We start from the raw sequence: 57,671 nt of genomic DNA on the forward strand, positions 1-57,671 counted from the left end.
TTGCGAGCCAGTGCGCACACTGGCGTGGCAATCCGTTTCCCCGGCAAAAGGGGCGGATTCCCACGAAAAACGGCCGCCCACCGGGCGGCCGTTTTTCTCGGAATGACGGGTCTTTGTACCGGCTGCGCAGTTTGCAGCAGGTCCCCATTTTGTCATCCTGAGCGTCAGGGTCGGATCTTTTCTGCCAGTTTGTCTGCCACAGGAAGATTCTTCGCCCCGCTGGGGCTCAGAATGACCGCTGTATTCTATTTTGCAGCAGGCCTTTTTTGTGCTTCACCCTGTAGGGGCGGCCTTTATGGCCGCCCGCCATATCCCCCATCCACGCAAAAAGGCCGGCGCTGACGCGCCGGCCTTTTACCGTATGGACTTACTTCTGCTGGGTCTTGCGCCACTCGTTGAGGACGGCGCAGAACACCAGGGACAGGAAGCTCTCCTCCGCCTTGGCGGAGCGGGAGGTCAGAGCGATGGGCACCTTGGCGCCCACCACGGCGCCGCAGGTGGTGGCGTGAGCGTGGATGAGCCAGCTCTTCACCAGGATGTTGCCGGCGATCAGGTCCTGAGCGATGATGCCGTCGAAGCCGCCGCCGGACCAGGGGCACTCGTAGTTCTTCAGCCGGCAGGCCTCCTTGGAGATGATGAGGTCGTAGGAGATGGGGCCCCACAGCTCGCAGTCGGCGAAGGGGTGCTGCTTCTGCTCGCTCACCAGGCGCTGGGCCTCGATGGTGTCGGGCATATGGAAGTTGACGTTCTCCACCAGGGCCATCAGAGCCAGCTTGGGATTCTCATAGCCGAAAGCCTTCAGGGCGTCGGCGGTATTCTTGATGATGGCCTTCTTCTGGGTGGGGTTGGGGCTGACGATGATGGTCATGTCGGACAGAGCCAGCAGCTTGGGATACTCGGGGATGGAGGCCAGAGACACATGGCTCATGAGGCGCTCGGTCCGCAGGCCGTTCTTCTTGTCCAGCACGGGCATCAGGAAGTCGCGGGTGGGCATATTGCCACGCATGAGGATGTCGCCCTCGCCGCAGTGGATCACGTCGATGGCGGCCTGGGTCACGTTGTGGCCGGGAGCGGTGTCCACCATGGTGTAGGGCTCCTTGTCCAGGCCCAGCTTCTCCAGCTGCACCATGGTACGGGCCCGGTCGCCCACCAGCACGGGCTGCACAAAGCCCTCCTTCTGAGCCTGGAACAGGCCGCGGAGCATATTCTCGCCGTCAGAACCGGCCAGGACCACGCGCAGAGGAACATTCAGCTTGGGAACACGGCTGATGATATTGTCAAAATTCTTCAATTCCATGGGATGATCCCTCACCTTTCCATTGATGCCGCGCAGCGGCGTTTGTTCTATTATTATACCGGATAGTTTCGGAGAATACAAGGTATTTCCATAGGAATCGGAACAATATTTCCCCTTATAGCGGGGCAATCGTCCCTTTTTTCTCCGCTGTTTCCGTGCCGTGCACAAAAAGACCGCCGCGGGAGGATTTCCCGCGGCGGTCCGGATGGTATGGCTTCTTACTTTGCCACGTTCTCGCAGAAGCGCATGAGGATGGTGGCAACCTCGGCACGGGTGGCGGTGCCGGTGGGATCCAGCTTGCCGCCGTCCTTGCCGGTGATGAGCTGGGCGCCAACCGCCCAGGTCATGCCGTCGGCCGCCCAGGTGGACACGGTGCTGCCGTCGGCGAAGGTGGTCAGGTCGCCCTTGGCGGACACGTCGTACTCCTTGTACCCGGCATAGCGGTACAGGATGGTGGCCAGCTGCTCACGGGTCACGGTGTCATCGGGGGCAAACACGGTGTCGCTGTAGCCCTTGACGATGCCCTCGGCAGCCGCCCAGCGGACCGCCTCGGTGTACCACACGCCGCTCTCCACATCGCTGAAGTTCATGGCGTAGTTGACCACAGGGCTGCCCGCCTGACGCCACAGGATGGTGACGATCATGGCACGATTGGTGGTCATGAGGGGGGCGAAGGTGGTGGAGGCAGTGCCGTCCATCAGCTTGTTGTCGTAGGCGTACTTGACGGCCTCATAGAACCAGTCGTCGGCCTTCACGTCGGTGAAGGGCAGGCCGGTCTCCACAGGGGTGTCGTCCTTGGCAAAGGAGGCCTTCACGGTGACAGCGGAGGAAGGCATAGTGAAGGTATACTTGCCGTCACCCTTGTCGGTGAGCTTGATCTCATTGCCGTTCTTATCGGTAACGGTGAGGGTGTCCAGAGCATAGCCCTCGTCGGCCTTCACAGTCAGGGTGATGGTGAGGCCCTTGTTGGCACGGGTCCGGCTGGCGGTCACAGTGCCGTTGTCGCTGCTTTCCACGGTGATGGCGTAGGAGGTGCTGGAGGAAATCACGCTCCACTGGGCAGTGAGGGTCTCCGTCTTGCTGACGGTGTAGGGGCTCTCCACTTTGTTGCCGTCGGCGTCATACCAACCCAGGAACACATAGCCATCGCGGGTAGGCTCGGGCAGGGTGACGTCGGTGTTTTTCGCCACGGTATACACGGAATTTGTAGTGGCGCCGTCATCGTTGTAGTTCAGGGTAAGGCTGGCGGTGCTATCCGCAGTTGCCTTCAGATCGGTGATGGTATCGCCGGGCTTGGCAGCAGACTGGGCATCCGCCAAAGTCTTGGCATAAGTAAAGGTACCGCCGGTGTGTCCCACTTCATACTGCACAGCGTCAGCCAGATACCCACTCTCGCTGAGGTCCTGTGCAAAGGTACCGCCGGAGATGAACTTTTTATCATTATCAGCAACAAAGGACGCATCAACATCCTGAAGTGCACCTGCAAAATCACCGCCAGTAATGGAAACATTAACGTCCTGTTCAATCTGAGCAGCACTGTTCGCCTGATTACAGTTCATATAGCGAACCGCATACTCCGTTTTGGCAGAGAATGTCCCGCCTGAAATCATAATATTCAGAGGAGCAGAATTATAGCCGGTACCCCTGCATGCAATAATAGTAATGGCATCGCCTGCACTGCCTGCACCAGAGTTGGAACGATAGCCCTCTACCAGCCAATTCTCAGTTATACCCGTATTTCCTTGTCCAACAAAATTGCCACCCTTAATTACCAATGTACCGCTGCATACTTCAATTGCAGAACCGTTCGTACTAATGATATCTGGGCCATTACCATCATCTGTACCGATGGTTAAAGTACCCGCGCTGGGCCAATAGATTGCAGACCGCGAAGACGTAAGTATACCGCCAGTTATTGTAACATTACTGGGATCGCTGCCGCCTGAACGCTGATTGTTCGTGCTGATCGCGTATGTGTTTGCCTTCAGTGTACCGGCCTCCACATTAACGGTCGCACCAGCACTATTATTATCATACGCACGATTAAACACAACGATAGGCGACATACCATCGTTTTCAGCAGAGATGGTGCCGCCCGCAACATTCAGAGTACCGCCGTATGTAACAATACCGTCGCCGACATTATTTGTCACATTGGCAGATGTTGTCACACTGCCGCCCAGGTTAATCACTGCACATCCAGCCAAATCTGCAGTTATAAGATTCATGTTAGAAGCAAGCGTAAGTGAACCAAGGTTAATAATTGTATTAGCGGTCTTTCCCTGAATTGTACCATTCTGGATCGTCAGCGTACCTCTGTTGATCAGAGAAGCAGCAGTTCCTTTTGCATACGCTTGGTCACTGACAGCCGTATTTCCGGTCATGGTCAATTCATGGCCACCCAGATCCAGGGTAAGTTGAACACCCTCAGGAACGGTAAATGTAGCATCACTGGTGTCCTTAAGCAATTTTACAACTTCGCCATTTGGGGCGGCGGCAATAGCGTCTGCCAGCGTTTCATACTGGTATCCATTCACCTCTGCAACAAAGGTGACAGCTGCCACGCCGGCGCTACCCCGAGCATAGGTATCACAAGTCAGGCCCCAATCGTTGCCGTAGGCCGTAACATATTTCACTCCGGTTTCAGCGGTTTTAATCTCGTAGGTACCCCAGTTTACGCTGCTGTCAATGGTACATTTGTTGCCGCTCAACCGGATACCGTTGGTCTTAGTAGCGTTATTTCCATCATAACCCACCAAAATTCCGGAGAAGCAAGCTTCCTTATCTGTTCCATCTGCTTCCAGTACCACTTCGCAATTAGTTACTGTACACTGGTTGGCCGTGAACTTACCGCCATCCTGGGAAAATCCGTGGAGGATGCCTACCTTTGTATAACCGCGCACAATGCAGTTGTCCACTGTCACGTTATTATACTCAAGGTTACCATTATTATTTGCGCAGACTACTGCAAGAATGCTGGAGCCTGTGGAATTCTCCGTCAGCGGAGCTACATCAATTTCAGCTTTGAAAAATTTAATGTTCTCAATGGTCAAGTTGCCGCTGTTGTTCCCCACAAAGCCGGAATAGTAATCGCAGGACGAACCAGTTCCCGCAACACCAGACCCATCGCTGGGCACGGTATAGTTTGCAACGGTCAAATTAGAAATGGTAAAACCCTTGCCATCGATCGTCAGTACTCTATCGTCGGCAATAGTAACAGGCGCCCATTTCTCACTGCCCATGTCAATATTTGTTCCCAATTCAATTCGAGAAACTGTCGTGTCTTCCATGGCTCGATACAGCTCATCCCGGCTGTTTACAACAGTCGCTTCTTCGTCCGCCGCTAACACCGTAACCGGCAATAGCGACAGGATCATCGCCAGAGCCATCAAGATGGATAGCATCCTCTTTTTCATCTTTCATCACTCCTTATCTGTATCATACGCTTCCTAAGCCGGGCTGCTTCCCCGTTGTCCCGGTCAGGTTCAGTTTAGCTTCTTTTCCCTACAAAATCAAGGGTAATCGGGAAAACGTATTAATAATGTAAGAATTTGCTTCTTTTTCCGACAAAAAGCGGGCCCGCTGCTATTTTTTGCAGCGGGCCCGCTTGGCTTGCCCCCTCAGATTCCTTTATTTTGCAGAATATCAGGCAGGGAGTCAAATCCCTTTTGCAGGTCGGCGTCGGTGGGGATATAGTCGGTCATTTTGCCGGTGAGGTAGTTCTCATAAGCGGTCATATCAAAGTAGCCGGTGCCCGTGAGGCCGAAAAGGATGGTCTTGGCCTCGCCGCTCTCCCTGCACCTGAGGGCCTCGTCGATGGCTCCCTTGATGGCGTGGGCCGACTCGGGAGCGGGCAGGATGGTCTCCTGCTTGGCAAAGAGCACCGCCGCCTCAAAGACCTTGGTCTGCTCGTAGGCCACCGCCTCCATGTGCCCGTCGTGGTACAGCTTGGACAGGATGGGGCTCATGCCGTGGTAGCGCAGGCCGCCGGCGTGGTTGGCGGAGGGAATGAAGCCGCAGCCCAGGGTGTACATCCGGGCCAGAGGGGTCACCCTGCCGGTGTCGCAGAAATCGTAGGCGTACTTGCCCCGGGTGAGGGATGGACAGGAGGCGGGCTCCACCGCCACGATGCGGGGGTTCTTCACGCCCTTCAGCTTGTCGGCCATAAAGGGGGCGATAAGGCCGCCCAGGTTGGAGCCGCCGCCGGCGCAGCCCACCACCACGTCGGGGTACTCCCCCAGCTGCTCCATGGCGATCTTGGACTCCAGGCCGATGATGGACTGGTGGAGCAGCACCTGGTTGAGCACACTGCCCAGCACATACCGCTTCTTGCCGCCGCTCTGGAGAGCGGCCTCCACCGCCTCGGAGATGGCGCAGCCCAGGGAGCCGGTGGTACCCGGATTCTCCGCCAGGATCTTGCGGCCCACCTGGGTGAGGTTGGAGGGGGACGGGGTCACGTCGGCGTCAAAGACCCCCATCACCGCCTTGCGGAAGGGCTTCTGCTCGTAGGAGCACTTCACCATAAACACGTCGCAGGTCAGCCCGAAGTAGGAACAGGCCTCGCTGAGGGCGGTGCCCCACTGACCGGCTCCCGTCTCGGTGGTGACGCCGGTGAGGCCCTGCATCTTGGCGTAGTAGGCCTGAGCCACGGCGGAGTTGAGCTTGTGAGAGCCGGAGGTGTTGTTGCCCTCAAACTTGTAGTAGATCTTGGCCGGGGTGCCCAGGGCCTTCTCCAGGTTGTAGGCCCGGATCAGAGGAGATGGCCGGTACATCTTGTAGACCTCCTGGATCTCCTCCGGGATGTCAATAAACTCGGTGGTGCCGTCCAGCTCCTGCTTGGCAAGCTCGGTGCAGAAGATGGGGGCCAGATCGTCCACCCCCAGGGGCTGGAGGGTGGCGGGGTGGAGCATGGGGTCGGGCTGCTCTGCCATGGCGGAGCGCAGGTTGAACCAACGCTGAGGCATCTGGTCTTCGGTGAGGTACAGGCGGTGAGGGATCTTGGTCATGTTCATGCACTCCTTCAAGTTTGGTTTTGCGGGAGAGGGCATGAAAAAAACGCCCTCGTCCCAAAGATTCTCTGGGACAAAGGCGTGATAAAAACCTCTGCGGTGCCACCCGGATTGACGCATATAAACAATGCGCCCGCTCACTTTCGCGTGCCTGCCAGCACACGCTCCCCTGATAACGGGTGGAGTCCCCGTCGCGCTACTTAGTTTCCCTTTCGCAAAGCCCTCAAAAGTCCATTCACCCGGACGCCGCCTGCCGCGATCCCACCACCCGCGACTCTCTGTGAGGCCTTGATACCGGACTACTCCTCTTTCTCATCGGTTTGACGATTTAGTTTGGCATAGTATACCGCCCCGTTTTCTCTTTGTCAAGGGGTAATTTTGATTTTTTTGCGCTACCGGCCCGCCGTTACTTTGGCGGCGCTCACCCGCTTGCCCGGCTTATGTCTGCGGCGGAAGGCCTTGGCCGCCTCGCACACCACCACCGGCGTCACCGCCAAACCGGCCACCACCCCCCAGGCCCGGGGGGACAGGGACACGGTAGAGAATACCGTTTGCAGCGGGGGCACCAGCAGCACCGCCAGCTGCATGGCAAGGCCGATGAGGAAGGCTTTGTTCATGGCCGGGTTGGAGGTCACCCCCAGCCGGAAAAGGGATGCCTCCTCGCTGCGCACGTCAAAGGCGTGGAAGAGCTGGCACAGGGTGAGCGTAGCGAAGGCCATGGTGTTGCCCGCCGCCAGGGAGCAGCCCGGCAGCACCCAGGCCCCCAGCACATAGGCCGCCAGGGTAAGGGCCCCCACCATTACCCCCTGCCAGGCCAGCCGGAAGGCAAAGCCGTGGGCAAAGAGGGACTCCCCCGCCTGCCGGGGCGGCCGGTCCATCACCCCCGGCTCCACCGGCTCCACCCCCAAGGCCAGAGCGGGCAGAGAGTCGGTGACCAGATTGAGCCATAGCAGCTGGACCGGGGCCAGAGGCATCTCCGGGAACCGGAACAGGGTAGCCAGGGCGATGGTCAGTATCTCACCGATGTTGCAGGACAGCAGGTAGTGGATGGCCTTTTTGATGTTGGCGTAGATCCCTCTCCCCTCCTCCACCGCCGAGACGATGGTGGCGAAGTTGTCGTCGGTGAGGATCATATCCGCCGCCCCACGGGCCACGTCGGTGCCTCCCTTGCCCATGGCGCAGCCGATGTCGGCGGCCTTGAGGGCGGGGGCGTCGTTGGTGCCGTCGCCGGTCATGGCCACCACCTTCCCTCTGGCCTGCCAGGCCTTTACAATCCGTAATTTATGCTCTGGAGATACCCGGGCGTATACCGCGAATTTGTCCACTTCCTCCTCCAGGGCGGGCTGGGGCAGAAAGTCCAGGTCCTCCCCGGTGAGGGCCCGGTCCCCCTCCCGGCAGATGCCCAGCTCTTTGGCCACCGCCACGGCGGTGAGCTTGTGGTCACCGGTGATCATCACCGGCCGTACCCCCGCCTTGTAGCACTGGTCCACCGCCCGTTTCACCTCCGGCCGGGGCGGGTCCATCATGCCCAGCAGTCCCACAAAGGTGAGGCCCTGCTCCAGGCTGTCGCTGTCCAGACTGCGGGGCTGTACCTCCACATCCTTGTAGGCCACCCCCAACACCCGCAAAGCCTTGCCCGCCATGGCCTCGTTGCGGGTGGTGATCCGCCGCAGGGCGCTCTCGGTCAACCGGCACCGGCGGGCCAGTACGTCGGGGGCCCCCTTGACCATCACCCGGTATCCCCCGCCCGGCTTGCTATGTACGGTGGTCATGAGTTTTCGTTCCGAATCAAATGGAATTTCCCCTTTTCTGGGCCACTCCTCCCCCAATTTGTTCTTATCCAGCCCGGCCCGGGCAGCCGCCTCCACCAGGGCGGCCTCGGTGGGATCGCCGGTACACACCGGGGTCTTCCCCTTCCAGCTCAGCTCGGCATCGCCGCACAGGGCTCCGATGGTGAGGGCCAGATCCCGCTCCCCCTGGGAGGGCGTCCAGATATCCACCACCGTCATTTTGTTCTGGGTCAAAGTGCCCGTTTTGTCGGAGCAGATCACCCCGGCGCACCCCAAAGTCTCCACCGCAGGCAGCTTTTTGACGATGGCCCGCCGCTTGGCCATGCGGCTTACCCCCAGGGCCAGCACAATGGAAATAATGGCGGGCAGGCCCTCGGGGATGGCGGCCACCGCCAGAGATACGGCAGTGAGGAACATTTCCAGCAGGTCCCGCCCCTGGAGCAGCCCCACCCCGAACATCACCGCGCACACGCACAGGCACAGGAAGGACAGGGTCTTGGAAATCTCCCCCATCCTCTTCTGTAAAGGTGTTTCGCTTCCCCCCTTATCCATCAAGAGACCGGCGATATGACCCACCTCGGTGTCCATGCCGGTGGCGGCCACCAGGCAGGTGGCCCGGCCCCGGGTGACCACCGTGGCGGAGAGGAGCATATTGCGCCGCTCTGCCAGGGGGGTGTCGGCGGGCAGGGGTCCCAGGGCCCCCTTGTTTACCGGGGCGGACTCGCCGGTCATGGCGGATTCGTCAGCCTGGAGTCCTGCCGCCTCCAGGATGCGGCAGTCGGCAGGCACCAGGTCCCCCGCCTCCAGGCGGATCACGTCGCCGGGTACCAGCCTGTCCGCCTCCACCCGGGTCAGCACCCCGTCCCGCAGGGCGTGGGCCGCCGGGGCGGACATCTGGCTCAGGGCCTCCAGCGCCTTGCGGGCGCTGTCCTCCTGGGATAGGGAGATAATGGCGTTCACCGCCACGATGCCCAGAATAATGGCGGCGTCCAGCCAGTCCTCTCCCCCGCTGGCCCACAGGGACAGGGCCGCTGCCGCCAGCAGCACCAGAATCATGGGGTCCTTCAGCTGGCCCAGCAGCCGGGCCAGGAAGGACTTGTCCTTCTTGTGGGCCAGTTTGTTGGGCCCGTGAGCCACCAGCCGCCGGGCGGCCTCCGCCCCGGTCAGTCCGCCCTGATTGCTTCTCAATTCCTCCAGCGCCTGCTTGGCGCTGCACGCATACCACTGTGTCATGGTGACCGCTCCTCGCCTGTTTGTTTTCCAGATTTTGGATACAGTATAGCAGGCCTGTCCCCCGGAATTGGGGGAAACCTGGCGGGGCGGACACGCAAAAAGCGGCCCCCGCGTGATGCGGGGGCCGCTGGAGACTGTCGAAAAAGTGGCACACCACTTTTTCGAGGGGGGTGCAGTCTGCCGCGCGCAGGGCCTGTCCGCTGGAGGCGGACAGGCCCCACACTTGCAGCCTGAGAAGTGTTTTCATCCACGCACAGGTCGCGGCTGAAAACGGATTTGACTTTATTCGCGCCTGCGGGCGCGAACTCTGCGAGGCTTTTTTCGCAAACGGAAGCGGCCCCCGCGTGATGCGGGGGCCGCTGGATTCATTGTGCGATCTCCCAATAGGCAAACTGGAAGAACAGATTCTGCTGGGTGGGCGTCATATTGGAGACGGCGTTCCACTGGGAGAGCACGGACCAGTTTTTGAAGCAGATCACCGCGAAGGGTGGCTCCTCCGCCAGCCGGGCGTAGAGCTGACGGGCGCTCAGGTCCCGGCTCTGGCCGTTGGTGGCCCGATAGGTCTGGAGCAGCTGGGCGGCCTGAGTGTCGCTGTAACCTCCGTAGTTGAGGGAGCCTCCGGCGGTGATAAGGGCGGTGAGATCAAAGTCGGCGGTAAGCCGCACCTCCCCCAGGTAGAGGTCAAAGTTCCCGCTCTGAAGGGCGGAGACATAGGCGTCCCAGTCCAGCTTGGTGAGGGTGGCCCGGATGCCCAGATCGTTGAGGCCGTTGACCAGATGCTGAGCCGCCGCCACCCGGTCCTGATTTTCGGCGGACACTACCAGCTCCAGGCTGAGGGTCTGCCGTCCGTTGACCCAGCCGCTGTCGGTGGCAGTCCAGCCCGCGGCGGTGAGGGCCTCGGCCACCGCCTGGGAGGAGTAACTGAGGGCGGAGGCCTGATCCTCATGGTAGAGGGCGCTGCCGGGGTGGACCGGCAGGGCGGCGGGCTGGGCGTGGCGGGAGAAGATGGCGGTGGATACCGACTCCCGGTCAAAGGCCCGCAGCAGGGCCTTCCGCACCCCTGCGTCGGCGCAGGGGCCGCTGACGGTGTTGAAGCCCACATACACCATGGTGGAGGTGGGATAATCCAGGGTATCAAAGGAGCCGGAGAAGCCCAGGGCATTGGTGGCGGTCAGGTCGGTGGACACCAGGGAGATCTCCTTGGTGTCGAAGGCGTGGATCAAATCGTCTGCCTCCTGAATGGCCTGGAGAGGAATGGTGTCCACCGGCAGCTTCTCCCCCTGACACCAGCTTCCGTTGGCGGTGAGGGACAGGTCGTTGCCGCTGCCGGTGAGCACATAGGGCCCGGTGCCCAGCGGGGTGGCCCCGGTCTCCTTGACGATGGGGATGTCCAGCAGGGCTGGCAGGGACCCGTTGGCCCGGGTCAGGGTCATGGTCACCGTTCCCTCTCCCGCCGTGATGGCGCCAATGTCGGTAAACCGGGCGGAGTAAAGGGCGCTGGTGCGGGCGGTCTCCAGAGAGGAAACCACCTCCGCCGAGGTGAGGGGGCTGCCGTCGGAAAAGGTGACGCCGGAGCGCAGGGTGAAGGTCCAGGTCAGCCCATCCTCCGCGGCGGTATAACCGGAACACAGCACCTGACTGACCTCAAACTGCTGATCCAGGGCAAACAGTCCCTCATACATCAGCCCACCCAAAGACAGGTTGGTGCGGTTGCCGCCGGTGATGGGGTGGAACCCGGCCTGAGGGTAGCAGGCCAGGGTAAATTCCGCCGTCTCAGAGGTTGGGGCGGCGGAGACGGCGGGTTCCGGCGTGGGGGTAACCTCCGGCTCCGGCCCGCCGGTACAGCCCGCCAGGAGCAGGCAGAGGGCGGCCCCCAGAGCAGCCAGAATCCGTCGTGTTCGTTTGTTCAAGGGCAGCCCCTCCTTGTCTGTTTGCGGTATAAAAAATGTCTTTCCGGGAATTCACTTCCCGGAAAGACACCCCGACCCGCGCCACGAGCGCGAAACCGGGGGTATCGAGCCAAGTCGCCGGCGTTTCGTCGGCACGCAGGCTCGTATCTAGGGGGTCGGAGGCGCCGGGGGCGCCTCCGATGGAAATCCAGCGGAGCCACATCCCGCTTTTGGATACCCCCTAGATGATTGCGATCATTGCCGCCTGGCTGCCCCGTTCGCCCTTGGTAACCCGGTGAGACCAGTATTTCTCCGGCAGGCAGGCGGTACAGTCGCCGGACACGGCGATGTGCTCGGGGTCCAGACCGGCGTTCTCCAGCCGCTTGGCGTTGAGAGCCTTCAGGTCCACATGGAACTTGCCGGTGGGCAGCACCTGGATGCAGTGGAGGGCGGAGGCCCCCATGGCCTCGGTCATAGCGTTGGGCACGTCCTCGTGGGTCTCAAAGCAGCACTTGGAGATGCCGGGGCCGATGGCGGCCAGAATGTCCAGCCGGTCGCAGCCATAGCAGTCCACCATCCGCTCCACCGCCTTGGCGGCGATGCCCAGAGCGGTGCCCCGCCAACCGGCGTGGACCGCCCCCACCACCCGGCGCACCGGGTCGTAGAGCAGAATGGGCAGGCAGTCGGCGGTAAAGACGGTGAGCACCACGCCGGGGATGTCGGTGACCAGGCCGTCGGCCTGCCAGGGCTCCGGCTCATCCAGGGCAATGCCCAGGTCGGCGGTGGTGACGGAGCGCACCGTGTCCCCGTGGACCTGGCTGGCGCACACCACACCCTTCACATCGGCGCCGATGGCGGCGCAGAAGCGGCGGTAGTTCTCCGCCACTTTGTCCGGCTCGTCTCCCCGGGTCATGCTCAGGTTGAGGGAGGCAAACTTCCCCTCCGACACCCCGCCCAGCCGGGTGGAAAAGCCGTGGGCCACTCCGCCGGCGGCCTCAAAGCCGTCGCAGGACAGATAGAGCAGGCCATTTTTGTTGTGTTCGATGATGTTCATGGAGTCCTCCATCCGGAAATCGAAATCCGTTTTTCCGGAAATTCATTTTTCGGAAAAACACCACGACCCGCGCCGCGGAGCGCGAAACCGGGGGTATCAAAACCGTTGTGCCGCAAGGCGGCGCGGCGGTTTTGTATCCAGGGGGTCGGAGGCGCCGGGGGGCGCTTCCGATAGAAATCCAGCAAAGCCACCTTCAGCTTTTGGATACCCCCTAGACAACTATCAGTCGTCCTCGTGCATCCCGCAGCACTTCTTGTACTTCTTGCCGCTGCCGCAGGGACAGGGATCGTTGCGGCCGGGCTTCTTGCCCTTCTTGACGGGCTGCTTCTTCACGGTTCCGTCGGCGCCGGCGCTCTCGCCGGTGACCTTGGCCACCCGCTCACGCTTGACGGTGGAGCCCACCTGCACCCGGGCCAGGAAGATCCGGCGGAGGGTCTCCTCCTGAATGGCGGCAATCATGCGCTCGAACATCTCGTAGCCCTCGCGCTTGTACTCCACCACGGGGTCGTTCTGGCCGTAAGCCCGCAGGCCGATGCCCTGACGCAGCTCCTGCATGGCGTCGATGTTGTCCATCCAGTACTCGTCCACCACCCGGAGCATCATCACCCGCTCCAGCTCACGCATGAGGGGCTCGCCCAGCTCAGCTTCCTTCTTGCTGTAGACCCCGGCGGCCTTGTCCAGCAGCAGCTCCTCCAGCTGGGAGGCGTCGTACTTCTGCAGCTCCTCGTCGTCGAACTTGTAGTCCTCGGGGGTGAGGAACAGCCCTCTGAACTGGGCGCACACCTCCCGCCAGTTCTCGGCGTCCATGTGCTTCTGCTCGCCCATGTGGGCCGCCACCTCGTTGGAGATGACGGTGGAGAGCATGGTCTGGACAGCCTCCTTCAGGTTCTCGCCGTCCAGCACCTTCCGGCGCTGCTCATAGATGACCTTACGCTGGGTGTTCATTACGTCGTCGTACTCCAGTACCGTCTTACGGGTCTGGAAGTTGCGGGACTCCACCTGCTTCTGGGCGTTCTCAATGACGTTGGACAGCATCTTGGAGTCCAGGGGGGTGTCCTCGTCCACACCCAGCCGGTCCATCATGCCCATGACCCGCTCGGAGCCGAACAGACGCATGATGTCGTCCTGGAGGGAGAGGAAGAACCGGCTCTCGCCGGGGTCGCCCTGACGGCCGGCACGGCCCCGCAGCTGGTTGTCAATGCGGCGGGACTCGTGGCGCTCGGTGCCCAGAATGAACAGGCCGCCGGCGGCACGGACCTTCTCGGCCTCCTCCTTGATCTCGTCCTTATACTTGGCCTCCGCCTCGGTAAACATCCGGCGGGCCTCCAGGATCTCCTGGTTGTCGGTGTCGGCAAAGCCGGTGGACTCGGCGATGAGCTCGTCGGACAGTCCGGCCTTCCGCAGTTCGGCCTTGGCCAGGAACTCGGCGTTGCCGCCCAGCAGAATATCGGTACCACGGCCGGCCATGTTGGTGGCCACGGTGACGGCGCCCAGCTTACCGGCCTGAGCCACGATCTCGGCTTCCTTCTCGTGGAACTTGGCGTTCAGCACGTTGTGGCGTATGCCCTTGCGCTTGAGCATCTCGGAGATCTGCTCCGACTTCTCGATGGAGATGGTACCCACCAGCACAGGCTGGCCCTTGGCGTGGCACTCCTCGATCTGCTTGACAATGGCCTTGTACTTGCCGGCCTCGGTCTTGTACACCACGTCGGGATGGTCAATACGGGCCAGCGGCTTGTTGGTGGGGATCTCCACGATGTCCAGGGAGTAGATGGTACCGAACTCCTCCTCCTCGGTCATGGCGGTACCGGTCATACCGGACAGCTTGTTGTACAGGCGGAAGTAGTTCTGGAAAGTGATGGTGGCCAGAGTCTTGGACTCACGGGCCACGGTGACCCCCTCCTTGGCCTCGATGGCCTGATGGAGGCCCTCGTTATAGCGGCGGCCGTACATGAGGCGGCCGGTGAACTCGTCCACGATGATGACCTCGCCGTCCTTCACCACATAGTCGATATCCCGCTTCATCAGGCCCCGGGCCTTGATGGCCTGGTTGATGTGGTGGGACAGGGTGGTGTTCTCAGGATCGGCCAGGTTCTCGATCTGGAACTGCTGCTCAGCCTTGGCAATACCACGGGCGGTGAGGGTGACGGTGCGGGCCTTCTCATCCACGATGTAGTCGGCGTCCACGTCCGGGTCCTCTTCCTCCTTGGTGTCCACCTTGGCCACCCGCTGGCCCTTCAGGCGGGCCACGAAGGCGTCCACAATGGTGTACAGCTGGGTGGACTTGTCACCCTGGCCGGAAATGATGAGGGGGGTACGGGCCTCGTCGATGAGGATGGAGTCCACCTCGTCCACGATGGCAAAGGCGTGGCCCCGCTGCACCATTTCGGTGGCGTAGATGCACATATTGTCCCGCAGGTAGTCGAAGCCGAACTCGTTGTTGGTGCCGTAGGTGATGTCGGCGGCGTAGGAGGCCTTGCGGTCCTTGGGCTGGATGTCGTGGATCACCAGACCCACGGTGAGGCCCATGAAGCGGTAGACCTTGCCCATCCACTCGGAGTCACGCTTGGCCAGGTAGTCGTTGACGGTGACGATGTGGACACCCTCGCCGGCCAGGGCGTTGAGGTAGGCGGGCAGGGTGGCCACCAGGGTCTTGCCTTCGCCGGTCTTCATCTCGGCGATACGGCCCTGATGGAGGATGATGCCGCCGATGAGCTGCACCCGGTAGGGCTTCATACCCAGCACACGCCAGGCCGCCTCCCGGCAGGCGGCAAAGGCCTCGGGCAGGATATCGTCCAGGGTCTCGCCATTGGCCAGACGCTCTTTAAATTCAGGAGTCTTGGCCTTGAGCTGCTCATCGGTGAGCTTGGAGTACTCCTCGTCCAGGGCCTCGATCTTGTCCACGATGGGTTTGATGGCCTTGAGCTCCTTGGCGGAGCTGGTGCCGAACAGCTTTTTCAACAGTCCCATGTGATTGTTTCACCTTTCTGATCTTCCACAGCGCAAAACGCGGCTGTTGACATTGATTCAGTTTCCTAGTATAGCATAACCCCTGAAAAGAAAAAAGAGTAAATTGTGAACAAATTGCATGATCTACCCTTTTCTGTTCCAGATCGCGGATCTTATTCTCTTTATGCAAAAAGTGTGCAATTCTGCACACCTGCCGGTGGAGAAACTATGATACACTCTTTCCAAGTCCCCGACCGGGTAGTATAATGGATGACAGTTACCTTTTTGTAAATTGTTTCTATCCCATAAAGAAAGGAGGGGCGCTGTGAAAACCACGGATGAACTGCGCAATGCCATCCGCTCGTCCTCGGATCCCGCCATGCTGGCGGGGGGCGCTTTTACGCCGCCGGACTTCACTTTTTATCTGTGCAGCCTGCTGGAGCGGCGGGGCTGGCTGGTGAAGGACGCCATCCGGGCCTGCTATCTGGAGCGGTCCTACGGTTACCAGCTTTTTAACGGCACCCGTCCTCCCACCCGCACCTTTTTGCTTCGGCTGGCTCTGGCCCTGGACCTGGGGGAGGAGGAGACCCAGAAGCTGCTCACCCGCTGCGGCAAGGCCTCCCTCTATCCCCGCAGCCGGTTTGACGCGGCGGTGCTCTACGGACTGACCCACCACCTAACCCTGGAGGAGACCGACGAGCTGCTCCTCTCTCTGGGAGAAGGGGGGCTTCTGTGAGCCGCACCGAGGATTTTTGTCAGGACTACAAGCAGGTGGTGGACAGCCTGGAACTGCCCGACCGTATCGCCCTCGTCTACCGGCCGGAGGCCTGTCTGGCGGAGCGGGAAAGCCGCAGCGTGTGGCTCCTCCGCCGCCGGTGCGACGAGGCTCCCTATGTGCTCAAGATTGCCCGGGAGGGGGGCGAGGACCTGGAGGAGGAGTTCCGGCTGCTCACTCAGCTCTACCCCGCTCTGGCGGGCCGTGTGCCTTTGGCCGCCGACTGCTTCCGGCAGGAAGAGACCGTCTATCTGGTCCGCAGCTACCTGCCCGGGCAGTCTCTGACCCGTTATCTGGACCGCACCGGCCCCTGTGACGAGGCAAGCTGCCGTCAGATGGGGCTGAAGCTTTTATCCCTGCTGGACCAGCTCCACCGGATGGACCCGCCCATCATCCACCGGGATATCAAGCCGGACAACATCATTATAGGACCCGACGGAGATGTGGGGCTCATTGACTTCGGCATCGCCCGACAGTACAAGCCCCACCGGGACAGCGACACCCGCATTATGGGCAGCTCGGTCACCGCCGCCCCCGAGCAATACGGCTTTGCCCAGACCGACGAGCGCACCGACCTGTACGCCCTGGGCGCCACCCTGATTTGGACCCTCACCGGCTCCTATGATCGGGACAGTCTGGAGGCGGCTCCGGTATCCCGGCAGCTGAAGGGGGTCCTGCGCAAATGCACTGCCTTCAGTCCCGACGACCGCTACCCCACCGCCGCAGCGCTGAAGGAGGGGCTGGGCGGCAAGGCCCGCGGGAGGCAGCGCAAACTCGTAGCGGCGGTCTGTGCCCTGGCCCTGTGTCTGGGGGCCGCCGGAGCTGTGGCTCTTCCCCGAATGCAGGGGTCCCAGCCGGTGGAATTTTCCTCCTACTGCCTGGAGCTGGCGGTGCGGGAGGAGCTGGACCGGCCTCTGGGAGAGATCACCTACAGCGATCTGGAGCAGGTGGAGCGGCTGGCACTGCTGGGCAATGAGGTGCTGGAGGACCCGGCGTCCTACGCCTTCTACATGAACGACATGACCGGCGACTCCACCTACGGTGACCTGTCCGACCTGTCCCTGCTGGCCAGCATGCCCAACCTGACGGAGCTGTGGCTGTGCCGGCAGCGGATCACCGACCTCTCCCCTCTGGAGGGGCTCCCCCTCACCACCCTGGTGGCGTGCAACAACGAGATCTCCGACCTGACCCCCCTGGCCTCCCTCACCGGCCTGCGCACCCTGTGGCTGGGGAGCAACCCGGCCGCCGACCTGACCCCCCTGGCGGGGCTGACCAACCTGCGGGACCTGAACCTGGACGGCAATCCCCTCCGGGACCAGGCCGTCCCTCTGGTCAGCCTGGCCCCCCTGGAGGGACTGGAGCTCACCCGGCTGTCCCTGGGCTGGCGGACGGTGTCCGACGGGAACTGGTCCCTGCTGGCCCGGCAGTCCTCCCTGGAGGAACTCTCCCTGTGGGCCCCGCCGGAGGAGGCGGTGGCCGCCCTGGTGGGGCGGGACCAGCTGCCCATTCTCAACGTGGGCCTGCTGCCCTGTGAGGACCTGTCCATTCTGGCGGGCTGCCAGGTGGTGGACCTGCGTCTCCACGCCGGACAGAACTCCCTGGAAGGCGCGGGAGACCTGCCCCGGCTGCGCAATCTGGGGCTGTTCAGCTCCAACGTCACCGACCTCTCCCCCCTGGCAGAAGCCAAACTGCTGGAGACCTTCTGCTTCAACGGCCCCGCCCTCCCCGACTTTTCCCCCCTGTCCGCCCTGCCCCGGCTCAATACGGTGCTGGTGCCCCAGTCCATGACGGCGGCGGCGGAAGCGGCCTGCCCCGGCCGGGTCAGCCTGCTGAACTGAGTCGTACACAGTGTGCGTATATGCACACCAATCCTGCCAGGAACTATGGTATCATCACCATAGTTCCTGGTTTTTTATTCATATTTTTCCACAAAAGGAGGTACACGGATATGAAATTCCATTCCATTCGGGGCACGCTGCTGGCCGTGGTCCTGGCGCTGGCACTGACGGTCCCCGCTCTGGCCTACGACGACACCGCCGGTCACTGGGGCGCGGAGGCCATCGACCGCTGGAGCGAGGAGGATGTTCTCCAGGGCTATGCCGGCCAATTCCGTCCCGACGCGCCCATCACCCGGGGCGAGCTGGCGGTGATCCTGGACCGGCTGATGGACTACCAGACTCTGTCCGACACCGCCTACCCCGACGTGGAGGCGGACAGATGGTACGAGGAGGCGGTACTGGGGGCCGCCCAGGCCAACATCCTCCAGGGGGACGGTACCTCCCTGCGGCCCCTGGACCCCATCACCCGGCAGGAGGCGGCGGTGCTGCTGGGCCGGGCTCTGGGCGTGACGGAGAACGCCGCCGGGTTGGAGGGCTTTACCGACAGCGGTGAGGCGGCCAGCTGGGCCGCCGGCTATCTGGGCGGCATGGCCCAGGCCGGCATCCTCAACGGTTATCAGGGCAAGATCATGCCCGCCGCCACCATCACCCGGGCGGAGGTGGCCCAGCTGCTGGACAACGCCATTGCCGCCCGCTATGATGAGGCAGGCAGCTACACCGCCGACGCCGCCGGCAACGTCATCGTCAGCGCCGCCGGGGTCACGCTGTCCGACATGACCATTGACGGTAACCTGATCGCCGCCGAGGGCATCGGCGACGGGGACCTGATCCTGGACAACGTCACCGTGAAAGGCACCCTGATGGTCCGGGGCGGCGGCGAGCACTCCATCATTATTCGAGGCAACTCCTCCGTTAGCACCATCACCGCCCAGCGGCGGGACGGCGGGGTACGCCTGTCGGTGGAGGACGACGCCTCGGTGGAGATCATCACCATTGACGACGGCTCCGACGCCGTCATCGTGGCGGGTACCGTGGGCACCCTGAACGTGGCCGGGACGGAAGCCCAGGTCACCGTGGCGGGCACCGTGGACACCCTCACCGTCTCTGAGCAGGCCGAAGGTGCCAGCATCACCGTCTCCGGCGGGGCTACGGTGAACAATCTGACCGCAGCCGCCCCCAACACCGCCGTTACCGTGGGCAAGGGCGGTACGGTGGAGAGCGTCACCGCCGACGGTGCGGGCACCACCGTCACCGGCTCCGGCAAGGTGAATAACGTCACCGCCAACGCCGACAACGTGGCCGTATCCACCCCCAACACCAAGGTGGAGGCCTCCGAGGGCACCTCCGGCGTCACCGCCGGGGACAAGGACGTGGCCGGCGGCTCCTCCGCCACCACTCCCGGCACCTCCACCGGCGGCTCCTCCTCCGGCGGCAGTTCGGGCGGCGGCAGCTCGGTCACCTACTACACCGTTACCTATCAGTTCCTGAATGAGGTCCTGGGCACCGAGCGGGTGGCCAGCGGCGGCCATCCCACCGGCAGCGGCATCACCGTACCCGGTAAGGTGGGCTATGATTTTACGGGCTGGAAGGTGGAGGGCGAGTGGCCTCCGGTGGAGCTGAGCGATATTACCGTCACCGGCAATGTGACCCTCTATGCCCAGCTGTCCGCCGTGCCTGACGGCACGGTGACGACCACTACCGAGGGCATTACCATCGGCGAAACCGACCCGGATACCTTCCTCAACCCTGTCACCGGCAACCTGGCTCCCAACGAAGAGGGCGACTATGTACTTACCCTCCAGCTCAAGGCCCCGGAGGGGGTGGAGTGTGAGCCCATGGTGGATGTGCTGCTCCTCACCACCTCGGCAGACGGCTATGAGGGTGCACAGGTCTGGTATCCTTACGATGCTTTTGACGAGAACGGCATCCTGACGCTGGACTATGTGGTGGCCCCGGCAGGCGCTACTTCCTGCAATCAGGTCCTCACTTTCTTCCTGAAGTGGCACGGCGTGAACAGCGATGCCGATATGGGCGGCTGGGCCATGGATCTGGATCTCAGCAGCCTGACTCTGGTCGGCGTCGATCCATCCGATACGGTGGCCACCGTGGGCGGCGTGGGCTATCCCACCCTGAAGGCTGCTGTGGATGCCATTCTGAAAGATCCCGGAAGTGCGGGTGAATTCTATCTGGTAAGCGACTACACCCTGACCGAAGATGTGACCCTCCCCGACTACTGGACCCTGGGCATCCATGAGGGGGTCACCCTGACCATTCCGGAAACTGTCACCCTGGACAACCTGTACGCCATCCTGAACCGCGGCACCATCAACGGCGGGGGTACCCTGCGCAGCGGCAACACCATCTGGAACCGGGGCGCCATCTACTGCAAGGTGGTCAACTACCAGCCGGAAGGCTCGGACTGGGCCGTGGAGTACTACCAGTACGCCCAGTGGAACGGCGAGGGCTGGAATCTGGCCCCCCTGCCCCACATGGAAAATGAAATCGACTGCTCCATCTTTACCGCTTTCAACTTCACGGAGGACCTGAACGGCAGCGATACCGCTCTGGCTAAGGCCATCGACTGCATCAACGACATCTCTGAGGACGCAGGTTACACCTTCCACCTGCTGGAGGTCCGCTGCCAGCTCACGGTAAACACCCCCCTGACTCTGCCCGGGAACACCAGCCTGGCCCTCATGGGGGGCGAAAACCGGGGCATTACCATTGAGAAGGGCGGCAGCATTCTCAACGGCAATGTGGAGATCATCACCTTTGACGGCTATCCCGTGGCAAAGCTCACCGTGAAAAACGGCGCCGCCCTGACCGGCGAGCTGTACATTACCGGTAACATCAACGACTGCCTGGTACTGGAGGACGGGTCCACTGTACAATGCCGCCTCTTCCAGCGGAACACCCAGGAGGAGGAGTACCGCCCCATCGGTGAGGCGGAATATGACGGCCGGTTCTGGCTCACCCTGGAGGATGCCCTGAACGCCGCTCAGGCCGACGGCGGCGGCGAGGTGTTCCTGGTCCAGAATGTGACGGTGGGCGGCAATCTGACCATCCCCGCAAATGTGGTGCTGTGGACCGACCAGTACGACCTTTCCGTCGCTGAAACCCTGACTGTGGACGGTGAAGTCTTTGTCCAGGGCGGTACCACCGTCACCGCCGACTCCCTGGCCCTCCCCCTGGAGGGGCAGAGCCGGGTCTATGTGGACTATGACGCCGCCCTGAATGTTTCCGGTCTCCTTACTCTGGACGGTGAGCTGTACATAGACGGCACCGGCCGCGTCACCGCTGACAAAATAGACATGAGCGCCGGGGCCTTCTATTACCACGGCATCAGCGCCAACGACGACGGCAGCTGGGCCATTCCCGACCATCCCCCCATTGAGGCCGAGGACCCCAGCCGGGTCAACTGCGCCCTGAACTTCCCCGATCTGGGGAACGACAACGAGGCGGTGGACGCCATGATCCGTGCCACCATCCAAGCCGTACAGAACAACAACGCCTACGGCAACTACTGTCTGGAACTGCGCAACAACTACACCCTGGCTGCCGGGGAAACCCTGATCCTGCCCGATAACGTGACCCTGCTGGTCCGGGACAGCTCGGACAACTGGGAGCTGGAGGAGCAGACCCCCTACCTCATCACCATCGAGGGTACCCTCACCGGCGGCAAGCTGGACTTTGCCAGCAGCGGCTTTGAGGGCTTTGCGGGCCACACCTCCCTGATCATCAAGGACGGCGGCACCGTCTCCTGCAACCAGTACTGGCTGGAGGGGGACGACAAGCTGGTGGTGGAATCAGGCGGTAAGCTTATGGTCCCCGACTTTGTCGAAGCCGAAAACGACGGCGGCTGGATGTACCTGGTGGACGGCATGAACCTGGTGATTGACCAGGGCGGTACCATGACCTGTTCCGGCATCCTGCGCATCTGGCCGGGCAGCACCCTAACCATCAATGGCACCATGGAGCTGGCCGGCGACGCCCACGCGGGCTACCAGGGCGATATCAACGGCACCGGTTCTATTACCGGTACCGGCACCCTCCAGAATCGAGGCGGTAACCTTACCGTTACAACCATTGGCTCTGATATCATCCAGGATGCCTATAATTCCGAACCCTAAATCTTTCCAAACTTCCTTCCCTTCCCAATGCAGCAGGGCCCGGCGTATCACGCCGGGCCCTGCTGTTTTCCTTCCGGTGTGTACGAGTGTGCTGTTATGCACACCACTTTCTTACAGTACTGTGGTATGCTGGTTTCAGCTTGCAAAACCCGCAGTTCACGAAAGGAAGTGTCTCTATGAAGAAAAAGACCCGCGTGGCCGCCCTGGCTCTGACCCTGGTGCTGGGCACCGGCACCGCCGCCCTGGCCGCCGGTAATCTGGTCAACATCGCCGTCAACCCCGGCATGAAGCTGTCCATCGACGGCGAGGCCTTTGTGCCCACCGACGTCAACGGCAAGGAAGTGGATGTATTTGCCTACAACGGCACCACCTATGTGCCCATCCGTGCCATCAGTGAGGCCTTTGGCAAGGCCGTCAGCTACGACGCCTCCACCCAGACCGCCGTCATCCAGTCGGTGCTGCCCCCCTATGACCCCGACCAGGTGGACTATGTGCTCAGCGTAGCCCCCGAGACCTATACCGACGAAAACGGCAACCCGCAGACCTGGTACAACGGCGTGGGCTATGAGTTCCGCTGGTGGCTGCCCGAGGAGCAGCAGAACAGCAGCTTCACCGTTAAGCAGGTCTCCGGCCAGCTGCCCGACGGCATCACCCTGGTGGGTGATCACCTGGAGGGCGAGTGTCAGGGCGTGGCGGAGGCCGACGTGACCTTTACCGTCACCCCCAGAAACGGCGAGGCCGTCACCCGCACCCTCCACTTCCAGTTTGTGGAGCCCAGTGAGTTTGCGGTAGCCCCCATCATCCTGTGGGGCAAGGTGGGCGACACCGTGGACCGGGCCGGCATCAACTCCTTCTATGACGGCATCTTCTACACCGCCGACGACCTGACTGCCGACCGGGAGATCCCCGGTGCCTCCCCCATCGGCACCCAGGAGGCCCTGGACGCCCTGGCGGAGTACGGCCTGTCTCTGGACTATGAGGTCCAGGAGAATGAGGACGGCTACCGCTGGGCCGACAAGTACCTGACCGGCACCTTTACCCAGGCCACCGACGGCTGGGTGAAGATCTCCATCCCGGTATACGCCACTGCCGGTTCCTCCAACCCGGACTTCCCCATGGAGGAGAATTTCTGGTACGCCAACGATGCCGACGGCAATCCCTATGTGGTATCCGGCACGGTGGACGTGTATCTGAACATCGTCGGCTTCTGATCCACGATTCCCATCTTTCTTTCCCTATACAGAAGGGGCCCTGCGCAATGCGCCGGGCCCCTTCTGTCTGTTTTATGGTTGGTCTGCCGGGCTTTGCGCCCCGGTCTTGCCGTAGTCCTCCATCACCTTCCGGCCCCACTTCAGGGGGTCCTCCCCCTTCTTGAGCCGCAGGGCCAGGTAGGGCTTCTCTCCGGCGGAGAAGAGCAGCCGTCCCTTGTAGTGCTCCATGGCGCACAGGGCGCTCACCCGCTGGAGGTCAAAGCCGTCCAGGTAGAATTGCAGGCCGCCCCCCTGCTGGCGGATCTGCACCACCCCGTTCTCGGCGGCGGCCGCCCGCAGCAGGGCCACCGAGATCAGGTTGTTTACCGTCCTCGGCGGGTCGCCGTAGCGGTCGATGAGCTCGTCGGTGACGTCGTCGGCGTCGGCCTCGGTGCGGATGGCGGCGATCCGCCGGTACAGGTCCATCCGCTCCTCCGGGGAGGGGACGTACCGGTCGGGGATGGAGGCCGCCACACTGAGGTCGGCGGCGCACTCGGTGCGCTTGGGGATGGGCTCGCCCCGCTCCTCCAGCACCGCCTCCTCCAGCAGCCGCAGGTACATATCATAGCCCACGCTGAGCATGAAGCCGGACTGCTCGGGGCCCAGGATGTTGCCCGCGCCCCGGATCTCCAGGTCACGCATGGCGATCTTGAAGCCGGAGCCGAACTCGGCAAACTCCCGGATGGCGCCCAGCCGCTTGGAGGCCACCTCGGTGAGCACCTTCCCCTGCCGGTAGGTCAGGTAGGCAAAGGCCCGGCGGGTGGACCGGCCCACACGGCCTCTGATCTGGTGGAGCTGGGCCAGACCCATCTTGTCCGCGTCCTCAATGATGAGGGTGTTGGCGTTGGCGATGTCGATGCCGGTCTCGATGATGGTGGTACACACCAGCACATCCACCTCGCCCTCGCTCATGCGGGTCATGACCTCGTTCAATTCTTCCTGGCTCATTTTGCCGTGGGCCACCGCCACCTCCACGTCCTCCCCCAGCATCTCCTTGATGCGGGCGGCGGTGCGGGTGATGGTGTCCACCCGGTTGTGGAGGTAGTACACCTGGCCGCCGCGCTCCAGCTCCCGGCGGGCGGCGTCCATCAGCACACCCCAGTCGTGCTCCAGCACATAGGTCTGCACCGGCTGGCGGTCCATGGGGGGCTCCTCCAGGGTGGACATATCCCGGATGCCGGAGAGGGCCATATTCAACGTGCGGGGAATGGGGGTAGCCGACAGGGTAAGCACGTCTACCTGCTTGGACAGCTCCTTGAGCCGCTCCTTGTGCTGGACGCCGAAGCGCTGCTCCTCGTCGATGACCAGCAGCCCCAGGTCCTTGAAGGTCACGTCCTTCTGGAAGAGCCGGTGGGTGCCGATCAAGAGGTCGATCTGCCCCGCCGCCAGCCGCCGCAGGGTCTCCTTCATCTGGGCGGCGGTACGGAACCGGCTCACCACGTCGATCTCCACCGGGTACTTGGCAAAGCGCTGCTTGGCCGACAGGTAGTGCTGCCGGGCCAGCACGGTGGTGGGCACCAGAATGGCGGCCTGTTTGCCATCCAGCACGCACTTCATGATGGCCCGGAAGGCCACCTCGGTCTTGCCGTAGCCCACGTCACCGCACAGCAGCCGGTCCATGGGCCGGGCAGTCTCCATGTCCCGCTTGATCTCGGCGATGCACCGCAGCTGGTCGTCGGTCTCGGCGTACTCAAACTGCTCCTCAAACTCGTGCATCCACTCCGAGTCGGGGGAGAAGGCGAAGCCGGGCTGCCGCTGCCGCTGGGCGTACAGCTGGATCAGTCCCTTGGCCAGGTCCTTCACCGCCTTCTTGGCCTTGGACTTGGCCCGCTCCCAGTCGCCGCCCCCCAGCTTGGACAGCTTGCGCTTCTCGTTGGCGTCCTCGCCGCCGCCGATATACTTGCTTACCAGGTCCAGCTGGGTGGCGGGGACGTACAGAATATCGGTGCCGGCATAGGCGATCTTTACATAGTCCTTCTCAATGCCGTCCACCACTTTCTTGGTCATCTCCACAAACCGGCCCACGCCGTGGTGCTCGTGGACCACCAGGTCCCCGGGGGACAGGTCGGCATAGGACTTCAGCTTCTGCCGGTTGGTGGCGGGCTTGCTCCGGCGGCGCTTGCCCAGGGCGGACTGGCCCTCGGTGAGCACCGCCAGCCGTCCCACCGGGTACTCCATGCCGGCGGTAACGCCTCCCACGGCGATGACCGCCTTGCCGTAGCCGGGCAGATCGTGGAGCTCGAAGTCCACGGCGGTGGTCATCTTCTGCTCCCGCAGCAGGGCCTGGAGGTTGAGGGCCCGCTGCTGGCTGCTCACCAGCACCACGGTACGGAAGCCCTCGGACACATAATGGGCCAGGTCGGAGACGGCGGTCTCCAGACTGGCGCCGTAGGAGGGCAGCTGCTTGGCCAGCAGGTTGATCACCGTCCGGGGCCGCCGGGGATAGGTAGAGGCGGCGAAGGCGTCCAGGTAGCACACCGGCCACTCCTCCAACACCTGCCACAGCTCTTCGGGGGTACGGGCGAAGTCGGCCAGATCCCCCGCCAGCTCGCCCCGCTCCATCAGGGACTTGGCGTCCTCCCCCAGCTGCCACAGGTAGTTCTTCCCCCGCTCGGCCACCCGGCCGCTCTCGCTGAAAATCACCACCGCGTCCTCCGGCAGGTAGTCCGCCGCCGTGGCCATCTGGGGATAGATGAGGCTTACATACCGGTCCATGGCCGGGAAGGAGGTACCGGCGTCCAGCCGCTCCCTGTCCTCCTCCAGGGTCTGGACCAGCTTTTCCGCCCCCTTGCGCTTGCGGGTACGGGCGATCAGCTTGTCCAGGCCCTCCAGCAGCCCCGCCCAGCCGCCGGGGGTGAACTGGGGCAGCACCTCGGCAGCGGGCAAGATCTCCGCCTCGCTGATGTTCTGGATGCGCCGCTGGGTATCCGGGTCGAAGAAGCCCATGGCGTCCACTTCGTCCCCGAAGAACTCCACACGCACCGGCTTTTGATGGGCGGGAGAGAAGAAGTCCAGAATGCCCCCTCGCAGGGCGAACTGGCCCACGCCCTCCACCTGCTGGCACCGGGCGTACCCGGCGGCGGTGAGGGTCTCGGTGAGCTCGTTCAGGTCATGGGCCTCCCCCATCCGCACCACCTGGGCCGCCTGGGTGAGGAGGGTCTTGGGGATGGTGCGCTGGAGGAGGGACTCCACCGTACACACCAGCAGGGGGCACTCCCCCGCCGCCAGGGCCCGGAGGACGGACAGACGCCGGTGCTCATACTGCCGGGACACCACCGCCGCGTTGTGGAAGGTGAACTCCCGGGCGGACAGGGTGGCCACCTTCTCCCCGGAGAGGGCGGCCAGGTCCTTCTCCATCCGCTGGGCCTCCCCCTCGTCGGCGCACACCACCACCACCGGCCGCTCCAGCTCCTGGTGGAGCCCGGCGGCAAAGTGGGCCCGGTGGACCGCCGACAGGCCGGAAAAGGCCACCGGGCAGGCCCCGTTGTCAATGGCCGCCGTCAGGGCACAATATTCCGGGATATCCTTCAGCGCGGACAGCAGTTGTTTCATGGTACACCTCGAAGATATAGAAAAATTTGGAAGTCATAAGCGCACCTTACCCCGGTGCAGGGGTCCGTCTCAGGGGGCCTCCCCCTCTGCCTGCCGGCAGAGGGCCAGAATGCCCTCCACCGTGCGGAAGGCATCCCTGGGCACCCGGGTGGGCTGGATCTGGATGCCCACATCTTCCAGCCCCTCCAGCAGGTCGATCATGGCCAAGGAGTCCAGGATGCCCTCCTCCAGCAGGTCGGCTCCGGGGCGGAGGGCGTCCTGGGTGCCGCAGACCTGCACCAGCAGGTCCCGGATCACATCGTCACCTATCATCATAGCATCTCCTCCAACCGTTTCCGGTCGCATTTTCCGTTGGGGGTCAGGGGCAGCCGGTCCAGCACCCGCCACTGACCGGGGATCTGATAGGGGGGCAGCAAATCCCCTAAAGCCTGGGCCAGCTTCTCCGGCTCCAGCCCGGCCCCCTCCACAAAGGCGGTCAGGCCCTTTACCTGTCCCGCCCGATCCCGCCGGGGGAGCACCGCCGCCCGCTCTACCTGGGGCAGGGCCTCCAGCACCCCCTCGATGCGGGTAGGCTCCAGCCGGTACCCCTTGTACTTCAGCTGTAAATCCCGCCGCCCCGCCCAGTAGAGCAGGCCGTTTTCCACATAACCCAGGTCCCCTGTGGAATATTTGCCACCAAACCGTGGGGAAACACTGGCTCCGGTGAGGATAATCTCCCCTTCCTCCAGGGAGATATCCACAGCCCCCTCCCCAATTGTGCCGATGGGCAGAGGCCCGGTGCACATCTCCCGGGAAATAGGCACGGCGCACACGGCGCAGGTGGCCTCGGTGGGACCGTAGGCGTTGAGCAGCGCCACGCCGGGAAACCGGTCCAGCAGCCGCCGGGCGGCGGCGGGGGGCAATACCTCTCCGCAGGAAAAGACCGTCCGCAGACGGGGCAGCCGGTCGGGGCCGAAGGAGGGTTCCGTCAGGCAGAGACGCAAAAAGGAGGGGGTGGCCACCAGCAGGGACACATCGCTGGCCTCCAGCCGGCGGAAGAGGGCCGTAAAATCCTCCTTTTCCGCCGGGGTGAGGGCCACATGGGTGCCGCCCCCCAGCAGGGACAGATAGAGGTCGGCCACCGACAGATCAAAGGACCAGGCCGCCTGACCCACCGCCGTCCCGCCCAGGACGGCGGCGATCTCCGGCAAGGCGGAAGCCCATCGGAGGAAGTGCTCCAGATTGCTCAGGCTCACCTCCACCAACTTGGGCCGGCCGGTGCTGCCCGAGGTAAAGATCTGGTAGGCAATGCGGCCGGGGTTGTCCGGAATGGGGCAGGCCAGGCCGGAGGCAAAGCCATCTTCCGCCCTCCGCCGGTCCAGCAGCACCGCCCCCGCCTGCTCCAGCAGCTCCCGCTGTCCCGCCGGGGGCAGCAGGGGGTCCAGGGGCAGGTAGGGCCGCCCCGCCAGCAGGCAGGCCACAAAGGCCACAGGTACCCAGACCTGACCCGGGTCCCCGATGAGGGCCACCGGGCCGGCCCCCTCCTCCCTCAGTCGGGCAGCCAGGCCCTGTGCCATAGGCCACAGTTCTCCCCAGCGGACCACCTCCTCCCCTGCCATCAGGGCAGGCCGGTCTCCCAGGGCGGCGCTGTGGGCCTCGATTCGTTCCAGCAGCATAGCGCACTCCTTTCAGCGCTGTAGCATCTGATCCGCCGGGATGAGGGCAGGATCAAAGAGCACCTTGGAGTGGTTGTCCAGCAGCAGCTCCCGGCCCGCTTCCTCGCCGGTGGTCCGGTCGCAGGTAATGCGGTAGACCTGGCTCACCCGGTAGTATTCCTCGCCCTCCCGGACATAACCGCTCCCCTCCTCCCGCAGCCGGTAGCGCAGGGGGAAGGGGTTCGTCCCCCGCAGTTCGCCGCACAGGTCGTCCTCCTCCAGCCACACCCGCAGCTGGACCGGCTGGTCGGTATCGTTGCGGAAGCGGTAATCCACATGGGGGTAAAAGATGGAGGTGCCGGTGCCGAAGGGCACCCGGCGGCGGTCGTCGGGAAAGAGAGCGTCCGAGTGGTGGTGCAGCTCGGTGACGGTCAGGGGGCTGTGGAGCACCAGGTAGTGGATCAGGTTGGCCAGCTGGCACAGCCCGCCTCCCACCGACCGGCCCAGGGTGCCGCTGGCAATGGTGAGTCCGTCCTGGTAACCCTTCCGGGCGGAGGGCTTGCCCACCAGGCGCCAGAAGGAGAAGCTCTCCCCCGGCGCCACCACCACTCCGTCAATGCAGGCGGCGGCCAGGGCCAGATTGGTCCGCTTGCTGCGCTGCAGGTCCATATCCACCCCGGTCAGACGCCGGAGCACCGGGGAGCGGTGCCCCTTGAGGAGCACGGGCAGCTCCTCTTCACACCGCCAGGTGGACCAATGTACCCCACCCCGCCGGTCAGCCAGGGCCTTGCGTGCCCCCTCTTTCCACAGGGAAATCCGATAGCACACCGGACCACACTGACAAAACAGCCTGCGTCTCGCCATGGAGACCACCTCCCAAATCCGGCGCGCCCCCTGCGAAAAAGGAGCGGGCGCGCCCGCTCCTTCTATCCTAGCATCCCCGTCGGGAATTGCAAGTTACGATTTGGCAACAGCCTGTCAGCCGTTGAACTTGTTCATGGCCTTGTCGGGCCCTTCCGCGATGAGGCACTCCACCGCCTTGCCCGCCTTCTCGATGGCGGCGGTGATGGTCTTCAGGTCCTCCCCCACGAATTTGGAGAGCACCCAGTCGGCCATGTCGTAATTGGGATGGGGCTTCTCTCCCACCCCCACCTTCACCCGGGGGAACTGGTCGGTGCCCAGGTGCTGGATGATGTTTTTGAGGCCGTTGTGGCCCCCGGCGGACCCTCCCTTGCGGATGCGCAGCTTACCCACGGGCAGGGACACATCGTCGGAGATGACCAGCACATGGTCGGCGGGGATCTTGTAGAACCGGGCGGCCTCCCCCACCGCCTCGCCGGACAGGTTCATATAGGTCACCGGCTTCATGAGCAGCACCTTGGCGCCCCCCAGCTCCACCGTGTTGGTGAGGGCGCGATACTTCAGCTTCTGCACCGGCACCCGCTGCTCCTCGGCGATGTGGTCGATGGTGAGAAAGCCCACGTTGTGCCGGGTGTTCTCGTACTTGTCCCCGGGATTGCCCAGGCCCACCACCAGCCACTCCACGCCGGAGGATCGATTTTTGTTGAAAAACATAATGGCTCCTTAAACAGGCAAAGGCGGGGGCAAGCCCCCGCCCTACCTGATGGTATGGTCAGATTTCGTCCGGAGCAGGACATGAGCCTGCGCAGGACACCTATACTCGTGGCCGCGGCGGCCACGACCACCCGCGCTGTGCGCGGGTGAGGGGGGTATCGAAACCATTGTGCCGCATAGCGGCGCGGTGGTTTCGTATCTAGGGTCGAATCTGCCGGGGGCAGGTTCGATACCAATCAGGCGCAAGCCACCTTTTATGGCAGACAACGTCCCCCCTGGACGGTCATTACACAAAGAGCTTGGAGACGGAAACTTCCTCGTAGATGCGCTCGATGGCCTCGGCAAACATATGGGCCACGGAGAGGTACTTGATCTTGTCACAGGTGACGCCCTGCTTGGGGGGGACGGTGTCCAGGAAGTAGAGCTCCTTGATGACGCTCTTCTCGATGCGCTCCACGGCGGGGCCGGAGAGCACGCCGTGGCTGGCGCAGGCGATGACGTCCACCGCGCCGCCCAGCTCCACCAGAGCCTGGGCCGCGCCGCACAGGGAGCCGGCGGTGTCCACCATGTCGTCAAAGAGGAGGACCTTCTTGCCCCGCACGTCGCCGATGATGTTCATGACCTCGGAGGAGTTGGCCTTCTGGCGGCGCTTGTCCACGATGGCCAGACCCATGCCCAGCTTCTGGGCGAAGGCCCGGGCCCGGGCCACAGAGCCCACGTCGGGAGAGACCACGATCATCTCATCCTCCTTGCCGGCAAAGCGGTCGTGGAGGTAGTTGGTGAAGATGGGGTTGCCCAGCAGATTGTCCACGGGGATGTCGAAGAAGCCCTGGATCTGGTTGGCGTGCAGGTCCATGGTGAGCACCCGGTCGGCGCCGGCCCGGGTGATCAGGTTGGCCACCAGCTTGGCGGAGATGGGATCGCGGGGCTTGGTCTTGCGGTCCTGGCGGGCGTAGCCGAAGTAGGGGATCACGGCGGTGATCCGGCCGGCGGAGGCCCGCTTCAGGGCATCGATCATAATGAGCAGTTCCATCAGGTTGTCATTGACCGGGTGGCTGGTGGACTGGACCACGAACACGTCGGAGCCGCGGACGGTCTCATAGATGGAGACGTAGTTCTCGCCGTCGGAGAAGGCTCCTACCTCGGCGTTGCCCAGCTCCATGCCCATCTCCTTGCAGATGGCCTCGGCCAGGGGGCGGTTGGAAGTGCCGGAAAAGATCTTGATGTCCTTACCGTGTGCGATCATTGTGTAAACATCCTCTCACAAAATTAGTGTTCTCTGTCTTTTCGTGCAGATCGAACTTATTTTTTTATTTTCTGTCCCATCAGCGGGACGGGTTCACTTTTTACGGGTCTGGCGGGCGGCCCACTGCTTCTTCACCGTCTGGCGGGGCCGGGCGATGGCCAGGGAGTCGTCGGGCACGTCGTCGGTAATGGTGGAGCCGGCGGCGGTGTAGGCGCCGTCCCCCACCCGGACGGGAGCCACCAGATTGGTATTGCAGCCGATGAAGGCGTCGTCCCCGATGGCGGTGCGGTACTTGCCCACCCCGTCATAGTTGACGGTGACGGTACCGCAGCCCAGGTCCACCCGGCAGCCCACGTCGGCATCTCCCACATAGGTCAGGTGGGAGATCTTGGTATCCTCTCCCACAGAGGCATTCTTCAGCGTCACAAAGTCGCCCACCTTCACGTTGGCCCCCACATGGCAGTTGGGGCGGATGTAGGCGAAGGGTCCGATGCTGGCCCCGGCGTCCACGGTGCTCTCGTTGAGCTGGGAGGCATTGACCACCACATGGTCGGCCAGGGCGCAGTCCCGGATCATGGTGTTGGGGCCCAGCTCACAGCCGGTTCCGATCACCGTGTCCCCCCGCAGGATGGTGCCGGGCAGGATCACCGTGCCCTTACCCACCCGGACCCGGGGTCCGGCATAACAGGTATTGGGGTCCATAATACGCACGCCGCTTTCCAGCAGGCGGTAGGCGCCGTAGTTGCGGGCGGTGAGCTCGGCCTCCACCCGGCCCTCGGGGCTGCTCTTGATGAGGGCGGCGCTCTGATACCAGATGCTCCGGCCCCCCAGCTTGTCGGCGTTTTCCTTCAGGGCCTCGTCCAGGCCGCTGCCGTCGGCCAAAGCCTGGGCCAACAGGGCCGCGTCAATGCGGCACACGCCGGTATCTTTATTATCCAGAGGACCGGTGCTGCCGTCATCCACCAGCTGCCGGGCACTCTGCCAGGAGAGAAGCACCGGCCGGGTCAGGATGAGCACCTTCCCCTCCAGCTTGCCCAGGAAAGCCATCAGCTGGTCCAGGGCGTCCTCGGTGCCGCCGGTGACGAATTCCGTTCCCACCGGGAAGCAGCCCTCCGCCTTTTCCCGGTCGTCACTGTGGCACACCACGAAAAACTGTTGCACGCCGGCGCTCTCCAGCGCCTCCGCCAGCCACAGGGCCGCCGGATCAAAGAGCAGGTCCTCCAGCATGGGGCACACGCCGGTCCCCTCCCGGGGCAGGAACACTACCGCTCCAGTCGCGCTCATACCTGAGATCACCTCAAAAAACAATGGATTTGCCTGTCCGCCCGGCGGGCAGGCTGCCGCAGGGCGTATTCTAGGGTCATTATAATGCGCAATGAACAAAGCTGGAAGGCTTGAAAGCCAAAGCTTTCAAGGCCAAGTAGCTTTGTTCTGGTGCAAGGTTTTTGGACGAAGTTATCCAAAAAACCTTGCACCTTCCATTGGTGCGTCTCAACGCACCAATGGAAATACGCATTATAACAATGGCTGAATTCCATAAAATCGGCTCCCTTGAGCCATTTTATGGAATTGCGCGGCTACAGCCGCGGGAATAAACCGATTTTCGGTTTATTCAGTAGACATTATTATAACAAAGCGGCCGGAAAAATGCACCGGGATTTTGAAAAAAACCCGTCTTTTTTTCCAACTTGGGCCCCTTGCACAAGGAAAGGGCGGTCTTTACCGTTTCTTTACCGCGTTTCCACCGAAGGCAGGCCGGGGCAGGCAGGCCGTCCGGTACAGGGCGGTCCGCCGCTAGATGCCCAGCACCTCCGCCGTGGCGCACAGCTTGTCGGCCACACACACCGCCGCCGCCGTCCGGCTGCGGGGGGCGCTGCGGGCCATGGGCCACATATGGGCCAGGATGCCGTTTTCCTCCTCCCGGCTCAGTTCCCCGCACAGGGCCCGGGCGTTTCGCTCCGCCGCCAGGGGATGGGCAAAGCACTGTTTATAGGAGGGCAGGCTCTTGGGATCGTAGAGATACAGATCGTGGAGCAGCCCCGCCCGGGCCGCCGCCCGTCCGTCCCGCCCCCACCGCCGGGCCAGGCGGAAAGCCACATAGGACACAAACAGGCTGTGCTCAAAGCAGGACACCCCCGGATGGTGCCGGATCTCCTTCATGGCCTGCACCGGCTGGGACACCAGCAGCTCCCCCACGCAGTCCAGATAGGCCGCCCAGTGTTCTTCCCGCACGATACCACGCCTCCTTCTCCGCTCTTGTTCTTCCTTATTATATCCCCCTGCAACCTGGCCCGCAACCCTATCCTGCCCCTGCGCTTCTGGTACAAACTGGATACCCTTTGACACACCCCGCTTCCACACTTTCCACAGTTGATTTTTACTAATGTCGGATGTATAATGAAACGAAGGGTTTATTAGGGGAGAAATCGAAATAATCTGGAGGTCATTCACAATGAAAGAAGTCTACGTAGTCAATTGCTGCCGTACCGCTGTCGGCTCCTTCGGGGGCAGCCTGAAGGACACCCCCGCCACCGATCTGGGCGCTGTGGTGGTCAAGGAGGCCCTGAACCGCTCCGGCCTGAAGCCCGAGCAGGTGGATGAGCTGATGTTCGGCTGCATCCTCACCGCCGCCCAGGGCCAGAACCCCGCCCGTCAGGTGGGCGTTAAGGCCGGTCTGCCCTACTCCGTGCCCGCTTACACCGTGGGTATGGTGTGCGGCTCCGGTATGAAGTCCGTCATTGAGGGCGCCCGCGCCATCCTGTCCGGCGACGCCGACGTCATCGTGGCCGGCGGCACTGAGAATATGTCCGCTGCTCCCTACGCTCTGCCTGCTGAGCGCTGGGGCGCCCGCATGGGCGACAAGAAGGTCGTGGACACCATGATCAAGGACGGCCTGTGGGACGCTTACAACAACTATCACATGGGCACCACCGCTGAGAACATCGCCGACGTGTGGGGCATCACCCGCGAGGAGATGGACGCCTTCGCCGTGTCCTCCCAGAACAAGACCGAGGCCGCCCAGACTGCCGGCAAGTTCGCGGACGAGATCGTGCCCGTCATGGTGAAGAAGAAGAAGGAAATGGTGGAGTTCAAGGTGGACGAGTTCCCCAAGGCCGGCGTGACCATGGAGTCCGTCTCCAAGCTGCGCGGCGCCTTCCCCGCCGGTCCCGAGGGCGTGGAGGACGAGATCGTTCACACCTTTGAGGTCACCCAGGTCCACGAGGCTGACGCCAAGAAGCACGTCCAGCGCGTCACCGCCGCCAACGCCTCCGGCATCAACGACGGCGCTGCCGCCATCGTGCTGGCTTCCGGCGAGGCTGTGGAGAAGTACGGCCTGAAGCCCATGGCCAAGCTGATCGGCTGGGGCCAGGGCGGCGTGGATCCCAAGATCATGGGCGTGGGCCCCGTGCCCGCTTCCCGCAACGCCATGGCCAAGGCCGGCGTGACCATCAACGACATTGACCTGGTGGAGGCCAACGAGGCCTTTGCCGCTCAGTCCATCGCCGTGGCCCGTGAGCTGGGCTTCGACATGGAGAAGGTCAACGTCAACGGCGGCGCTATCTCCATCGGTCACCCCGTTGGTGCTTCCGGCGCCCGTATCATTGTCACCCTGCTCCACGAGATGCAGAAGCGGCCCGAGGCCAAGAAGGGCCTGGCCACCCTGTGCATCGGCGGCGGCATGGGTGTCGCCACCATCTTTGAGAAGTGCTGATCCATCCGTAACTTCAAACCGGAGGGCCGTCTACCGGCCCTCCGGCTTGAAAATAATGTGATTTAAGGAGGACACTCCAATGGCCAAGTTTGTCACTGTGGAAGAGGCTGTGGCCCTCATCCCTGACGGCGCCACCATCATGGTGGGCGGCTTCATGGGCTGCGGCAACGCCCACAAGATCATCGACGCCCTGTCCAAGTCCGGCAAGGGCAACTTTACCCTCATCTCCAACGACGGCTCCATGCCTGGCGGCCCTCTGGGCGAGGACTACTACGGCATCGCCAAGCTGATCCACAATAAGCAGGTCAAGCACCTCATCGCCACCCATGTGGGCCTGAACCCCGAGGTGGCCCAGCAGATGAACGAGGGCACCCTGAAGGTGGACCTGATTCCCCAGGGCTCCCTGGCCGAGATGATCCGCGCCAACGGCGCCGGTCTGGGCGGCGTGCTCACCCCCACCGGCGTGGGCACCATCGTGGAGGACAACAAGGATTTCTGCCTGGGTAAGCAGACCATCGAGGGCCGCGACTACCTGCTGATGAAGACCGTCCACGCCGACGTGGCCATCATCTGCGGCAACAAGATCGACAAGGCCGGCAACGTGTGGTACAAGGGCACCACCCGCAACTTCAACCTGCCCATGGCCACCGCCGCCGATCTGGTCATCGCCGAGGCCGACCATGTGGTGGAGATCGGTGAGATCGAGCCTGAGAACGTACACACCTACGGCGTGTTCGTGGACTACGTTGTGGATGGAGGGAAAGCGTAATGGAAAAGTCTGAGATCAAGGGCTTTATCGCCAAGCGTGTCGCCAAGGAGCTGAAGGACGGCGACGTGGTCAACCTGGGTATCGGCCTGCCCACCCTGGTTCCCAACTACCTGCCCGAGGGCGTGAAGGTTACCCTCCAGTCCGAGAACGGCATCGTGGGTACCGGCACTGTCAATGACAACAACCGTGACCCCCTGTACGTCACCGACGCCGGCGGCGCTCCCGCCGCTGTGGCCCCCGGCGGCGCCTTTATCGACTCCTGCTCCTCCTTCGGCCTGATCCGCGGCGGCCATGTGGACGCTACCATCCTGGGCGGCCTGGAGGTTGACGAGGAGGGCTCCCTGTCCAACTGGATCATCCCCGGCAAGAAGGTGCCCGGCATGGGCGGCGCCATGGACCTGCTGGTGGGCGCCAAGAACGTCATCGTCGCCATGGAGCACACCGCCAAGGGCAACCCCAAGATCCTGAAGAAGTGCCGTCTGCCCTACACCGCCGTGCACTGCATCACCAAGATCATCACCGAGATGGCTGTGATCAACGTGACCGACAAGGGTCTGGAGCTGGTGGAGTACAACCCCGAGTTCACCGTGGAGCAGATCCAGGCCGCCACCGAGGCCACCCTGATCGTCTCCCCCGACCTGAAGCCCATGTGCTGATCGGCTTTTGCCGTTATGAAACGTCCCGCGGACAACCGCGGGACGTTTTTTTATGCCCGGTCCGCACCAAAACCGGAAGAAAAACGTCACACTTTTTTAAGGATTTTCCACCGTCCCCCGTGTATACTGACTGTACTAAGATGTGTCATACACTTCCGGAAAGGAGATGCCAGGATGATCCAGCTGAATTACCGGGACGCCCGGCCCATCTATGAACAGGTAAAGGATGGACTGCGGCACCTGGTTGTGACGGGGGCCCTCCAGGCCGGGGATAAGCTTCCCTCGGTGCGGGCGCTGGCCACGTCGCTGGCCATCAACCCCAACACCATCCAGCGGGCCTACGAGTCCCTGGAGCGGGAGGGCTATCTGTACACCGTGGCGGGCAAGGGTTCCTTTGCCGCCCCCCAGGCGGACGTAAACGCCGACCGTCGGGAGCGGCTGCTGAAGGACTTTGATTCCTCCGCCGCAGAGCTGCTGTTTTTGGGTATGACGGCGGGGGAACTGGCCCGCCGTTTGGACGAGGCCGCCGCCCGCCAGGCGGCCAGAGAGGAGAGGAAACCATGATCGAAGCCAAGAATGTGGTCAAGACCTTCGACGGCTTTAAGGCCCTGGACGGTCTGACCATGACGGTGCCCCAGGGCTCCATCTACGGTCTGGTGGGCCCCAACGGCGCGGGCAAGTCCACCCTGCTGCGCCACGTCACCGGGGTGTACCGGCAGGACTCCGGCTCGGTGCTGCTGGACGGCAACCCCATCTACGAAAACCCCGCCGCCAAGGCCCGCATCGCCGACATTCCCGACGAGCTGTACTACTTTCTGTCCGCCTCCACCCGGGACATGATGCGCTTTTACAAGGGCTTTTATCCCCGGTTTGACACGGCCCGGTACCAGGCCCTGAAGGATGTGTTCACCAACGTGGACGAAAACCAGCCCATCCGCCGCCTGTCCAAGGGAATGCAGAAGCAGAGCGCCTTTTGGCTGGCTCTGTGCTGCCGGCCGGAGGTGCTGGTGCTGGACGAACCGGTGGACGGTCTGGACCCGGTGATGCGCCGCCAGGTGTGGTCCCTGCTGATGGGGGACGTGGCGGAGCACGGCACCACCGTGCTGGTGTCCTCCCACAACCTGCGGGAGCTGGAGGATGTGTGCGACCATGTGGGCATCCTGTCCCACGGCAAGGTACTCATTGAGCGCTCCCTGTCCGATCTGCAGGAGAACGTGGTGAAAATGCAGATCGTGTTCCAGGAGCGGGAGATGCCCCAGCTGCCGGAGGACCTGGAGGTGCTCCATGTGTCCCAGGTGGGCCGCATCCATACCCTCATCATCCGGGGCAATGCCACCGACGTCACCAACCGGCTGGCGGTGTACGCCCCCATTCTGATGGAGGCGCTGCCCCTCACCCTGGAGGAAATCTTTATTTATGAGTTGGGAGGTGAGGACTATGGGGTCCGGGACATCGTACTTTAATATGACCCTCTTCCGCAAAAATCTGGCCCGGTTCTGGCCCATCTGGGGGCTGTACGCCCTGATTTGGGTGGTACTGCTGCCGGCGGGGGTACTGCTGCGCCGGGACGTGTGGGACAAGGGGAACGCCTGGGAATTCCCCCTGGTCCTGCTGGACGGCAGCCGGAACATGGCCCTGGTGCTGGCCTTCCTCTTTGGCATCCTGTGCGCCATGGCGGTGTTTTCCTACCTCTATTCCGCCCGCTCGGTGGGGATGCTCCACGCTCTGCCCATGCGGCGGGAGGGCCTGTTCCTCACCAACTACCTGTCCGGCCTGGCCTTTCTGTGGGTGCCCAACTTCGCTGTCTTTCTGCTGGCCCTGGCGGCGGAGGCCCTCAACGGCACGGTGGTGTTCAGCTCCCTGTTCACCTGGCTGGTGGTCACCTGCCTTTTGTGCCTGTTCTTCTACTCCTTCGCCGTGTTCTGCGCCATGTTTACCGGCCACATTCTGGCCCTGCCCGCCTTCTACCTGATCCTCAACTTCCTGGCCTCAGTCATTACCTATCTGTTGGAGAGCATTGCCCGGGAATTTCTCTTCGGGTTCAACGGCGCCGTGTGGGCCGAGAAGTGGGCCTTGTGGCTTACCCCTGCCCTCAAGCTGCTTCGAGCCACCGGCCTGGACTACACCGGCAGCAACCCCCGCTACTTCGGCCTGGGTCTGGTGGTCCTCTACGCCCTCATCGGCCTGGTGCTGGCGGGTATCGCCCTGGCTGTCTACTGCCGCCGCCAGCTGGAGCGGGCTGGGGATGTGATCACCGTAGGCTGGGTGCGCCCGGTGTTCCGCTACGGCATGGCCCTGTGCTGTGCCATCACTTTGGGCGCCTTCTTCTACTCCATCTTCTACCCCCTGCTGCCCCAGGGGGCCTGGACCCTGCTGGGCTGGATGCTGCTGTGGGGGGCTGCCGGCTGCTTCATTGCGGAAATGTTGCTGTGCAAGCGGCTGTGGGTATTCAAAACCAGCTGGAAGGGCTGCGTGGTCTTTCTGGTGTGCCTGGTGGCCGTCATGGCCACCCTGGAGCTGGACCTGCTGGGCTTTGAGCGCCGGGTGCCCGACGCCGCTCAGGTCAAGACGGTGGAGATCAGCGGCATCAGCAGCGCCCCCTATGACAGCGGCGCCTACCTGGACTTCTCCACCTCCGATCCCCAGACCATTGAGGAGGTCACCAGCCTCCACTCCTCCATCACCGGCCGCAAGGACGAACTGGAGGCGGTGCAGGCCAGCGGAATCAGCACCGAGTCCTGGATCACCCAGTCCAACGGACTGGACCTGCAGGTGGAGACCACCACCTCCGTCCGCCTGTGGTATGAGCTGACCGACGGCACCGTTCTGGAGCGGCAGTACGATCTGCCCATCCGGCAGGAGGATCTGGAGGATGCCTCCTCCCCCGCCGCCCAGCTGTCCCGGCTCATCAACCAGCCTCAGGCAGTCAGCGAAATCTATTTCGGCTCCATTGGGGAGACCGCCCGGCTGGTGGACGCCGCCCTGGTGAACCTGTACAACCCGGAGGACGACAGCTACGGCTTTGAGTACCTGCCCTCCGACCTGCTGGAGCCCCTGCTGGAGGCGGTGCAGACCGACCTGGCCCAGGGCAATCTGGGCCGCCGCTATCTGCTGGAGGACCAGGACCGGATGGACAACTGCTGCTACGCCGACCTGGAGCTCACCTTCCGGCTGGACCAGACCGGCGTCTCCGGCGGCACCGCTCCCTCCTCCGCAGCCACCACCTACACTGTCACCATCACCCTGCAAAAGAGCGCCGTCCACACCATGGAGGTACTCAAGGACTATCCCCACGCCTTCCTCTCCCAGGCGGAGGTCAATGCACTGTCCAACAACTGAGTCTTTCCCGAAGTCCCATCCGGGGCGCGCCGTCCACAGCGACGGCGCGCCCCTTTGTTGCCTCTCCACAAATCCGACGGTCTTTTTCCCAGTGTTGTGGGATACTTTTCCTTGATTTCTCAGCGTCATGTGCTATCATGTTGGTAAGTATCTCGGTAAGGAGGCTTGTGTATGATCGACCTGACCATCCATCGCCAGGGCCTGGAGCATAACATCCGTATTGCCCGGGAAAACGGCGTGGTGATTCCTACGTTTGAAAATATGATCCATCCGGAGACGGTACCTCAGCCCATCCGGGACCGGCTGACCCATGTGGGCCTGTGGGATGTGGACCCGGCCAACCTGTTCCGCATCACCTGGAAGAACGAGCCGGTGCCCACCGGCGGTCTGTACCGCTCCGCCCCCAACTACATCGAGCTGCCCCCCGCCCTCACCGGCGTGCCCGCCCGCATCCTGTGCCTGCCGGGCAAGTGGTTCCCCACCGGCTGCCACAAGGTGGGCGCCTCCTTCGGCTGTCTGGCTCCCCGGCTGGTCACCGGCCAGTTTGACGCCTCCTCCCAGAAGGCGGTGTGGCCCTCCACCGGCAACTACTGCCGGGGCGGCGCCTTCAACTCCAAGCTGCTGGGGGTCCACGGGGTGGCCATTCTCCCCGCCGGCATGAGCCAGGAGCGGTTTGACTGGCTGGCCTCCATCGACGCCGACGTCATCAAGACCCCCGGCTGCGAGTCCAACGTGAAGGAGATCTTCGACAAGACCAACGAGCTCAGCCGGGACCCCTCCTGCATGATCTTCAACCAGTTTGCCGAGATGGGCAACCATCTGTGGCACTACAAGGTCACCGGCGCGGCGGTGGCCGAGGCCTTTGAGGACGCCAAGCGCCCCGGTGACCGGCTGGCGGGGGCCTGCTTCACCTCCGGCTCCGCCGGCACCATCGGCTGCGGCGACTACCTGAAGGAGGTCTACCCCGCCATGAAGCTGGCGGTGGGCGAGGCCGTCCAGTGCCCCACCATTCTGAACAACGGCTTCGGCGATCACCGGGTGGAGGGCATCGGCGACAAGCACGTGCCCTGGATCCACGACGTGAAGAACACCGACATGGTGGTGGATGTGGACGACGCCGACGCTATGGCTCTGCTGCGGCTGTTCAACGAGCCGGCGGGCAAGGCCCAGCTCATCGGCGCCGGGGTGGACCCCCAGCTGGTGGAGCAGCTGTCCCTCATGGGCATCTCGGGCATTGCCAATGTGCTGTGCTGCATCAAGCTGGCCAAGTACTACGAGCTCACCGGGCACGACGTGGTATGCACCGTCCTCACCGACTCGGCGGATATGTACCGCTCCCGTCTGGCGGAGCTGACCGAACAGCTGGGTGAGTATGACGCCAAGGCAGCCGCCTATGACTTTGCCCTCCACCTGATGGGCCTGAAGACCGACTGTATGGCGGAGCTGGGCTACTACGACCGCAAGCGGGTCCACAACCTGAAGTACTACACCTGGGTGGAGCAGCAGGGCAAGACCACCGACGAACTGGACGCCCTGTGGTACGGCACCGAGTGGGCCGACGTCCACAGCCAGGCCGACGCCCTGGATGAGCTGATCCGGGCCTTCAATGAGGAGACCGGGGTGCTGAAGGGCCTGTAAAAGGAGGTTCCTCCATGAAATACGTTCTGGGCGCCAAGTGCGTCAAATGCGGCAGGGAATATGCCGCCGTCCCCGACCTCACCACCTGCTCCTGCGGGGGCATCCTGGACATTCAGTACGACTACGCCGCCCTCCGCCGGGATTTTTCCCGGGAAAAGCTGGCCCAAAACCCGGACCGGTCCATGTGGCGGTACCGGCCCCTGCTGCCCATCGAGGAGGAGTCCGCTCCCCCGCCCCTGCGGGTGGGCTGGTCCCCCCTCTACGAGGCGGACCGTCTGGGGGCGGAACTGGGGCTGAAAAAGCTGTACATCAAGGACGACGGCCAGAACCCCACTTCCTCTCTGAAGGACCGGGCCTCCGCCCTGGCGGTGGTCAAGGCCAAGGAGGCGGGGGCGGACACCATCGCCTGCTCCTCCACCGGCAACGCCGCCTCCTCCCTGGCGGGCAACGCCGCCGCGGCGGGTCTGCATACCTACATCTTCGTGCCTAGCCGGGCCCCCAAGGGCAAGGTGGCCCAGCTGCGGATTTTCGGCTCCACCGTCATCAGCGTGGACGGCTCCTATGAGGACACCTTCGAGCTGTCCAGGGCCGCCATCGACAAGTGGGGCTGGTACAACCGCAACGCCGCCATCAACCCCTACCTGTCCGAGGGCAAAAAGACGGTGACCCTGGAGATTATGGAGCAGCTGAACTGGCAGGCGCCCGACTATATCGCCCTTTCCGTGGGGGACGGCTGCACCATCGCCGGAGCCTGGAAGGGCCTTGTGGACCTCTATGAGGTGGGCCTCATCGACAAGCTGCCCAAGCTCATCGCCGTCCAGGCGGAGGGCTGCTGTCCCCTGAACCGGGCCATCCAGACCGGACAGCCCTGGTCCCCTACGGAGGAAAACACCCTGGCCGACTCCATCGCCGTTGGGGTGCCCCGCAACCCGGACAAGGCCCTGGGCGCCATCCGGGCCTCCCACGGCGTGGCCGTCAATGTGTCCGATGAGGAGATTCTCGCCGCCATGCGCCTGCTGGGCCGCACCCAGGGGGTATTTGGGGAGCCCGCCGGGGTCACCGGCACCGCCGGGGTAAAGAAGGCTCTGGAGCTGGGCCTCATCTCTCCCGACAGTACCGTGGTGAGTATTGTCACCGGCAACGGTCTGAAAGACGTGCAAAACGGCATCAAAGCCGCCGGGGAACCCCTGCTGGTATCCCCGGATATGGACGCGCTGCTCTCCGCCTTTGACCGGGCGGGCATCCGTCCCTGAAACCAACCAAAGAAAGGAAATCTATCACCATGAATGAACGCGCCGCCAAAATGGGGGTCTGGGCCCACTTTATCCTGACCCTGGCCAGCTTTATCCTCTCCCTCTATCTTCTGCTGTTCTGGCGCCATGACGGCACCCTCACCTTCGTGCTCATCGCCGTGTGGCTGGGCTATCTGGCCTACACCCTGTTCCGGGGCATGGCCGACCTGCTGGGCCCCCAGCGCCGGATGACCAACTTCACCCGGATGCTGGACCGCTGGCAGGACGCCTTCGGCAAACGCTCCAGCGCCCTGGCCCTGCTCACCTTTATGACCCTCATCGTGGGCGCAATAAAGATCATTGTCCCCATCCTCATCATGCAGCTGTAAAAGGAGGTCTGTTCCATGTCTATCCTCATCCAAAACGGCACCCTGATCTGCCCGGAAGGTCCGGTGCAGGCCGGCTTGCGGGTGGATGGAGGCAAGATCGTTGAGATCGGCCCCGCCCTGCCGGTGGGCGACAGCCAGGTCATTGACGCCACCGGCAAGCTGGTGTTCCCCGGCTTTATCGACACCCACACCCACTTCGAGATGAACAAGGGCACCATCCGGGAGACCGCCGACAACTGGGAGAGCGGCACCCGGGCCGCTCTGGCCGGCGGCACCACCTGCGTGCTGGACTTTGCCGAGCCGGAGCGGGGGGCCTCCCTTCAGTCCGCCCTGGACGAGTGGCACGCCCGGGCCGACGGCCACGCCAGCTGCCACTACGGCTTCCATATGACCATCAAGGACTGGGACAAACGCATCATCGCTGAAATCCCCCAGATGACCGCCCAGGGCGTCACCTCCTACAAGGTGTACCTGGCCTACGCCAACATCCGCATCTCCGACGGTGTGGCCTACGAGGTCATCAAGGCCGTGGGCAAGGAGGGCGGCGTGGTGGGCTGCCACTGTGAGAACGGCGACCTCATCGACCGGGCCATCGCCGAGCTGAAGGCCGCCGGCAAGCTCTCCCCCGCCAGCCATCCCCTGTCCCACACCGCCGTCATGGAGGCGGAGGCGGTGGACCGCTGGCTGGCTCTGGCCGAGCAGGCGGGCTACCCCGTCAATGTGGTCCACCTGTCCACCCGGCGGGGCCTGGAGGCCGCCCGCGCCGCCCGCAAGCGGGGCCAGAAGGTCTATCTGGAGTCCTGCCCCCAGTACTTCACCCTCACCGAGGACAAGTACCACCTGCCCGGCTTCGAGAGCGCCAAGTATGTGTGCGCTCCCCCCGCCCGGCCCCAGTCCGACGTGGACGCCCTGTGGGAGGCCCTGGAGAACGGTGAGATCGACACCATCGGCACCGACCACTGCTCCTTCAACTTCAACCCCACCAAGATGCTGGGCAAGGATGACTTCTCCGCCATCCCCGGCGGCATTCCCGGCACCGAGCACCGCCCCCCCATTATGTACACCCTCGGCGTGAAAACCGGCCGCATCACCTCCCATCAGATGATGCTGGCCCTGGCCCAGCACCCCGCCCAGCTCTTCGGTATGTTCCCCCGGAAGGGCGCTCTGGCGGTGGGCAGCGACGCCGATATCGTAATCTTTGATCCCAATTATACCTGGCGTATTACCGCCGAGGCCCAGTACCAGCGGGTGGACTACACCCCCTACGAGGGCATGGAAATGGCGGGCCGCACCGACACGGTGCTGCTGGACGGCCAGGTGGCGGTACAGGACGGCAAGGTGGTCCAGGAGGGTCTGGGGCACTATGTGTCCCGCGGTCCCTCCCAGTTCTGGCGGTGAAACGGGTGGGCGCCGTGCTGCTGGCCTCCGGTCTGGGCCGGCGGTTCGGCTCCAATAAGCTGTTGAGGTTGGTAGAGGGCGTGCCCCTCTACCGCCGCGCCATGACCACCCTGGCAGGGGCGGGGCTGGACCGGCTGGCGGTGTGCTCCCCCTACCAGGAGGTGCTGGAGGCCGGGGAGGAGCTGGGCTTTCTCCCCCTGTACAACCCCAATGGTGCAGAAGGGATCTCCGCCTCCATCCGCCTGGGGGTCTCCCGGATGGGGGACATGGATGGGGTGCTCTTCTCGGTGTGCGACCAGCCTTTTCTGACCACAAAAAGTATTATTCGATTGAAAGATACCTTTGAGGAATCAAAAGACGCCATCTGTGCCCTGTCCTGGGGTGGAAAACGGGGCAACCCCGTCCTCTTCCCCGCCGATCTGCTGGGGGAGCTGGCCGCCCTCACCGGGGACACCGGCGGCGGCGCGGTGGTGAAGCGCCACCCGGAGCGGCTGGTGCTGGTGGAGGCTTTTTCCCCAAAGGAGCTGTCCGATGTGGATAAACCGGAGGATCTGAGCGTATAAGCAGCAGGGGCGGCCCATAAGGGCCGCCCCTGCTTAAATTTTTTCCCAAAACAGCTTATTTTTTAAGGGATATTTCAGGTTGCCACCATTCCCCTGATATGCTATAATCTACATTGCGAAATAAATGCGCTCCATTTGTTTCGACCCGCCGCATCGCGGCTGAAAAAGAAAGGAAGAATGTTATGAAGAAGCGCGCATTGACTCTGCTCCTGGCTCTGGCCATGATCGTCAGCCTGGCTGCCTGTGGCGGCGGCGGCAGCGGTGCTGCCGGCTCCTATAAGATGACCAAGATGAACGCCGCCGGCGTTGAGATGAACATCGACGACCTGGCTGCTCTGGCCGGCGTGGATATGACCGTTACCCTGGAGCTGAAGGCCGACGGCAACTTCACCCTGGACATGAGCGCTCTGGGCACCGGCAGCGTCTCCGGCACCTGGACCTCCAGCGGCAGCACCGTCACCCTCACCTCCGACGGCGAGGACGTGAACGCCACTATCAGCGGCAAGACCCTGGTGATGGAGCAGGACGGCCAGTCCCTTACCTTCGAGAAGCAGTAAGTCTTGTCTCTTACTTATTGAAAACGCCTGTAAACCGGACTGCCCCATCTGGGGCAGTCCGGTTTTTCTTCCAGTCTATGACCTTGCGCCCTTTCGACCCTTCGTGCTATAATGGATCCCTATTAAGAAAATACCGTCCCCCCTGCCATACCAGCCAGAAAGGAAGGACCTCATGAAGCTGATCCGAACCCGACTCCTTTTGCCCCTGTTGGCAGCGCTGTTTCTGACCGTGGGGCTGACTGCCTGCGGCAGCTCCTCCCAGCCCGCTCCCACCGACACCAGTGCCGACGTGGTGGGCATTTACCGCCTGCAGCACATCTCCGCCGCCGGGCTGGATCTGGACGCCGACGCGCTGAGCGAGACCATGGGCACCCAGATCTCTATCCAGCTGGAGGTGAAGGCCGACGGCACCTTTGTTATGGACTCCGCCATGCCGGAGCTGAACCGGCAGGAGACCATCTCGGGCACCTGGAGCCAGAAGGACGGCGCCATTACCTTTGCCACCGACAGCGAGGAACTGCCCGTCACCTTTTCCGACGGGGTCCTGACCCTGGAGCAGAACGACCAGAGCCTGGTTTTTGAGAAGACCTGAACCTGTGCCGCGGCAGACGGAACCCCCGTCTGCCGCGGTTTTTTGTAAAAACGGCAGAGGCCGGACGCCCGCTCCTGGCGCCCGGCCCCTGCCGAAGGAAAGAGGATACAATGAAATGAAAAGAAACTGTCTCTTGCAAGGATTATGATACCGGAGAGATGTTAACGAAAAAATCCCCAGGTGTTACAATTCCGTTAAATCTGCCATCCATTCTGTAAAGATCCTGTGAAGAAAAGCGAAACGGGCAGCGTTGCGCTCGCTGCCCGTTTCTTATGATTGGAGGATAGAATGAAAAGAAGCTTTGTCTCTTGCAAGTGATATCCTAACAGTGGGTTGTTAAAAAAAGTAGCTCTGTTTGTTACAATTTGATTAAATGTACAAAAAAGCCGTCTTCTTTACCTCAAATTCTGGAAAAAGCTCTGGAGTAATGCGGTACATTCCGCCTCCATCAGGCCGCCGTAGATGCGGGGATGGTGGTTGAACCGCTCCTCAAACAGATTGAGCACCGACCCGCAGCACCCGGCCTTGTCGTCCTTGGCCCCGTAGTACAGGGCGGGGATGCGGGCGTTGACGATGGCCCCGGCGCACATGGGACAGGGCTCCAGGGTGACGTACAGGGTGCAGCCCGTCAGCCGCCAGCCCCCCAGGGTGCGGCAGGCCTGGTGGATGGCCTCGATCTCGGCGTGGCCCAGCGCGGTGCGGGCGGTCTCCCGCCGGTTGCGGCCCTCCCCCACCACCACGCCGTCCTTCACGATGACGCAGCCTACCGGCACCTCGCCCTCCTCCATGGCCTGACGGCCCAGCTCCAGGGCGCGGGCCATGTAATCCCGATGCTCCATCCGCTCTCCTCCTTCTCTCACACGGCTTTTGTGGTCATGTGTCCTTATATTTGTTATAGCATAATTTCAAAGGCTATGCTATACTATTTGAAGGAAACCTAACTTTTTTGCAGGTGATTGTTTTGGTCGAAATTTTCCTCATCGCCGTCAGTCTGGCCCTGGACGCCTTTGCCGTTTCGGTGTCCAGCGGCATCTCCATCCCCGGCTTCGGCGGCCGGCAGGCTGTGAAAATGGGGGTCTGGTTCGGCGGCTTCCAGTTTGCCATGCCGCTGATCGGCTGGCTGCTGGGCACCAGCGTCAGTCAGTACATCGAGGCGGTAGACCACTGGGTGGCCTTCGCCCTTCTGGCCATCATCGGCGGCCGGATGGTGTGGGGCGCTCTGCGCCGCGGCGCCGGCGAGGAGGAGGAAGCCCCCTCCGACCTGTCCGCCCGGCGGCTGTGCCTGCTGGCCATCGCCACCAGCATCGACGCTCTGGCCGTGGGCGTGTCCATGGCCTTTATGAATGTGCCGGTGCTCCTCTCCGCTGTGGTCATCGGTGTGGTGGCCTTTGTGCTGTCTGTGGTGGGCGGCCTGGCGGGCCGCAGGCTGGGGGCTCTGTTCCAGCGGCGGGCTGAACTGGTGGGCGGTCTGGTACTGGTGGGCATCGGCATTAAAATTCTGGTGGAGCATACGATGGGAGGCTGAACCGTGGGCATTTGGGAACGTCTGGACCTGGACCCGGCGGTCCACCGCATGGTGGCCCTGGTGGGGGGCGGCGGCAAGTCGTCCACCATGTACGCCATGGCCAAACAGGCGGCGGACAGCGGGCGGAAGGCGGTGGTCACCACCACCACCCACATCCTCCCCCATCCCGGCCTGCCCCTGGCAGGCGGTCTTGGGGAGCTGGCCGCCCTGCTGAAGAAGCACCGGGTGGTCACCCTGGGGGCCTACGACAGCCGGGGCAAGCTGACCGGGGCGGGCGATCCCGGGGCCTGTCTGGAGCTGGCCGACGTGGTGCTCATTGAGGCCGACGGGGCCAAGCTGCGGCCTCTTAAGGCTCCGGCGGACCATGAGCCGGTGATCCCTCCCTCCTGCCACGCCGTTATCGCGTCGGCAGGCCTGGACAGCCTGGGCAAACCTGTGGAGGAGATCTGCCACCGGCCGGAGCGGGTATGCGCCCTGCTGGGGGTGGAGCCCGACCACAAAATCACCCCCGCCGACGTGGCGGCCATTCTGTCCAGCCCTCTGGGCGGACGAAAAGACGTGGGACAGGCCATGGCCTTCCGCTGTCTGCTGAACAAGGCGGACGACGATCAGCGGTGGACCTGGGGCACGGAAATTCAGGGGCTGTTGGCCCAGCAGGGCATCCACAGCGCCATTACTTACTACAAAGAAGAGGAGCGGGGCGGATCATGCTTATTCTAGTGAAAGGCGCGGGAGATCTGGCCACCGGCACGGCGGTGCGGCTGTACCGGGCGGGCTTTCAGGTGGTCATGACGGACATTGCCCAGCCCACGGCGGTGCGGCGAACCGTGGCCTTCTCCCAGTGTATCTACGACGGTCAAACCACCGTGGAGGGAATTACCGCCCGGAAGGCGGAAAACCGGGACCAGGCCAGGGACATTCTGGCCGTCGGGGAGATCCCGGTGCTGGTGGACCCCCAGGCCGCCATCCTGGCCCAGCTGCCCTTTATGGTAGTGGTGGACGCCATTCTGGCCAAAAAGAATTTGGGCACCACCATCAGCGACGCCCCCATCGTGCTGGCCCTGGGCCCAGGCTTCACCGCCGGCACCGACTGCCACGGCGTCATTGAGACCAAGCGGGGCCACGACCTGGGCCGGCTCATCCTGGAGGGGACCGCCATCCCCAACACCGGCGTGCCCGGCGACGTGGGAGGCTACACCAAGGAGCGCATTATCCGTGCTCCCGCCGACGGGCCCTTTGAGCCGGTGGCTCAGATCGGCCAGCAGGTCAATCTGGGCGACGTGGTGGCAAAAGTCAACGGCATCCCCGTCACCGCCCAGCTCACCGGCATCGTCCGGGGGATGCTCCCCGCCGGTATCCCGGTGACCGCCGGGATGAAGGCGGGAGACATCGACCCCCGGTGTGAGGTGCGCCACTGCTTCACCGTGTCGGACAAGGCCCGGGCCATCGGCGGCGGCGTACTGGAGGGTATTTTGTACTTTGGAAGGAGATTGCGCCTGTGGAACGACTGATTCTGTGCGGCGGCGGCCACGTTTCCCTGGAGCTGGCCTATGTGGCCGTCCGGCTGGAGTTTGAGGTCATCGTCATCGACGACCGGCCGGAGTTTGCCAACACTGACCGCTTCCCCATGGCCCATCAGGTGCTGTGTATGCCCTTTGACCAGGCCCTCAACCAGCTGGGCAGCCGGGACAGCGACTATTTCGCCATTCTTACCCGGGGCCACGCCTTTGACAAGGACTGCCTGGCACAGGTGCTGCGGGGGCAGTACGCCTATGTGGGCATGATTGGCAGCCGCACCAAGGTGGCCGCCGTGTACAAGGCTCTCCGGGAGGAGGGCTTTTCCCAGGAAATACTGGACGGGGTATACTCCCCCATCGGCCTGTCCATCGGGGGCCAGACCCCGGCGGAGATCGCCGTGGCCATTGCCGCCCAGCTGATCCAGGTCCGGGCCCAGCGGGGCCCCGGCGCCGTCAGGCCGCCGGAGGAGTCCGGGGTGCTGTGCACCATCATCGAGAAGCACGGCTCCGCCCCCCGGGGTGTGGGTACCTGGATGCTGGTACGCCCCGACGGCAGCTGCGCCGGTACCATCGGCGGCGGCGCTGTGGAGTATGAGGCCAAAAACCACGCCCTGGCGCTGTGGCAGTCCGGCGGACAGGAGGAGGTCGTGGAGTACGACCTGTCCCACGCCGCCGCCGAGCTGGGCATGGTGTGCGGCGGCCGGGTGAAGGTCCGCTTTACGCCGAGAAAAATTTGACTGTACAGGAGCCGCCGGTGACCCGGCCGGAGAGCGCCGGACCAATCCTTCGGCGGCTCGGCAGCCTCCCTGTGGCTCATCACCCTGCTCACTGCCGGTCCGATGGGGGTGAGCGGTAGCAAGAGCGGCCCCGCTGCGCTGTGCAGCGGGGCCGCTCTTTGATTTTGTTACCGCTCCTCCCGGAAATAGGGCAAACCGAGGGAGTTTGGCGGCTGCTTGACCCCCACGGGGCCTGTCCCGCGGGGACCCCCCCGATTTCTATTTGCGGCCGGGGAAAATGAATTCCCCCGGCCCGCGCGCCAAGGCGCGTCCCGCCTGCGGCGGGTCCCAAGACAAGCAGCTTTTACACTGGCAATCAATCCGGCTTACCGCTCCTCCCGGAAGTAGGGCAAACCGAGGGAGTTGGGCGGCTGCTTGTCTTTGCTGTTGCGCAGGGAGGTAAAGATCAGCACGATGACGGTGACCACATAGGGCAGGATCTTGTACAGTTCGTCGGGGATAAAGCCCAGGTGGAGCCGCTGGTACAGGATCATCAGCGCGCCGAAGAGGATGGAGCCCCAGATGGCGTTGAGGGGCCGCCACAGGCAGAAGATGACCAGGGCAACCGCCAGCCAGCCCTCGCCGGACAGGGCCTCGTGGTTCCACACGCAGCTGGCGATGGTCATGATATACACCATGCCGCCGATGGCCGAGATGCCGCCGCCGATGACGGTGGCCAGGTATTTGTACCGGGTGACGTTGACGCCGGCGGCGTCGGCGGTGGCGGGGGACTCACCCACCGCCCGCAGGGACAGGCCTGCCCGACTCTTGTTGAGGAACAGGTGCATCCCCACCGTCAGCACGATGCCCAGGTAGAGGAAGATGCTGTGTCCGAAGAGCAGGGGGCCCACCACCGGCAGCTGTTGCAGGGCCGCCGGGAAGGGGGAATTGAGAAAAACCGCCTTCAGGTCGTTGCTCACCGCCACATAGCCGCCGGAGGTCACCCGCATATACTCGCCGATGAACTGGCCGGCGCCGGTACCGAAGATGGCCAGGGCCAGACCGGTGACGTTCTGGTTGGCCCGGAGGGTGATGGTGAGGAAGGAGTAGATGAGGGCTCCAATGGCGCCCCCCAGGAAGGCGAAGAACAGGGCCAGGATGACGGCCAGCACGCCGCTGGTGCCGCCGGCCCCCTCGAAGTAGAAGGCAGCGCCCAGGCCCATGGCTCCGCCCATGAACATCATGCCCTCCACGCCCAGGTTCAGGTTGCCCGCCTTTTCCGACAGGATCTCACCCAGGGTGCCGTAGAGCAGGGGCACGCCGTTGAGAACGGCGGCCATGATCAGGAGCAGGACCGCGTTGCTGTTGATATCCATTACTTGGCCACCTCCTTATGGCTGCCCCGGAAGATGAGGCGGTAGTTGATGAAGAACTCACAGCCCAGCATACAGAACAGGAAGATGCCGGTGATGATGTCCGAGATGGAGGCGGGCACGGACAGCTGGGTCTGGAGGGTGTCGGCGCCCTTGTCCAGCACCGCCAGCAGCACCGAGATGCCCACCATGGCGAAGGGATTGAGCTGGGCCAGCCAGGCCACGGTGATGGCGGTAAAGCCCACACCGGCGGCCACGCCGGAGTACAGGGTGTTGTCGGCGCCGGAGCAGACGATGAAGCCCACCAGGCCGGCGATGGCGCCGGAGAGGAACATGGTCCGCATGATGATCTTGCCCACGTTCATACCGGCGTACCGGGCGGTGTTCTCGCTCTCGCCGATGACGGCGATCTCATAGCCCTGCTTGGTGTACTTCATGTAGAAGAACATGGCCACCGTCAGGACCAGGACGATGATCCAGCCGCAGTGGACCCCCAGCACCTTGGGCAGCACGGCGGCGGAGTCGAACTGGGGAATGATCTGGGAGCCGGGACGGCCCTCCCAGGGGCCGCCCTGGAGCCACTTCACCACGCCGATCATGATATAGTTCATCATCAGGGTGAACAGGGTCTCGTTGGTGCCCCACTTGGCCTTGAAGAAGGCGGGCACCAGGGCCCACAGGCCGCCGCAGATGGCGCCGGCCACGGCCATGACCACCAGCAGGGCGGGACCGGGCAGCTTATCCGCCCAGAACAGGGCGAAGTAGGAGGCGCCCACGGCGCCGGCGGTGATCTGGCCCTCGGCGCCGATGTTCCAGAAGCGCATTTTGAAGCAGGGGGCGATGGCCAGGGCGGTGCCCAGCAGAGGCACGGCGATCTTCACGGTCTGGCGGATGGCGGTGGGCTTGCCCAGGGAGCCGCCCACCATGGTGCCGAAGGCACCGAAGGGGTTGTGGCCCATGAGCAGGAAGATAAGGGCGCTGATGAGGATGGCCGCCAGGAAGGAGGCCCCGCGGATGGCCCACACCTGGCCCTTGGGCATACCGTCCCGCTTGGCCAGACGGATCAGGGGCGTATTGGATTCATGCACGGTCCTCTCCCTCCTTTCCGCCGCCCACATGGGTCATGAGCAGGCCTACCTGCTCCTTGGTGGCGGTGGGTCCGTCCACAATGCCGGACACCTGGCCGCCGCACAGCACCAGAATCCGGTCGCACAGCTCCAGCAGCACGTCCAGGTCCTCGCCCACCAGCAGCACCGCCACTTCCTTCATCTTCTGCTCGTTGAGCAGCCGGTAAATGGTGTAGGAGGAGTTGATGTCCAGGCCCCGGACGGGATAGGCGGTCATGAGCACGGTGGGGGTGGAGGCGATCTCACGGCCCACCAGCACCTTCTGCACGTTGCCGCCGGACAGACGGCGCACGGGGGTGGCCACCCCGGGGGTGACGATCTCCAGCTCGTCGATGAGCTTTTCCGCCAGGGCCTTGGGGGCCTTCCGGTCCACCAGGGGGCCAGGGGTGTCCTTGTAGGTCTTGAGCATCATGTTGTCCACCATGCCCATGCCCCCCACCAGGCCCATGCCCAGCCGGTCCTCGGGCACAAAGGCCAGGGAGACGCCCACCTTGCGGATCTGGCCGGGGGTCTTGCCCACCAGCTCCTCCCCCGCCTTATCCACCGGCACATGGTGGCCGGCAATGTCGCTGTTGGGGTGGGGCGGATAGTAGAAGATGTGGCCGGAGTCCGCCTTCTGCAGGCCGGCAATGGCCTCCAGCAGCTCCTTCTGGCCGGAACCGGCGATACCGGCGATGCCCAGGATCTCACCGCCGAAGGCCTGGAAGGAGATGTCCTTCAGCACCGGCAGGCCCTCGCCGTTGCGGCAGTTGAGGCCCTTCACCTCCAGCCGCAGGTCCTTGTACTTGGCCTGGGGCCGGTCGATGTTCAGGGTGACGGCGTGGCCCACCATCATCTCGGTGAGCTTCTGGGGGTTGGTGTCGCAGGTGTTGACGGTGCCGATGTACTTGCCCTTGCGGAGGACCGCCACCTTGTCGGACAGGGCCATCACCTCGTGGAGCTTATGGGTGATGATGACGATGGCCTTGCCGTCGGCCTTCATGGCCCGGAGGATATTGAAGAGCCGCTCGGTCTCCTGGGGGGTAAGGACGGCAGTAGGCTCGTCCAGGATGAGGATCTCAGCCCCCCGGTAGAGCACCTTGACAATCTCCACCGTCTGCTTCTCGGACACCGACATATCATAGACCTTCTTGTTGGGGTCGATGCCGAAGCCGTACTTGTCGCTGATGGCCTGGACCTGGGCGGCCACCGCCTTGCGGTCGTGCTCCTTCCCCTTCAGGCCCAGGGCGATGTTCTCGGCGGCGGTAAACACCTCCACCAGCTTGTAGTGCTGGTGGATCATGCCAATGCCGTGGGCAAAGGCGTCCTTGGGAGAGCGGATGGTCACCGGCTTGCCGTCGGCCAGAATCTCGCCCTCGTCGGGGAGATAGATGCCGGAGAGCATATTCATCAGCGTGGTCTTGCCGCTGCCGTTCTCTCCCAGCAGGGAGAGGATCTCCCCCCGGTTGATGGCCAGGTCAATGCCATCGTTGGCCACCACCTTGCCGAAGCGTTTGGTGATGTGCCTGAGTTCAATTGCATGGACAGGTTCCAAGGCTGTCATCCTTCCTGTGATGAGACGTGGGTGGGTGCTTTACGGGATTTCCCGGGAAAGGACAGAAAAGAGGGCTGCGTGTGCAGCCCTCTTTTGGGTTAAGGTCATCAATAGGCGGAGTTGAGCCACTCGATGCCGTCGATCTGCACGGTGAAGTAAGGCGCAGACTGGAAGTAGGACTCATGGAAAGCGCCGTCAAACACGGCCTCCTGGTCATCGGCCACGAAGTCGCCGTCGGTATCCAGGGCCATACAGGTGGTGAGGGGCTGGCCCTCCACGGTGAAGGTGGAGGTGTCGAACACCTGCAGCTCGCCGGAGCGGATCTGCTCCTCCACCTCGGCCAGCTTCTCAGCGGTGCCCTCGGCGGCGATGTCGGTGTTCAGCTCGGTCATAACCACAGCGCCCTCGTCCATGCCGTGGCACCAATCCTGGTCGAACTCCTCGCCGTTGGCCACGGCCTCGATGGCGTACTCAAAGTACACGGACCAGTCGATGCGGGTACCGATGAGGGAGGAATCGGGAGCCACGGAGATCATGTCGTTGTTGTAGCCGGTGTGGAAAGCGCCGTTGTTCTGAGCGGCGGTGGCGGGGGTGGTGTTGTCGGAGTGCTGGGAGATCATGACGCAGCCGGCGTCGCACAGAGCCTGGGCGGCGTTGCCCTCCTCAGAGGCGTCGGACCAGGAGCCCACGAACTGGACCTTCATGGTCACGCTGGGGCACACGCTCTTGGCGCCCAGGTAGTAGGCGGTAAAGCCGGAGATCACTTCGGCGAAGGAGTAGGCGCCCACATAGCCGATGACGGCCTGGTCGGCGGTGATCTCGCCGTTGTCGATCATCTCCTGGAGCTTCATGCCGGCCACCACGCCGGCCAGGTAGCGGCCCTCATAGATGTTGGCGAAGGCGTTGTGAGTGTTGTCCAGGCCGTCGTTCCAGGAGGCCTGGTTGGTGCAGGCGATGAACTCGATCTCGGGGTAGTCGGGAGCCACCTTCAGCATGAAGGGCTCAAAGCCGTAGGAGTTGTTGATGATCAGGTCGCAGCCGGCCTCGGCCAGCTCGATGTTGGCGTCCTCACAGGAGGAGTCCTCGCCGATGTTCCACTTGACCTGCCAGTCCACGGTGATGCCCTTGGCGGCCAGCTTCTCGGTGACGGCCTCCTTGCCGCGAATGAAGTTGTAGGTGTAGCCCTGGTCGTTCTCGTCGCCGATGCAGATCAGGCCCACCTTGACGGTCTTGCCCTCACCAGAGGGGGTCTCGGTGCTGCCGGAAGTGGTCTCGCCGCCAGCGGGGGTCTCGCTGTCCCCACCGCCGCCGCAGGCAGCCAGGCCCACCATCATGGCGCCAGCCAGGAGCAGTGCAAGCAGTTTTCTCTTCTTCATGTCCAAGTTTCCTCCTTTGATCCACAAAATCTTCCATTCTTTCCTTCAAAACAGCCTGCTTCCCCACAGGCTGGTCTGAACACACTCATGACGGCAGGCCGCTCAGCAGAACTCCACGCCGTCCTCTACACTCATACTCTTAATTCTCGCAAGAGATTCCACCCGCACGCCCATGCCGCGGATCAGGTCGCCGCCGGGCTGGAAGGCCTTCTCTACGGCGATACCGGCGCCCACCAGGGCAGCCCCGGCGTCCCGCACCAGCTTGATGAGGCCCTGGAGGGCAGAGCCGTTGGCCAGAAAGTCGTCAATGATGAGCACCCGATCCTCGGGCAGCAGGAACTGCTTGGCCACAATGATATCGTACACCTTGCCGTGGGTGAAGGACTCCACCTTGGAGGTGTACACGTCGCCGGCGATGTTCTTGGTCTTGTTCTTCTTGGCGAAGATCACCGGACAATCAAAAAACTGCGCGGCCACACACGCGATCCCGATCCCCGATGCCTCGATGGTCAAAATCTTGGTAACCCCGCAGTCCTTGTACAAACGCAAAAATTCCTTACCCATTTCCTGAAACAGCCTGACATCCATCTGATGATTGAGGAAGCTGTCCACCTTCAGCACGCCGCCTTCCCGAATGATGCCGTCGGTGCGGATGCGATCTTCCAGCAATTTCATATCGCCGTCTCCTTAACAAAAAATTCATTTTTATTGTATCGAATTCTGCATCCCTCTGCAACCGACCATATTCTATCAAAAAACAGCGTTCTCGTCACCCCTTTTTATTCATTTTGTCTGATTTATACAGGTTTTTTCTGCCTCCCGCCCGGGAGGCCCTCCGTTTTTCGTTGTACTTTGCCTGCTCCTTTGTTAAAATAATAGATGTCAGACCCAATTCCCTGTTTTACCCATGATAAAGGAGGTCTTTTTTTCATGAAGCGCCGGATCTGTGCGGCGGCTCTCACCGCCGTTTTACTGCTTTGTGCCGCACCCCTCTCCCCCGCCGCCCGGGCTTTTTCCGATACCAGCGGCCACTGGGCCCAGGCCGACATCGACAAGGCCCGGGATTACGGCCTGATGGAGGGCTATCCCGACGGCCGGTTCGGCATCGGCGACGACATCACCCGGGCGGAATTTGTCACCGTCCTGTGCCGGATGTTTGACTGGGACATGATCTCCCCGTCCTCCCCCTCCTACATAGACTGCGGCACCAAGGAGTGGTACTACTCCGCGGTGGAGACCGCCCGGGCCCACGACGTGATGGACCCCAACGGCGCCTTCCGGCCCCTGGATCTCATCAGCCGGGAGGAGATGGCGGTGATGCTGGTCCGGGCCCTGGGGTACGACACCCTGGCCCAGGATCTGTCCTCCCTGTCCCTCCCCTTTGACGATGTGAAGAGCAGCGCGGGCTACATCGCCATTGCCTATGACATCGGCATGATCAAGGGGGTGGCCGGCCCCAACGGTCAGCTCAAGTTCCTGCCCTCCCACTCCGCCACCCGGGAGGAGGCCGCCACCATGCTGGTGCGGGTATATGAGCGGTACATCTCCAAGGTGGACTGGCTCCACGGCTTCTACGCCTTCTCCTCCTACTCCCAGATCAACCTGACCGCCGATATGGACGCCGTCAGCGTGGGCTGGGCCCGGCTGGAGTACGGCGAAAACGGCCCCACCCTCAACTCCACCAGCGCAAACGGCAACGACTGGGTGAAACCCTCCGATCCCACCCCCGCCACCGACTACTTTACCAGCCACGGGGTAGACTACAACCTGTGTGTCTTTGGCTCGGCCACCGACTCCGTGACCCTGGCCGACGGCTCCACCACCTCCACCGTGGCCGCTGTGGTCAACAACTCCAACGCCCGGGCCCAGGCCATTGACGCCCTGGTGGCCGCCGCCGGGGACTACGCCGGCCTCACCATCGACTTTGAGGGGCTGAAGGGGGATACCATAAAGAAGAATTATGTCACCTTCATGCAGGAGCTGCGGGCCGCTCTGCCCGACAGCAAGACCCTGTATGTGTGCGTACAGCCCGACACCTGGTACACCGGCTTTGACTACCGGGGCCTGGGGGATGTGTGCGAAAAAGTGATCCTTATGGCCCACGACTACCAGTGGACCTCCATCCCGGAGTCCTATGTGGGCACCGGCAACACCAACTCCCCCGTCACCCCCATTGCCAGCGTGTACGAGGCCCTGCGGGACATCACCGATCCAAACACCGGCGTCCGGGATGCGAGCAAGATCGCTCTGGCCATCTCCTTCGGCACCGCCGGGTTCCACATCGATGAGGAAGGAAAACTCCTTGACACCACTATCTACCACCCCGGCGCCTCCACCCTGGCCGCCCGGCTGGCCCAGCCGGACACGGTGGTGACCTACAGCGACAAGTACCGCAATCCCTGCGCCATCTACACCAATGAGGAGGGCGAGAGATACA

General features: G+C 63.1%; 44 protein-coding genes (1 of these 44 running past the window's edge). 23 read left to right on the forward strand and 21 right to left on the reverse strand.

The window, feature by feature from the left end:
- Nucleotides 1-367: 367 nt before the first annotated feature.
- A complete protein-coding gene (locus B5G42_RS05230) occupies nucleotides 368-1,297 on the reverse strand; it encodes a phosphate acyltransferase (RefSeq protein WP_087267454.1) in 930 nt (309 codons plus the stop codon).
- A 218-nt stretch (nucleotides 1,298-1,515) separates the two neighbouring features.
- Nucleotides 1,516-2,856, reverse strand: coding sequence for an S-layer homology domain-containing protein (locus B5G42_RS18085; protein ID WP_162611047.1), 1,341 nt, complete (start codon nucleotides 2,854-2,856; stop codon nucleotides 1,516-1,518).
- Nucleotides 2,857-3,690: 834 nt separating this feature from the next.
- Between B5G42_RS18085 and B5G42_RS18090 the strand changes: the two genes are divergently transcribed.
- Nucleotides 3,691-4,644 (forward strand): hypothetical protein, encoded by a 954-nt coding sequence (locus B5G42_RS18090; protein WP_162611048.1) that lies wholly within the window; start codon nucleotides 3,691-3,693, stop codon nucleotides 4,642-4,644.
- A gap of 273 nt (nucleotides 4,645-4,917) precedes the next feature.
- Here the strand turns inward: B5G42_RS18090 and B5G42_RS05240 are convergent, their stop codons facing one another.
- The 5 genes from B5G42_RS05240 to secA all read right to left on the reverse strand — a co-directional run bounded on the left by B5G42_RS05240 (nucleotide 4,918) and on the right by secA (nucleotide 15,242).
- On the reverse strand, nucleotides 4,918-6,303 hold the full coding sequence (locus tag B5G42_RS05240) for a TrpB-like pyridoxal phosphate-dependent enzyme (protein ID WP_087267460.1): 1,386 nt from the start codon (nucleotides 6,301-6,303) through the stop codon (nucleotides 4,918-4,920).
- A 395-nt stretch (nucleotides 6,304-6,698) separates the two neighbouring features.
- Complete coding sequence (locus B5G42_RS05245) at nucleotides 6,699-9,329, reverse strand: cation-translocating P-type ATPase (protein ID WP_087267463.1); 2,631 nt, start codon at nucleotides 9,327-9,329, stop codon at nucleotides 6,699-6,701.
- A 365-nt stretch (nucleotides 9,330-9,694) separates the two neighbouring features.
- A complete protein-coding gene (locus B5G42_RS05250) occupies nucleotides 9,695-11,239 on the reverse strand; it encodes an ABC transporter substrate-binding protein (RefSeq protein ID WP_087267466.1) in 1,545 nt (514 codons plus the stop codon).
- A gap of 220 nt (nucleotides 11,240-11,459) precedes the next feature.
- Nucleotides 11,460-12,272: a peptidoglycan editing factor PgeF gene (pgeF, locus tag B5G42_RS05255; RefSeq protein ID WP_087267469.1), complete on the reverse strand. Its 813-nt coding sequence runs from the start codon at nucleotides 12,270-12,272 to the stop codon at nucleotides 11,460-11,462.
- Nucleotides 12,273-12,494: 222 nt separating this feature from the next.
- Nucleotides 12,495-15,242 carry a preprotein translocase subunit SecA gene (secA, locus tag B5G42_RS05260; RefSeq protein ID WP_087267472.1) on the reverse strand — a complete coding sequence of 916 codons (2,748 nt, stop codon included), beginning with the start codon at nucleotides 15,240-15,242 and terminating at the stop codon, nucleotides 12,495-12,497.
- Between the two features lie 304 nt (nucleotides 15,243-15,546).
- Between secA and B5G42_RS05265 the strand changes: the two genes are divergently transcribed.
- The 4 genes from B5G42_RS05265 to B5G42_RS05280 all read left to right on the forward strand — a co-directional run bounded on the left by B5G42_RS05265 (nucleotide 15,547) and on the right by B5G42_RS05280 (nucleotide 23,175).
- Nucleotides 15,547-15,957 (forward strand): hypothetical protein, encoded by a 411-nt coding sequence (locus tag B5G42_RS05265; protein ID WP_087267475.1) that lies wholly within the window; start codon nucleotides 15,547-15,549, stop codon nucleotides 15,955-15,957.
- Complete coding sequence (locus B5G42_RS05270) at nucleotides 15,954-17,834, forward strand: serine/threonine protein kinase (RefSeq protein ID WP_087267478.1); 1,881 nt, start codon at nucleotides 15,954-15,956, stop codon at nucleotides 17,832-17,834. The genes B5G42_RS05265 and B5G42_RS05270 overlap by 4 nt, the downstream gene beginning before the upstream one ends.
- Nucleotides 17,835-17,944: 110 nt before the next feature.
- Entirely contained in the window at nucleotides 17,945-21,964 is a 4,020-nt protein-coding gene (locus B5G42_RS05275; RefSeq protein ID WP_162611049.1) for an S-layer homology domain-containing protein, read from the forward strand.
- 176 nt (nucleotides 21,965-22,140) lie between these two features.
- Entirely contained in the window at nucleotides 22,141-23,175 is a 1,035-nt protein-coding gene (locus B5G42_RS05280; RefSeq protein ID WP_087267485.1) for a stalk domain-containing protein, read from the forward strand.
- Between the two features lie 72 nt (nucleotides 23,176-23,247).
- Here the strand turns inward: B5G42_RS05280 and mfd are convergent, their stop codons facing one another.
- The 8 genes from mfd to B5G42_RS05320 all read right to left on the reverse strand — a co-directional run bounded on the left by mfd (nucleotide 23,248) and on the right by B5G42_RS05320 (nucleotide 33,453).
- A complete protein-coding gene (mfd, locus tag B5G42_RS05285; RefSeq protein ID WP_087267488.1) occupies nucleotides 23,248-26,766 on the reverse strand; it encodes a transcription-repair coupling factor in 3,519 nt (1,172 codons plus the stop codon).
- 69 nt (nucleotides 26,767-26,835) lie between these two features.
- A complete protein-coding gene (locus tag B5G42_RS05290; protein ID WP_242961138.1) occupies nucleotides 26,836-27,081 on the reverse strand; it encodes a phosphopantetheine-binding protein in 246 nt (81 codons plus the stop codon).
- A complete protein-coding gene (locus B5G42_RS05295; RefSeq protein ID WP_087267493.1) occupies nucleotides 27,078-28,421 on the reverse strand; it encodes an AMP-binding protein in 1,344 nt (447 codons plus the stop codon). Before B5G42_RS05295 ends, B5G42_RS05290 begins: the two co-directional genes overlap by 4 nt.
- A 12-nt stretch (nucleotides 28,422-28,433) precedes the next feature.
- Nucleotides 28,434-29,264: a VanW family protein gene (locus B5G42_RS05300; protein ID WP_087267496.1), complete on the reverse strand. Its 831-nt coding sequence runs from the start codon at nucleotides 29,262-29,264 to the stop codon at nucleotides 28,434-28,436.
- A 114-nt stretch (nucleotides 29,265-29,378) separates the two neighbouring features.
- Nucleotides 29,379-29,975 carry an aminoacyl-tRNA hydrolase gene (pth, locus tag B5G42_RS05305; RefSeq protein WP_087267498.1) on the reverse strand — a complete coding sequence of 199 codons (597 nt, stop codon included), beginning with the start codon at nucleotides 29,973-29,975 and terminating at the stop codon, nucleotides 29,379-29,381.
- Between the two features lie 286 nt (nucleotides 29,976-30,261).
- Complete coding sequence (locus B5G42_RS05310) at nucleotides 30,262-31,221, reverse strand: ribose-phosphate pyrophosphokinase (RefSeq protein ID WP_087267501.1); 960 nt, start codon at nucleotides 31,219-31,221, stop codon at nucleotides 30,262-30,264.
- A gap of 93 nt (nucleotides 31,222-31,314) precedes the next feature.
- A complete protein-coding gene (locus B5G42_RS05315; RefSeq protein ID WP_087267503.1) occupies nucleotides 31,315-32,505 on the reverse strand; it encodes a DapH/DapD/GlmU-related protein in 1,191 nt (396 codons plus the stop codon).
- A gap of 510 nt (nucleotides 32,506-33,015) precedes the next feature.
- Nucleotides 33,016-33,453: an HD domain-containing protein gene (locus B5G42_RS05320; RefSeq protein ID WP_242961139.1), complete on the reverse strand. Its 438-nt coding sequence runs from the start codon at nucleotides 33,451-33,453 to the stop codon at nucleotides 33,016-33,018.
- A 220-nt stretch (nucleotides 33,454-33,673) separates the two neighbouring features.
- On the opposite strand from B5G42_RS05320, the gene B5G42_RS05325 reads away from it, so the two are divergent.
- The 13 genes from B5G42_RS05325 to B5G42_RS05385 all read left to right on the forward strand — a co-directional run bounded on the left by B5G42_RS05325 (nucleotide 33,674) and on the right by B5G42_RS05385 (nucleotide 46,066).
- Nucleotides 33,674-34,933 carry an acetyl-CoA C-acetyltransferase gene (locus tag B5G42_RS05325; protein WP_087267506.1) on the forward strand — a complete coding sequence of 420 codons (1,260 nt, stop codon included), beginning with the start codon at nucleotides 33,674-33,676 and terminating at the stop codon, nucleotides 34,931-34,933.
- Nucleotides 34,934-35,012: 79 nt separating this feature from the next.
- A complete protein-coding gene (locus B5G42_RS05330; protein ID WP_087267509.1) occupies nucleotides 35,013-35,702 on the forward strand; it encodes a CoA transferase subunit A in 690 nt (229 codons plus the stop codon).
- Nucleotides 35,702-36,358 (forward strand): 3-oxoacid CoA-transferase subunit B, encoded by a 657-nt coding sequence (locus B5G42_RS05335; RefSeq protein WP_087267513.1) that lies wholly within the window; start codon nucleotides 35,702-35,704, stop codon nucleotides 36,356-36,358. Before B5G42_RS05330 ends, B5G42_RS05335 begins: the two co-directional genes overlap by 1 nt.
- A gap of 174 nt (nucleotides 36,359-36,532) precedes the next feature.
- On the forward strand, nucleotides 36,533-36,922 hold the full coding sequence (locus tag B5G42_RS05340; protein WP_087267516.1) for a GntR family transcriptional regulator: 390 nt from the start codon (nucleotides 36,533-36,535) through the stop codon (nucleotides 36,920-36,922).
- Nucleotides 36,919-37,821 (forward strand): ABC transporter ATP-binding protein, encoded by a 903-nt coding sequence (locus B5G42_RS05345; protein WP_087187309.1) that lies wholly within the window; start codon nucleotides 36,919-36,921, stop codon nucleotides 37,819-37,821. Before B5G42_RS05340 ends, B5G42_RS05345 begins: the two co-directional genes overlap by 4 nt.
- Complete coding sequence (locus B5G42_RS05350) at nucleotides 37,796-39,697, forward strand: hypothetical protein (RefSeq protein ID WP_140399811.1); 1,902 nt, start codon at nucleotides 37,796-37,798, stop codon at nucleotides 39,695-39,697. The genes B5G42_RS05345 and B5G42_RS05350 overlap by 26 nt, the downstream gene beginning before the upstream one ends.
- 171 nt (nucleotides 39,698-39,868) lie before the next feature.
- Nucleotides 39,869-41,335: a pyridoxal-phosphate dependent enzyme gene (locus tag B5G42_RS05355; RefSeq protein WP_087267521.1), complete on the forward strand. Its 1,467-nt coding sequence runs from the start codon at nucleotides 39,869-39,871 to the stop codon at nucleotides 41,333-41,335.
- A 14-nt stretch (nucleotides 41,336-41,349) separates the two neighbouring features.
- Entirely contained in the window at nucleotides 41,350-42,588 is a 1,239-nt protein-coding gene (locus B5G42_RS05360) for a threonine synthase (protein ID WP_087267524.1), read from the forward strand.
- 29 nt (nucleotides 42,589-42,617) lie between these two features.
- Entirely contained in the window at nucleotides 42,618-42,956 is a 339-nt protein-coding gene (locus B5G42_RS05365) for a hypothetical protein (protein ID WP_087267527.1), read from the forward strand.
- A 15-nt stretch (nucleotides 42,957-42,971) separates the two neighbouring features.
- Entirely contained in the window at nucleotides 42,972-44,354 is a 1,383-nt protein-coding gene (gene hydA / locus B5G42_RS05370; protein WP_087267530.1) for a dihydropyrimidinase, read from the forward strand.
- Nucleotides 44,351-44,917, forward strand: a complete 567-nt coding sequence (locus B5G42_RS05375) for a nucleotidyltransferase family protein (RefSeq protein ID WP_242961140.1) — start codon at nucleotides 44,351-44,353, stop codon at nucleotides 44,915-44,917. The genes hydA and B5G42_RS05375 overlap by 4 nt, the downstream gene beginning before the upstream one ends.
- 182 nt (nucleotides 44,918-45,099) lie before the next feature.
- Entirely contained in the window at nucleotides 45,100-45,474 is a 375-nt protein-coding gene (locus B5G42_RS05380; protein ID WP_087187303.1) for a lipocalin family protein, read from the forward strand.
- A 172-nt stretch (nucleotides 45,475-45,646) separates the two neighbouring features.
- Nucleotides 45,647-46,066 carry a hypothetical protein gene (locus B5G42_RS05385; RefSeq protein ID WP_087267532.1) on the forward strand — a complete coding sequence of 140 codons (420 nt, stop codon included), beginning with the start codon at nucleotides 45,647-45,649 and terminating at the stop codon, nucleotides 46,064-46,066.
- Between the two features lie 395 nt (nucleotides 46,067-46,461).
- Here the strand turns inward: B5G42_RS05385 and B5G42_RS05390 are convergent, their stop codons facing one another.
- A complete protein-coding gene (locus B5G42_RS05390) occupies nucleotides 46,462-46,905 on the reverse strand; it encodes a nucleoside deaminase (protein ID WP_087267535.1) in 444 nt (147 codons plus the stop codon).
- A 113-nt stretch (nucleotides 46,906-47,018) separates the two neighbouring features.
- Between B5G42_RS05390 and B5G42_RS05395 the strand changes: the two genes are divergently transcribed.
- The 4 genes from B5G42_RS05395 to B5G42_RS05410 are packed head-to-tail and all read left to right on the forward strand — an operon-like array spanning nucleotide 47,019 to nucleotide 49,845.
- Nucleotides 47,019-47,591, forward strand: a complete 573-nt coding sequence (locus tag B5G42_RS05395) for a manganese efflux pump MntP (RefSeq protein ID WP_204247455.1) — start codon at nucleotides 47,019-47,021, stop codon at nucleotides 47,589-47,591.
- A 3-nt stretch (nucleotides 47,592-47,594) separates the two neighbouring features.
- Nucleotides 47,595-48,311: a selenium cofactor biosynthesis protein YqeC gene (yqeC, locus tag B5G42_RS05400; RefSeq protein WP_087267538.1), complete on the forward strand. Its 717-nt coding sequence runs from the start codon at nucleotides 47,595-47,597 to the stop codon at nucleotides 48,309-48,311.
- Nucleotides 48,299-49,102, forward strand: a complete 804-nt coding sequence (gene yqeB / locus B5G42_RS05405) for a selenium-dependent molybdenum cofactor biosynthesis protein YqeB (protein WP_087267541.1) — start codon at nucleotides 48,299-48,301, stop codon at nucleotides 49,100-49,102. The genes yqeC and yqeB overlap by 13 nt, the downstream gene beginning before the upstream one ends.
- Nucleotides 49,090-49,845 (forward strand): XdhC family protein, encoded by a 756-nt coding sequence (locus B5G42_RS05410; RefSeq protein WP_087267544.1) that lies wholly within the window; start codon nucleotides 49,090-49,092, stop codon nucleotides 49,843-49,845. The genes yqeB and B5G42_RS05410 overlap by 13 nt, the downstream gene beginning before the upstream one ends.
- Nucleotides 49,846-50,210: 365 nt before the next feature.
- On the opposite strand, the gene B5G42_RS05415 is transcribed toward B5G42_RS05410, so the two are convergent.
- The 5 genes from B5G42_RS05415 to B5G42_RS05435 form a co-directional block, all read right to left on the reverse strand.
- Nucleotides 50,211-51,200, reverse strand: coding sequence for an ABC transporter permease (locus B5G42_RS05415; protein ID WP_087267547.1), 990 nt, complete (start codon nucleotides 51,198-51,200; stop codon nucleotides 50,211-50,213).
- Nucleotides 51,200-52,285: an ABC transporter permease gene (locus B5G42_RS05420; protein ID WP_087267550.1), complete on the reverse strand. Its 1,086-nt coding sequence runs from the start codon at nucleotides 52,283-52,285 to the stop codon at nucleotides 51,200-51,202. The genes B5G42_RS05415 and B5G42_RS05420 overlap by 1 nt, the downstream gene beginning before the upstream one ends.
- Nucleotides 52,278-53,858, reverse strand: a complete 1,581-nt coding sequence (locus tag B5G42_RS05425; RefSeq protein WP_087267554.1) for an ABC transporter ATP-binding protein — start codon at nucleotides 53,856-53,858, stop codon at nucleotides 52,278-52,280. Before B5G42_RS05425 ends, B5G42_RS05420 begins: the two co-directional genes overlap by 8 nt.
- 107 nt (nucleotides 53,859-53,965) lie before the next feature.
- The gene (locus B5G42_RS05430; protein WP_087267557.1) at nucleotides 53,966-55,234 is read right to left on the reverse strand and encodes a BMP family ABC transporter substrate-binding protein; all 1,269 of its coding nucleotides are present in this window, start codon (nucleotides 55,232-55,234) and stop codon (nucleotides 53,966-53,968) included.
- A 102-nt stretch (nucleotides 55,235-55,336) separates the two neighbouring features.
- On the reverse strand, nucleotides 55,337-55,909 hold the full coding sequence (locus tag B5G42_RS05435; RefSeq protein WP_087267560.1) for a xanthine phosphoribosyltransferase: 573 nt from the start codon (nucleotides 55,907-55,909) through the stop codon (nucleotides 55,337-55,339).
- A 255-nt stretch (nucleotides 55,910-56,164) separates the two neighbouring features.
- Between B5G42_RS05435 and B5G42_RS05440 the strand changes: the two genes are divergently transcribed.
- Nucleotides 56,165-57,671: the 5' portion of an S-layer homology domain-containing protein gene (locus B5G42_RS05440; RefSeq protein WP_087267563.1), read on the forward strand. The gene runs 149 nt beyond the window's last position; 1,507 of the gene's 1,656 nt are visible here — the first part of the coding sequence; it begins with the start codon at nucleotides 56,165-56,167; its stop codon lies off the right edge, out of view.

Origin of the sequence: Flavonifractor sp. An91 (assembly GCF_002159225.1) — a bacterium.
Lineage (GTDB): Bacteria > Bacillota > Clostridia > Oscillospirales > Oscillospiraceae > Flavonifractor > Flavonifractor avicola.

Bases quoted from the DNA above. Each gene is read 5' to 3' on its own strand.
- B5G42_RS05230 (WP_087267454.1), bottom strand. From the start codon at position 1,297: ATGGAATTGAAGAATTTTGACAATATCATCAGCCGTGTTCCCAAGCTG.
- B5G42_RS18085 (WP_162611047.1), bottom strand. From the start codon at position 2,856: ATGAACTGTAATCAGGCGAACAGTGCTGCTCAGATTGAACAGGACGTT.
- B5G42_RS18090 (WP_162611048.1), top strand. From the start codon at position 3,691: ATGGCCACCCAGATCCAGGGTAAGTTGAACACCCTCAGGAACGGTAAA.
- B5G42_RS05240 (WP_087267460.1), bottom strand. From the start codon at position 6,303: ATGACCAAGATCCCTCACCGCCTGTACCTCACCGAAGACCAGATGCCT.
- B5G42_RS05245 (WP_087267463.1), bottom strand. From the start codon at position 9,329: ATGACACAGTGGTATGCGTGCAGCGCCAAGCAGGCGCTGGAGGAATTG.
- pgeF (WP_087267469.1), bottom strand. From the start codon at position 12,272: ATGAACATCATCGAACACAACAAAAATGGCCTGCTCTATCTGTCCTGC.
- secA (WP_087267472.1), bottom strand. From the start codon at position 15,242: ATGGGACTGTTGAAAAAGCTGTTCGGCACCAGCTCCGCCAAGGAGCTC.
- B5G42_RS05275 (WP_162611049.1), top strand. From the start codon at position 17,945: ATGAAATTCCATTCCATTCGGGGCACGCTGCTGGCCGTGGTCCTGGCG.
- B5G42_RS05280 (WP_087267485.1), top strand. From the start codon at position 22,141: ATGAAGAAAAAGACCCGCGTGGCCGCCCTGGCTCTGACCCTGGTGCTG.
- mfd (WP_087267488.1), bottom strand. From the start codon at position 26,766: ATGAAACAACTGCTGTCCGCGCTGAAGGATATCCCGGAATATTGTGCC.
- B5G42_RS05290 (WP_242961138.1), bottom strand. From the start codon at position 27,081: ATGATGATAGGTGACGATGTGATCCGGGACCTGCTGGTGCAGGTCTGC.
- B5G42_RS05295 (WP_087267493.1), bottom strand. From the start codon at position 28,421: ATGCTGCTGGAACGAATCGAGGCCCACAGCGCCGCCCTGGGAGACCGG.
- B5G42_RS05300 (WP_087267496.1), bottom strand. From the start codon at position 29,264: ATGGCGAGACGCAGGCTGTTTTGTCAGTGTGGTCCGGTGTGCTATCGG.
- pth (WP_087267498.1), bottom strand. From the start codon at position 29,975: ATGTTTTTCAACAAAAATCGATCCTCCGGCGTGGAGTGGCTGGTGGTG.
- B5G42_RS05310 (WP_087267501.1), bottom strand. From the start codon at position 31,221: ATGATCGCACACGGTAAGGACATCAAGATCTTTTCCGGCACTTCCAAC.
- B5G42_RS05315 (WP_087267503.1), bottom strand. From the start codon at position 32,505: ATGAGCGCGACTGGAGCGGTAGTGTTCCTGCCCCGGGAGGGGACCGGC.
- B5G42_RS05325 (WP_087267506.1), top strand. From the start codon at position 33,674: ATGAAAGAAGTCTACGTAGTCAATTGCTGCCGTACCGCTGTCGGCTCC.
- B5G42_RS05330 (WP_087267509.1), top strand. From the start codon at position 35,013: ATGGCCAAGTTTGTCACTGTGGAAGAGGCTGTGGCCCTCATCCCTGAC.
- B5G42_RS05335 (WP_087267513.1), top strand. From the start codon at position 35,702: ATGGAAAAGTCTGAGATCAAGGGCTTTATCGCCAAGCGTGTCGCCAAG.
- B5G42_RS05340 (WP_087267516.1), top strand. From the start codon at position 36,533: ATGATCCAGCTGAATTACCGGGACGCCCGGCCCATCTATGAACAGGTA.
- B5G42_RS05345 (WP_087187309.1), top strand. From the start codon at position 36,919: ATGATCGAAGCCAAGAATGTGGTCAAGACCTTCGACGGCTTTAAGGCC.
- B5G42_RS05350 (WP_140399811.1), top strand. From the start codon at position 37,796: ATGGGGTCCGGGACATCGTACTTTAATATGACCCTCTTCCGCAAAAAT.
- B5G42_RS05355 (WP_087267521.1), top strand. From the start codon at position 39,869: ATGATCGACCTGACCATCCATCGCCAGGGCCTGGAGCATAACATCCGT.
- B5G42_RS05360 (WP_087267524.1), top strand. From the start codon at position 41,350: ATGAAATACGTTCTGGGCGCCAAGTGCGTCAAATGCGGCAGGGAATAT.
- B5G42_RS05365 (WP_087267527.1), top strand. From the start codon at position 42,618: ATGAATGAACGCGCCGCCAAAATGGGGGTCTGGGCCCACTTTATCCTG.
- hydA (WP_087267530.1), top strand. From the start codon at position 42,972: ATGTCTATCCTCATCCAAAACGGCACCCTGATCTGCCCGGAAGGTCCG.
- B5G42_RS05380 (WP_087187303.1), top strand. From the start codon at position 45,100: ATGAAGAAGCGCGCATTGACTCTGCTCCTGGCTCTGGCCATGATCGTC.
- B5G42_RS05385 (WP_087267532.1), top strand. From the start codon at position 45,647: ATGAAGCTGATCCGAACCCGACTCCTTTTGCCCCTGTTGGCAGCGCTG.
- B5G42_RS05390 (WP_087267535.1), bottom strand. From the start codon at position 46,905: ATGGAGCATCGGGATTACATGGCCCGCGCCCTGGAGCTGGGCCGTCAG.
- yqeB (WP_087267541.1), top strand. From the start codon at position 48,299: ATGCTTATTCTAGTGAAAGGCGCGGGAGATCTGGCCACCGGCACGGCG.
- B5G42_RS05415 (WP_087267547.1), bottom strand. From the start codon at position 51,200: ATGGATATCAACAGCAACGCGGTCCTGCTCCTGATCATGGCCGCCGTT.
- B5G42_RS05430 (WP_087267557.1), bottom strand. From the start codon at position 55,234: ATGAAGAAGAGAAAACTGCTTGCACTGCTCCTGGCTGGCGCCATGATG.
- B5G42_RS05435 (WP_087267560.1), bottom strand. From the start codon at position 55,909: ATGAAATTGCTGGAAGATCGCATCCGCACCGACGGCATCATTCGGGAA.